Source organism: Streptomyces sp. NPDC048751 (genome assembly GCF_043198595.1).
GTDB lineage: Bacteria > Actinomycetota > Actinomycetes > Streptomycetales > Streptomycetaceae > Streptomyces.
In genome coordinates, this window is sequence record NZ_JBICUX010000006.1 from 1 (window position 1) to 54,550 (window position 54,550).

Below are 54,550 nucleotides of genomic sequence, written 5' to 3' on the forward strand. Positions count from 1 at the left end.
ACATATCTGGCGTTGATTTTTGGCACGCTGTTGAGTTCTCAAGGAACGGACGCTTCCTTTGTACTCACCCGAGAGACTCTCTCAGGCTTTCCTCCCGGGCGCTTCCCTTCGGTCTTGCGTTTCCGACTCTATCAGATCTTTTTTTCGATCCGATTCCCTGTCGGCGGGATGTGTCTGAGGCTTTGGGCTTTCGCCCGGCGGCCTTTCGACATTCACTACGTTAGCCGATTCCCTCGGCAACTCATAATCGAGTCCTGCGAGACTGAATTCGGGCATGCGGGCACGCCGAATTCGCTCCCGCTGAGGGGCGTCGTAGGTAGTGGGTTGGCCGCTCTCGGCTGCTGGCGATCGCCGTAACCGGTTCAAGCGGCTCGGGCTACATTACGCACCTTGGCAAGGCGAGTCAACTTCGGCGGCGCCTCGGGGCGTGGGCCCGATAGGGGCTCACCGTCGGGTCGTTGGCGATCCAGAAGCGCCAGGGATGGGTGTCCCCGTTGCCTCCGTCGCCGGCCACTCCCGTGCGGGGACCGTTGCGCACCTGGTCAGAGGGGACAGCGGTGCCCGTAAGGACGCGTAGCGGGGTCTCCTCCTGGGTACAGGCGTCCGTGCCGTCGAGGGAGCGGTCGACGCCCAGGGCGGTGGCCAGGCGGGCGGGGCCTTTGGCCAGTTCCTTGTCGTTCCGGGCCGAGAGTCGACGTTTGCGGGCCAGTTCGGCGCCCTCGACGATCTCGCCGGCGCGGAGCAGGACCGCGCTCGCCGTGCCCTCGGGACCGCACACGAGGTTCATGCAGAACCACATGCCGTAGGTGAAGTAGACGTACACATGGCCGGGCGGACCGAACATCACGTCGTTGCGGGCCGTGCGACCGCGATAAGCGTGCGATCCGGGGTCGTTCGGGCCGTCGTAGGCCTCCACCTCCGTCAGACGCACGGCGATCGGACCGTCCGGGGTGGTGCGCACAAGGATGCGGCCGAGGAGGTCGGGGGCGACGTCCAGGACAGGGCGGTCGAAGAAGTTCCTTGGCAGGGGCGTACGGTCGGGGGTCGCGATCATGCCCTCCGAGCGTAGTGCAGTCGGGTGGGTGCGTCGGGGTGGCCACGGAGCGTCCGGCTTGCCAGGGTGTGAGCGGAACCGGTCACGGCCGGATCGCGTTTGTAGGGATCAGGGATCAAGCACCAGGGATCCACTCGTAACGAGGGAGAGTCATGGCGTTCAAGAAGCTGCTCGCGAGTCTGGGAGCCGGCGGGGCTTCGGTCGAGACCGAGCTGACCGAGTTCAACGTCGTGCCGGGCGGCGTCGTCCAGGGTGAGGTGCGGATCCAGGGCGGGTCCGTCAACCAGCAGATCGAGGGGCTGTCGGTCGGGCTTCAGGCCCAGGTCGAGGTCGAGGGCCAGGACACGGAGTACAAGCAGAACATCGAGTTCACCAAGCTGCGGCTCGGGGGCGCGTTCGAGCTCCAGGCGAACGCCGTGCACGCCGTGCCGTTCGGGCTGGAGATCCCGTGGGAGACGCCGATCACCACGATCGACGGTCAGACGCTGCGCGGGATGCACATCGGTGTGACCACGGAGCTGGAGATCGCGCGGGCCGTGGACTCCGGTGACCTGGACCCGATCAACGTGCACCCGCTGCCGGCGCAGAAGGCGATCCTCGACGCGTTCATCCAGCTGGGCTTCCGGTTCAAGAGCGCGGACATGGAGCGCGGGCACATCCGGGGGACGCGGCAGAAGCTGCCGTTCTACCAGGAGATCGAGTTCTTCCCGCCGTCGCAGTACCGGGGCCTCAACCAGGTCGAGCTGAGCTTCGTCGCCGACGACCAGGCCATGGACGTCGTCCTGGAGATGGACAAGAAGCCGGGTCTGTTCAGCGAGGGCAGTGACACGTTCCGCTCCTTCCAGGTCGGTCTGCACGACTACCAGACGACCGACTGGGCGGCATACCTCAACCAGTGGCTGTCCGAGGTCGGCAGCAAGCGCAACTGGTTCTAGGCTCGGAACCACAGACTCCAGATCGATCAGGAGGTATTGAGGTGACCGAGCTCAAGAGGCGGCCGCTCCCCCACGACTTCCATCCGCCCGTGCCGTCGTTCACGGTCACGAGTGAGGATGTGCGGGAGGGGGCGACGCTCAAGGACGCTCAGGTCCACGCGGCCGGCAACACCTCGCCGCAGCTGCGGTGGGAGGGCTTTCCGCCCGAGACCAAGAGTTTCGCCGTGACCTGCTACGACCCCGACGCCCCCACCGGCAGCGGGTTCTGGCACTGGGTCCTGTTCGACATCCCGGCCTCCGTGACGGAGCTGCCCGCCGGTGCGGGCGGCGGCAAGTTCGAGGGGCTGCCGCAGGGCGCCGTACACGCGCGGAACGACTACGGGTCGAAGGAATTCGGTGGTGCCGCGCCGCCGCCCGGCGACGGGCCGCACCGGTACGTCTTCACGGTGTACGCGGTGGATCAGGAGAAGCTCGGTCCGGATTCCGACGCCTCGCCTGCCGCCGTCGGCTTCAATCTGCGGTTCCACACGCTCGCGCGTGCTCAGCTGATCGGTGAGTACGAGGTTCCGGCGCAGGGCTGAGTAAGCTCATCGTTCATTCAACGTTTGTCCGCCTCTGGTCTTGGAATTGATCAGAGGCGGGCATTTTTGTTGCCGGGGGTCGCGGGGGTCACCCCCCGTGAGAGCAGCAGATATTGCGTTGTCCATCTCGGCGTGCCCGGCCAGAGTTGATCCCAGCCCGCCAGGGGGTGGGCCGGTGCACGGGAGGTGGGCTGGATGCGGGACACGCTGGTACTGAACGCGAGCTTTGAGCCGCTGTCGACGGTGACGTTGAACCGAGCCGTCGTGCTGGTGCTCCAGGACAAGGCCGTCGTCGAGCAGGCCCACCCCGAACTGCGGATGCGTGGAGCCGCCGTCGACATACCGGCGCCTCGGGTGATCAGGCTGTGCAGGTACGTACGGGTGCCCTTCCGAAGACAAGCTCCGTGGTCGAGGCGGGGTGTTCTGGTACGTGACCGGCACAGGTGCGCGTACTGCGGGAGGCGTGCGACGACCGTGGACCACGTGGTGCCGCGGTCGCAGGGTGGTCAGGACACCTGGTTGAACACGGTGGCCTCCTGTGCGGAGGACAACCACCGCAAGGCGAACCGGACTCCGGTGGAGGCGGGGATGCCGTTGCTTCGGGAGCCGTTCGAGCCGACTCCGGCGGACGCGATGTTGCTGGCGCTGGCCCAGGAGGATTTGGCTGCGTTGCCGGAGTGGTTGGCTCTGGACGCGGCGTGATGCGTCGGCTGCGGGTCGGTGGTGGCTGGTCGCGCAGTTCCCCGCGCCCCCTTGCAGGGCGCCGGGAACTGACCGGCGTCTAGTCGATCTGAGGCTTCTCCCGGCGTTCCGAGCCGTTGTTGCCCTTGGAGCCGTTGCCGGCTGAACCGCCGCCCATGGAGCCGAAGTTGCCCATGGCGCCGGAGAGGCCCTTGAGGGCGTCGCCGATTTCGCTGGGGACGATCCAGAGCTTGTTGGCGTCGCCTTCGGCGATCTTCGGGAGCATCTGGAGGTACTGGTAGCTGAGGAGCTTCTGGTCCGGGTCGCCGGCGTGGATCGCCTCGAAGACCGTACGGACGGCCTGGGCCTCACCCTCGGCGCGAAGGGCGGCGGCCTTGGCCTCACCCTCGGCGCGCAGGATCTGGGACTGCTTCTCGCCCTCGGCGGTGAGGATGGCGGCCTGTCGCGTACCTTCGGCGGTGAGGATGGCGGCGCGCTTGTCCCGGTCGGCGCGCATCTGCTTCTCCATCGAGTCCTGGATGGAGGTGGGCGGTTCGATCGCCTTGAGTTCGACGCGGTTGACGCGGATGCCCCACTTGCCGGTGGCCTCGTCGAGGACGCCACGCAGGGCCGCGTTGATCTCCTCGCGCGAGGTCAGGGTGCGCTCCAGGTCCATGCCGCCGATGATGTTGCGCAGGGTGGTGACCGTCAGCTGCTCGATCGCCTGGATGTAGCTGGCGACTTCGTAGGTGGCGGCCCGTGCGTCGGTCACCTGGTAGTAGATGACGGTGTCGATGTTGACGACCAGGTTGTCCTGGGTGATCACCGGCTGGGGCGGGAACGGTACGACCTGTTCACGCAGGTCGATGCGGTTGCGGATGGTGTCGATGAACGGGACGACGATGTTGAGGCCCGCGTTGAGTGTCCGCGTGTAGCGGCCGAAGCGCTCGACGATCGCGGCGCTCGCCTGCGGAATGACTTGGATCGTCTTGATCAGGGCGATGAAGACCAACACCACCAGAATGATCAAGACGATGATGACCGGTTCCATCGTCGGCTCCCCGTACCCTTCTCCGCCTCGGCGCTTTCGGAAGATCTTATGGTTGTTGAAGATCTTGCTGCTCGAGTCTGACAGACCGTCGCGTAAGTCGTGGCTCGTTCGCTGCAGTTGCGTCGTACGAGGTCACATGATGATCGCCGTGGCTCCCTCGATGTCCACGACGTCGACTTCCTGGCCTACCTCGTAGGCGCGGTCGGTGTCGAGAGCGCGGGCCGTCCAGACCTCTCCGGCGAGCTTGATTCGGCCGCCGGAGCCGTCGACGCGTTCCAGGACGACGGCTTGCCTGCCCTTCAACGCGTCGATGCCGGTGACGAATTGAGGCCGTTGCCTGCTATGGCGTGCCGCGATGGGGCGTACGACGGCGATGAGGGCGACCGAGACGGCGATGAAGACGAGGACCTGGACGACGACACCACCGCCGAGTCCTGCGACGCCCGCGGCGGCCAGGGCACCCACCGCGAGCATGCCGAACTCCGGCATCGCGGTCACCACGAGCGGGATTCCGAGCGCGGCCGCGCCGACGAGCCACCACACCCATGCGTCGATGTCGTTCACAGGGCCATGGTAGGTCCGCGGGTCCTGCCGCCGACAGGGCGCCGAGCTGGATGAAGGAGGCTTCTTAGCCGGGTCTTTGCGCCCTCTTCACGCCGTCAGGACAGGGGCAGGCCCTGGGCGGTCCAGCGGTCGCCGACCTGCTCGACGACGAGCGGGAGGCCGAAGCAGAGGGAGAGGTTGCGGGAGGTGAGTTCGAGCTCCAGGGGACCCGCGGCGAGGACCTTGCCCTGGCGGATCATGAGGACGTGGGTGAAGCCCGGGGCGATCTCCTCGACGTGGTGGGTGACCATGAGCATCGAGGGGGCGATCGGGTCGCGCGCGAGGCGGCCGAGGCGGCGTACGAGGTCCTCGCGGCCGCCGAGGTCGAGGCCGGCGGCGGGCTCGTCGAGGAGGAGCAGCTCGGGGTCGGTCATGAGGGCGCGGGCGATGAGGGTGCGCTTGCGCTCGCCCTCGGAGAGGGTGCCGAACTTCCGCTCGAGGTACTCGCTCATGCCGAGGCGGTCGAGGAAGGCGCGGGCGCGCTGCTCGTCGATCTCCTCGTAGTCCTCCTGCCAGGTGGCCGTCATGCCGTACGCGGCCGTGAGGACCGTTTCGAGGACGGTCTGGCGCTTGGGCAGCTTGTCGGCCATGGCGAGGCCCGCCATGCCGATGCGCGGGCGCAGCTCGAAGACGTCGGTGCCGGGCTTGCCGAGGGTCTCGCCGAGGATGGTGGCGGTGCCCTGGCTGGGGTAGAGGTAGCTGGACGCGACGTTCAGGAGGGTGGTCTTGCCGGCGCCGTTCGGGCCGAGGATGACCCAGCGCTCGCCCTCCTTGACCGACCAGGAGACCTGGTCCACCAGAGCCCGGCCCTCACGGACCACGGATACGTCCTGAAGCTCCAGAACATCGCTCATGAGCGCGTTGTCTCCCCTTGCAGTGTGGCCGGTCTCGGCTGTCGCGTTCGCCTGTGGCTCGGTCCGCCGCGCCGGTGGGCGCAGCCCTCTAGGAAATCTACGCCACGGGTGGGCCCGGACATTCCATCGGTCCGGTCCTTAGGGTGGGGGCATGCTCACGGAACCGCGCTCTGGACGCCTTGCCGCTTGGGGAAATGCACTTTTGGCCGGATTTGCCTCTCCGGATGACGCCGTCCTCGCCATTGTCGGCGAGGACGCGGTGCACCGGGTGGAGGGGCTGCCCGGTGAGGCGGGGCCCGTCGGGCTCACGCTCGGGCTGGGGCGGCTGCGGGCGCTGGGGGTGAGCGGGCTGCGGGTGGCGTTGCCCGCGCCGGGTCATCCGCTGGGGCTCAGCGGGCCGCCGGAGTTCAATGCGCGGGCGATGGAGGCCGAGGAGGCGGTGGTCTGTCACGGGGCGGCGCTGGGGCTGGTGCCGGAGGTGTTCGAGGCGGGGCCCGCGGGTGATGTGCATGTCGAGGTGACCTGGCGGTGTCTGGCGGTGCGGGAGGCTCCGCCGGCGGATGTGCCGTCGTTGGGTGAGGCGGAGCGGGAGCTGGCGGAGGCGCTCCGGGAGGCCACGCAGGTGCTGACGCGGCTGGATGTGGCCGGGTCTGGGCCGGTGGCCGAGGCGGCGCTCGACGCGTATCGGGCGCGGGCCGAACGGGGGCGGGAGGTGTTGGCGCCGGGGTATCCGCCGCGCGCGGTGCGGGTGTTGGAGCTGGCGCAGCGGGTCGGGTTGTTGGTGTCCCTTGCCTATGAGAACGGGCATGGGGGTGCGGTGAGTGCGTCGGAGATGGCGGCTCGGGGCGAGGCGTTGCGGCCGGTGGAGCGGACGGCTCGGCGGGCGCAGGTCGCGGCGTACAACTCCGTTGTGGAGGAGCGGGAGCGACGGTGAGGGTGCCTGGCGCGGGGGCCGGGATTGGTGTGGGCGTCTCTGGGGGCTCTGCCCCCAGCCCCCCGTTTCGGCCTGGACGGCCTCGTCCTCAAGCGCCGGACGGGCTGATTTGCTGCCGCCCCGCGCTGAGGAGGCCCCGCGAGTCGTAGTTCGCTCGCGGGGCCTTGTGTGGTTCTGGGCCTCAGTGGTTGAGGGCCGTGTTGCCGAAGGCCGGGTTCAGGGCGCCGATGACGTTGACGCTGTTGCCGGAGACGTTCACGGGGATGTGGACCGGGGCCTGGACGACGTTGCCCGAGCCGACGCCCGGGGAGCCGACGGCCGTGCCGTGGGCCGCGGCGCCGCCGCCGTCGGTGGCGGACGCCATGCCGGCGCCGGCGGCGACCAGCCCGCCGGCCACCATCGCCACGGCCGCTGCCTTCTTCAGGTTCTTCACTTCTGACCCCTCCTGGTGATCGCTGCGGCAGTCGCCGCAGCACGCACTGGAGAACGGTGGAGCTCCTCGAAGGATGCGCCATCCGGGGGACATTCCCACGACGGTATGAATCTCAGCCTGGAGCGGAACCTTCCGCGTTTCAGCCGGTCACGCCATGCCGTACGGCCCACAGGGCGGCCTGGGTGCGGTCCGCGAGGTCCAGTTTCATCAGGATGTTCGAGACGTGGGTCTTGACGGTCTTCTCGGAGAGGACCAGGGCGCGGGCGATCTCGCGGTTGGAGCGGCCGTCCGCGATCAGGCCGAGCACCTCGCGCTCGCGTTCCGTGAGCGAGCTTCCCCTGCCCTGCCCCGGGCCGGTCTCCTCCTGCGACAACAGGGCGCCCGCGACCTCGGGCTGGAGCAGGATGTGGCCGGCGTGGACGGAGCGGATGGCGCCGGCCAGCGCGTCGGGGTCCACGTCCTTGTACACGTACCCGGCGGCGCCGGCGCGCAGGGCCGGGACCACCGTGCGCTGTTCGGTGAAGCTGGTGACGATCAGCACGCGCGCGGGGTTGTCCAGTTCGCGGAGTCGGCGCAGGGCTTCCACGCCGTCCATGCCGGGCATCTTGACGTCCATCAGGACGATGTCGGGCTTCAACTCCTCGGCGCGTTCGACTCCTTCGGCGCCGTCGGCGGCCTCGCCCACGACCTCGATGTCGTCCTGCACTTCCAGGAAGGTACGCAGGCCCCGGCGGACCACCTGGTGGTCGTCGACGAGCAGCACCCTGATTGCGTCAGCCACCGGGGACCTCCATCTCGATCGTGGTGCCCTTGCCGGGCGCCGATTCCACCGTCAGGGCGCCGCCGACGCCGCTCGCCCGGTCCCGCATGGAGACCAGGCCGAGGTGGCGTCCGTCCCTGCGTATCGACGGCGGGTCGAAGCCGGTGCCGTCGTCGGTGACGCGCAGGACGGCGCCGCCGGCGCGCCTCTCCAGGGTGACGTCGACCCGGAACGCGCCGGAGTGGCGCAGTGCGTTGTGCAGCGCCTCCTGGGCGACCCTCAGGACGGCCTCCTCCTGGGCGGCGGGCAGGGCGCGGACGCCGCAGCTGGCGAAGGTGACACGCGCGTCGTGGGCGCGGTCGAGGACCTGGACGTGGGTGCGGAGGGTGGCGACGAGGCCGTCCTCGTCCAGTGCGGCGGGCCGCAACTCGACGACGGCGGCGCGCAGTTCGTCCGCCGCTTCGGCGGCGAGGGCGGCCACCTGGTGCAGCTCGCCCTTGGCGCGGGAGGGGTCGCGGTCGACGAGGGCGGCCGCCGCCTGGGCCGTCAGGCGCAGGGAGAACAGCTTCTGGCTGACCGCGTCGTGCAGTTCGTGGGCGAGGCGGGAGCGTTCCTCGGCGATGGTCAGTTCGCGGCTGCGTTCGTACAGGCGGGCGTTGGTGAGGGCGATGGCCGCGTGCTGGGCGAGGATGGCGAGCAGGTCCTCGTCGTCCTCGGTGAAGCCGCAACCGCCCTCGGAATTCGTGCAGTTCTTGTTGGCCAGGAAGAGGGCGCCGATGACCTCGTCGCCGTCGCGGATCGGCAGGCCCAGGAAGTCGGACATCTCAGGGTGGGCGGAGGGCCAGCCCTCGAAGCGGGGGTCCTTGCGGACGTCGGCGAGGCGTTCGGCCTTGGCCTCCTGGAGCATGGCCGCGAGGATGCCGTGCTGGCGCGGGAGGGGGCCGATGGCCCGCCACTGCTCCTCGCTGACGCCGTCGACGACGAACTGGGCGAAGCCGCCGTGGTCGTCGGGGACGCCGAGGGCGGCGTACTGCGCGTCGAGCAGCTCACGGGCCGAGGCGACGATCGTCTTGAGGACGTCGCGCACCTCGAGGTGCCTGCTCATGGCCAGCAGCGCGGAGCTCACCGCGGCGAGGCCGGACCTGGGGCCTTGACTCATGTCCTCACGGTACCGGCGGGGTGTGACAGCGCGGATCGGACGTGCGGCGGCTGACTCCTAGGGCGGCGGACCTAGGGCCTGTCGTTTGGATCAGGTCGCAGGAAATCGACGCGGGCTGGTCAGCGCCGGTGAGCGGGGTTTGGTGCGTGCAGCTGCAAGGCGGAGGAGGGCGTCGATGCGGAGCATCGGCAACCGACGACAACGCCGCAGATGGGCGTGCCAGACCCCGCGTCTGCGGCGTGATCCAAACGACAGGCCCTGGGCCGCGGGTCCCGGAGCGGTGGCTTAGGTCGAAGGGACCCGGTGTTCTGCGGCCAGTGTCCGACGCGGAGCGGGTGGCCCGGTTCCTACGTTGAGGGCATCGCCGGTCGGAGGCGGTCCAATGACGAGGGGACGGTTGTCATGCCGGTAGCGATCATCACGGGTGCCTCGAAGGGGCTGGGGCGGGCGCTCGCCGGGGCTCTGGCCGCGCGGGGCTGGGATCTGGTGCTGGACGCCAGGTCGGCGTACGCCGTGAAGGAGACGGAAGCGGTGCTGGCGGTGCACGGGACGCGGGTGGCGGCCCTGCCGGGTGATGTCACGGATGCCGCGCACCGGTCGGAGCTGGTGGCGGCGGCCCGGAAGCTGGGTGGGGTCGATCTGGTGGTGAACAACGCGAGCGCGTTGGGCGCCGAGCCGCTGGTACGGCTGGAGGAGCTGCCCCTGGACGGGCTGCGGCGCGCGTTGGAGGTGAACGTGGTGGCCGCGCTGGGCCTGGTCCAGGAGTCGCTGCCGCTGCTGCGGGCGTCGCGGGCCGGCACGGTCATCGCGGTCAGCTCGGACGCGGCCGCCGAGGCGTACGAGGCGTGGGGCGGCTACGGGGCGTCGAAGGCGGCCCTGGACCACCTGGCGGCGGTGCTCGGTGAGGAGGAGCCGGGACTGCGGGTGTGGGCGGTCGATCCCGGGGACATGGCCACGGAGCTGTACGCGGCGGCCGTACCGGACGACGACGATCCACGGCCGGCCCCGGAGAGCGTGGTGCCCGCGTTCCTGCGGCTGCTGGACGAGCGTCCGGCGAGCGGGCGCTACGGGGCGCCGTCGTTGCTGGAGGGGTGGCGATGACGCTCACGGTGGGGGTGCCGGAGGGGCTGTCCGCACGTGTGCCGGCCGAGCAGCGCGGGCCCGGGCTCGACCGGGACGCCGTACGGCTGCTGGTGTCGCGGGGGACGGAGGTGTCGCACCACGTGTTCGGGGAGCTGCCGAGGCTGCTGCGGGCCGGGGACCTGCTGGTGGTGAACACCTCACCGACGCTGGCCGCGGCGGTGGACGGCAGGGTGGGGCACACGCGCGTGGTGGTGCATTTCTCCACGCGCGGGGACGACGGGCGGTGGGCCGTCGAGCTGCGGGCCCCGGACGGAAGGGGCACCACGCGCGCGCGTGCGGGCGGGCCCGCGGGGACTGAGGTGCGGCTGCCCGGCGTACGGCTGGTGCTGGAGGAGGCGCTGAGCGGGGTCAGCGGGCGGCTGTGGTGGGCACGGGTGGCCACGGGGGCGGTGGGCGGGCTGCTGCGGGAGTACGGGCGACCCATTCGCTACTCCTACACGGAGCGGGATCAGCCGTTGTCCGTGTACCAGACGGTGTTCGCGCTGCCGGGCGCCGACGGGGAGGGCAGTGCCGAGATGCCGAGCGCCGCGCGGCCCTTCACGGCGCGGCTGGTGGCGGAGCTGGTGAGCCGGGGTGTGCAGTTCGCGCCGATCACGCTGCACACCGGGGTGGCCTCGTCCGAGGCGTACGAGCCGCCGTACCCGGAGCGGTTCGCGGTGCCGGAGGCGTCGGCTCGGCTGATCAACGCCGTGCGGGCCGGTGAGGGGCGGGTGGTCGCGGTGGGGACGACGGCGGTGCGGGCCGTGGAGTCGGCCACGGGGGACGACGGGGTGGTCCGGGCGGCCGAGGGGTGGACGGATCTCGTGGTGACGCCCGAGCGGGGCGTGCGGGTGGTGGACGGCCTGCTGACGGGGCTGCACGAGCCGGAGGCCTCGCATCTGCTGATGCTGGAGGCGGTCGCGGGGCGGACGGCGATCGGCCGCGGTTATGAGGAGGCCGTGCGCGGGGGCTACCTGTGGCACGAGTTCGGGGACGTGCATCTCGTCCTGCGGTAGGAGAGCCCTCACACAGAGCATTGCTCGAGCAACTGGTGGTGAGACCGGGGCGCACCCGATGTGAGCCCTCACATAGGGCGCAGGTCACGTACGAAAGTGTTTAGGAGATACAAACCCCCCAAATGAACGGGACAGACGGTCTGGTCTGTCCCGTTTTGCCCTTCCCCGATCCACTACCCGGCTTCGTACGTCACACCTTTGCCACCGCATTTTGCGGCCGCTAAGAATTGCTCTCGTCGCTCAGCGCCGCGGGTTCGCACCGCGGCGTTCGTGCAGCAAGCACCCCTGTCCCCGACGGACGAAGAGCGACCTCCGCGCTACTCGAAGAGGTCCACCTGCCATGCCCAAGAACTTCCTTACTCGTGTCAACAGTTCCGCGCTGACCATGCACCACAAGATCGCGTTCGCCGGAGTCACCACCCTCGGTGCCGCCGCCCTCGCCTTCTCGGTGGTACCGGCCGATGCCCGGACGACCACGAGCGAGGTCTCCTCGGCGCAGGTGGCCCAGAGCGTCCAGCAGCCCAAGGACGTCAAGGCCGGCCTCACCGGCCAGCTCGCGGGCGAGACCGCGAAGGTCGACGCCATCGAGGCGCAGAAGAAGGCCCAGGAGAAGGCCGCCGCGGAGGCCGCGGCGAAGAAGAAGGCCGCCGCCGACGCCGCCGCCAAGGCCGCCGCGGCCAAGAAGAAGGCGGCCGCCGAGGCCGCCGCCAAGAAGAAGGCCGAGGCCGCGCGCAAGGCCAAGGAGGCGGCCAACCGCTCCGCCAAGCGCGCCACGGTCCAGCAGGTCGCCGCCAAGAAGTCGTACTCCAACAACCTCGACGGCTGGATCCGCGAGTCGCTCGACATCATGAAGAAGCACGACATCCCGGGCTCCTACAACGGCATCAAGCGCAACATCATGCGTGAGTCCTCGGGCAACCCGAAGGCCATCAACAACTGGGACATCAACGCCATCAACGGCATCCCGTCCAAGGGCCTGCTCCAGGTGATCCCGCCGACCTTCGCCGCGTACCACGTCGCCGGCACCTCCTGGAACATCTACGACCCGGTCGCCAACATCACCGCCGCCTGCAACTACGCGGCCGACAAGTACGGCTCCATGGACAACGTCAACAGCGCGTACTGAGGCAGACGCGGACCTCAGCCCGTGGACACCGAAGGGCGGCACCCACCTGACAGGGGTGCCGCCCTTCGGGACGTACGGGAACGACTACTTGCGCATGACCTCGGGCTCGTGGCGGCGCAGGAAGCGGGCCACGAAGAAGCCGCAGACCACGCCGAGGGCGATCAGGGCGGCCATGTCCATGCCCCAGGCACCGACGGTGTGGTCCCACAGCGGGTCGTTGTCGCCGGCCGTCTCGGGCGGGCTGATCTTGTTGAAGTCCAGCGTGGCACCGGCCGCGGCGACGGCCCAGCGCGACGGCATCAGGTACGAGAACTCGTTGACGCCGATCGAGCCGTGCAGGGTGAAGAGGCAGCCGGTGAAGACGACCTGGATGATCGCGAACATGACCAGCAGCGGCATGGTCTTCTCGGCGGTCTTCACCAGCGACGAGATGATCAGGCCGAACATCATCGAGGTGAAGCCCAGCGCCATGATCGGAATGGAGAGCTCGATCATGGTGGCGCCGCCGAGGACCAGTCCCTCCTCCGGGATCTCCCGGCTGGCGAAGCCGATCACGCCGACCAGCAGGCCCTGGAACACGGTGATCATGCCGAGCACGAACACCTTGGACATCAGGTACGCGGACCGTGACAGGCCGGTCGCGCGCTCCCGCTCGTAGATCACCCGTTCCTTGATCAGCTCACGGACGGAGTTCGCGGCGCCGGCGAAGCAGGCGCCGACCGCGAGGATCAGCAGGACCGTGGTGGCGGTGCCGTTCGGGATGATGCGGCCCGCCGCGTTGGGCGGATTGGGCAGCAGGCCCTTGTCCGCGTCGATGAGCAGGCTCACCGCGCCGAGGACGGCCGGCAGGATCACCATCAGGGCCAGGAAGCCCTTGTCGGAGGCGATCACCGAGACGTAGCGGCGCACCAGGGTGACGAACTGCGACATCCAGCCCTGTGGCTTCGGTGGCTTCATCGCCTGCATCGGCGGGACCTGTACGGACTGTGGTGCGACGGCGTCGATGTCCGCGGCGTACATCTGGTAGTGCTGCGAGCCCTTCCAGCGGCCCGCCCAGTCGTAGTCGCGGTAGTTCTCGAAGGCGGAGAAGACGTCGGCCCAGGTGTCGTAGCCGAAGAAGTTCAGCGCCTCCTCGGGCGGGCCGAAGTAGGCGACGGCACCGCCCGGCGCCATCACGAGCAGCTTGTCGCACAGCGCCAGCTCGGCGACGGAGTGGGTGACGACGAGGACCGTACGGCCGTCGTCGGCGAGGCCGCGCAGCAGCTGCATGACGTCGCGGTCCATGCCTGGGTCGAGGCCGGAGGTCGGCTCGTCCAGGAAGATCAACGACGGCTTGGTGAGCAGCTCCAGGGCCACGGAGACACGCTTGCGCTGGCCGCCGGAGAGGGAGGTGACCTTCTTCTCCTTGTGGATGTCCAGCTTCAGCTCGCGCAGCACCTCGTCGATGCGGGCCTCGCGCTCGGCGCCGGTGGTGTCGGCGGGGAAGCGCAGCTTGGCGGCGTACTTGAGGGCCTTCTTGACGGTCAGCTCCTTGTGCAGGATGTCGTCCTGCGGGACCAGACCGATGCGCTGGCGCAGCTCGGCGAACTGCTTGTACAGGTTCCGGTTGTCGTAGAGGACGTCGCCCTGGTTGGCGGGCCGGTAGCCCGTCAGCGCCTTGAGCAGGGTCGACTTGCCGGAACCGGACGGGCCGATGACTGCGATCAGCGACTTCTCCGGGACGCCGAAGGAGACGTCCTTGAGGATCTGCTTGCCGCCGTCGACCGTGACGGTCAGATGGCGGGCGGAGAAGGAGACCTCACCGGTGTCGACGAACTCCTCGAGCCGGTCGCCGACGATCCGGAACGTCGAGTGGCCGACGCCCACGATGTCGGTCGGGCCCAGCTGCACCGAGCCGCCCTTGGGGATGGGCTGGCCGTTGACGTACGTGCCGTTGTGCGAGCCGAGGTCGCGGATCTCCATGCGACCGTCGGGCGTCGAGTGGAACTCGGCGTGGTTGCGGGAGACCTGCAGGTCGGAGACGACCAGGTCGTTCTCCAGGGCACGGCCGATGCGCATCACGCGGTCGAAGGAGAACTGGTGGAACGTGGTCGGGCTGCGGTCGCCGTAGACCGGCGGCGCCCCCGCGCCACCACCGGGCACCTTCTGCACGTACGGCTCGTTCGGCCCCTGCTGCTGCGGCACGTGCGGCGCGTGCGGCGCGGCCTGCTGCGGCTGCTGCCAGCCGGCCTGCGGGGCCTGCTGCTGAGGCGGGGCCTGCTGGGCCCAGCCGGCGTTCGCGGCCTGTGCGGCGTACGGCTGTTGGGGCTGGGCCTGGGGCGTGGCCACGGCGGCCGCGGCGCCGGAGAGGTTCAGTCGCGGTCCGTCGGTCGCGTTGCCCAGGTGCACCGCCGAGCCCGGGCCGATCTCCAGCTGCTGGATCCGTTGGCCCTGCGCGTACGTGCCGTTGGTGCTTCCGTGGTCCTCGATGACCCAACTACGGCCGTTGAAGCTGACCGTGGCGTGGCGCCAGGACACCCTGGCATCGTCGAGCACGATGTCACCCTGCGGATCACGTCCGAGGGTGTATGGCCTGGACGGGTCGAGCGTCCAGGTCCGTCCATTCAATTCCAGTACGAGTTCCGGCACTCCATGCCCCACTGAGTAGTCCCCCGAGTTACCCCCATCACAGGGAGTCTAGGGATGTCGAACATCGTCGGGAACTATTTCAGGCGCGGCCCCCTGACCGAAAGTCGGGCCTTGTGAAGACCGCGTACGGGCGCTTCGACCGATTCCGTTGACGGGGTTGAAACCGGGCCGGAGAGTGGTAAAGGCACGCGAGGGGGACATGCGCGGCAACCGCGTCGCGTCGGGCTGCGGATCGGGGGGTCTGCCATGGGCTCGTCCAGGGGTGTGGAGAGCGCCGGGTACGAGGAGCGGGGCACGAGGCTGCCGTGGGCGGATGTGCTGCTGTCCGGGATCGCCGCCGTGAGCTGGGCGTTGATCGGGATGGCGGGTACGGCGGCGCTCGGTCTGCATCTGCTGGAGGCCGACTCGGCGGGTTCGCTCGGGCCGATGACCGCGGCGGTGGTGGCTCTTGGGGTGGGTGGTTCGGTCACGCCGTCCGGGGATGTGTCCGCTTTCGGGTTGAAAGGCGCGGAGGCCCATACGGCCATCGAGATCACGCCACTGGGCGTGAGCCTGGTCGGAGCGCTGCTGCTGTCCTGGTTCTTCCTACGGTCCCTGCGGGCGGCCGGAGTTGTGATCGCACCCGCCGAACTCCTCGCGCGCGCGGGCACGGTGGTCGCGCTGTTCGTCGCGATGCTGGGCGGGCTGGTCTGGGCGGGGCACGACGTCATCACGTTCGACGGGGGCTCGCTGGGGCTGGACGACCTGACGGGGGGTGGCGGGGGCGGGTCCGGAGGTCTCGACCTTCCCGGGCTGGGCGATGTCGGGGACATCGGTGGGCTGTTGCCGGACCGGCTCGGTGATCTGGTCGACGCGAAGGCGGCGGTGGGGTTCACCGTCGACACGGCGCCCACCCTGCTCGGCGGGCTGTTCTGGTCGGCCGGGATCCTGCTGATCGCGCTGCTGGCCTCGCGCCGCACGCCGTTGCCGCGTGGCTGGGAGGTCGTGCACCGGGTCGTACGGCCGGCCGCGTCGGCCCTCGTCACCATGCTGCTGGTGTCGGTCGCCGCGGGCTTCGCGGCGGCGGGCTTCGCGGCGATCTCCGACGACCACCCCCAGCGCATCGCGGGCGCGGCCCTGCTCGGCGCCCCCAACGGCACGTGGCTCGGCATCCCGCTCGGGCTCCTCGTCCCGTGGGACGGCCGAGCGAGCGGCGGGCTCGTGACCGTACTGCCGGATCCCCTGGACGACCTGCTCCGCATGCAGTCCGACCAGCCCGTGACGCTGGGCCGCCTGGCCGACCTGGACGGGCGGGTGTGGCTGCTGGGGGTGGCCGCGGCGCTGATGATGTTGCTGGCCGGGGTGTTGGTGGGGGTGCGGACGTCGGTGGGGGGTGGGGGGTCCCGGGTCGGGGGCGGGGGTGGGCCGCGGGTGGGTGATGGGGGTCTGCCCGGGGCGGGCCACGGGGCTGAGCAGCAGGGAGTGCGCGGGGCGGAGGCGGCGGAGGAGTGGGGTGCGCCGGAACGGGGGGCGGGGGGCGCGGGCGGGGAGCCAGGCGGGGGTGGATGGCAGCCGGGTGTGGGTGGGAACGGTGCCGGAGGCGAGGCGGGCGGGGGCGGTCCGGGTGGAGCCGGTGGCGGTGGGCAGGGGGTGGGGGCCCTGGGGTTTGCCGGGCGGTGTGGTTTGCGGCTGGGGGTCGTGACCGCGCTGGCGCTGCCGTTGCTCGTCCGGCTGACGGACGTGTCCGTGAACGCCTCGCTGTCGGTGCTCGGCTTCGACGCGTTCGGTGCGGGGATCGCACTGCACGGGCACCTCGGCATGGCGCTGCTCCTCGGTGCCCTGTGGGGCGCGGGGGCGGGGGCCGCCGGTGCGTTGCTGGCGTACGCGAGCGGGGCGGCGGGGCGAGGGGCCGCGCCCTTGGCGGTGCGGGGTGCGAGGGTGGGGGCGTCGGCTGAGGTCGCGGGGGCGGTGCGGCGGGCCGGGGACTGGTCCGGCCCGTACACGCGGGGCAGGTCGTACCGGCCCCCCAACCCGGACACCAATCCGTACCTGCGGGTGCCCCCGGAGCTGCGCGAGCCGGAGGACGCGCGGCCGCCGGGGTACTCCGCGGATCCGTCGGCGCCGCCTGCCGACGGTTCGCCGCCGAAGGACATCTACGGAGCCCCGACGGTCGTCCGCCCCATCGGCCCCCCTCCGCCGCGGTCACCCGGACGGCCCCCGGGGCCCCGCCCCGGCGACAGGCCGCCGCCCCCACCGGACGAGGGCCCTCCCCCACCACCGCCTCTCCCACCCCGAGGGAAGCCAGCGGGCCCGCGGTGACCTGCCCGCCTCCCGGCCGGCCGCTCCGGGGACGCCACCGCCCGCACCGACCCAGCCCGGAGCGCCCCCGAACCAACCCGGCATCCTCACACGTCCCCCGGTGAACCCGCCTGCGTCACCTTCGCTTCATCTGTTCGTCGGCCAGTGTTCCGTGTCCGCCAGGCGGACCTCAGGGGCGCGGTGTGGAGGGCGCCGGATACGGTGGACACACCATGAGCGCTTCGCAGACCCCGACCTCCGACGTGACCTCTGAGGTCCCCACTCTCCTGGTCAAGATCTTCGGCAAGGACCGGCCGGGCATCACGGCCGGCCTCTTCGACACCCTGGCCGCCTACGCCGTCGACGTGGTCGACATCGAGCAGGTCGTCACCCGTGGCCGCATCGTGCTGTGCGCGCTGGTGACCGAGCCGCCGCGGGGCATGGAGGGGGATCTGCGGGCGACCGTCCACAGCTGGGCGGAGTCGTTGAAGCTGCAGGCAGAGATCATCTCCGGGCTCGGCGACAACCGGCCGCGAGGCCTGGGCCGCTCCCTGGTCACCGTGCTGGGACACCCGCTCACCGCGGAAGCGACCGCCTCCATCGCCGCGAAGATCACCAAGGCGGGCGGCAACATCGACCGCATCTTCCGGTTGGCCAAGTACCCGGTGACCGCGGTCGAGTTCGCCGTGTCCGGCGTGAAGACGGAGCCCCTGCGCACCTCCCTGGTGACGGACGCCGCCGCGCTCGGCGTCGACATCGCGGTCGTCGCGGCGGGCCTGCACCGGCGGGCTCAGCGGCTGGTGGTCATGGACGTGGACTCCACGCTCATCCAGGACGAGGTGATCGAGCTCTTCGCCGCGCACGCCGGCTGCGAGGACAAGGTCGCCGAGGTCACGGCGGCCGCGATGCGCGGGGAGCTGGACTTCGAGCAGTCGCTGCACGCGCGCGTGGCCCTCCTGGAGGGGCTGGACGCCTCGGTCGTGGAGAAGGTGCGCAGCAAGGTACGGATGACGCCGGGCGCGCGCACGCTGATCCGGACGCTGAAGCGGCTCGGGTACCAAGTGGGCGTCGTGTCGGGTGGGTTCACCCAGGTCACCGACGATCTGAAGGAGCGGCTGGGGCTGGACTTCGCCCAGGCCAACACGTTGGAGATCGTCGACGGCCGGCTGACGGGCCGGGTCACCGGCGAGATCGTCGACCGGGCGGGCAAGGCGCGACTGCTGCGCCGGTTCGCCGCCGAGGCGGGCGTACCGCTGTCGCAGACCGTGGCGATCGGTGACGGCGCGAACGACCTGGACATGCTGAACGCGGCCGGCCTCGGGGTCGCCTTCAACGCGAAGCCGGTGGTGCGGGAGGCGGCGCACACCGCGGTGAACGTGCCGTTCCTGGACACGGTCCTGTATCTGCTGGGTGTCACACGCGAAGAGGTCGAGGCGGCGGACACGGTCGTCGTCGAGCACTGAGCCGCCGCCCAGCCGGAAGAGCCAGGGGACAGCCCGGCATCCCCCGCGATGCCGGACCCTCCCCCGTCACGTCACTCGGTCGGCGCCCAGTAGTCCAGCAGCGTGGCCGCGCCCGGTTCCAGGCTCTTCCACGTGCCGTCGAAGGACAGCACGGAGAACGCGGCGGTCGGGAAGCCGCGGCCGCTCAACCGCTCGCGGGCGTCCTCCTCGGCGGAGCCGGCGAGGACCTCGGTCAGGCCCTGGATTCCGGGGTTGTGACCGATCAGGAGAACGTTCTGCGCGTCGTCGGGGACTTCGTTGAGCAGCGCGATCAGCTCGCCGGGCGAGGCCTCGTAGATCCGCTCCTCGTAGACGGTTTTCGGCCGGTGAGGGAACTCATGGACGGCGAGCTTCCAGGTCTCACGGGTGCGGGTCGCTGTAGAGCACAGGGCCAGATCGAAGGGGATACCGGTGTCGGCCAGCTTGCGTCCGGCGACTGCGGCGTCCTTTCGGCCCCGCTCAGCGAGTGGGCGCTCGTGGTCGGTCACCTGTGGCCAGTCGGCTTTCGCATGCCGGAAGAGGACAATCCTGCGGGGTTCTGCGACGCTCATGTCACCCAGCTTCGCATGAAACAGGCCATGGGGCGCAGGGAGTTGACGAGCGGGTTTGCCGGTGTTCAGCGGGCCATGAGCTGCTGTACGCGCTCGACGAGCTGGGTGATCGCGGGGTCGCCGGTGGCCGCCTGGGCGTCCGCCGGGTTCAGTATCAGCAGCAGAAGGGTGACGAAGGCGAGCAGCGGCAGGGCGAGCGCCCACCAGGGCAGCCGGATGTCGACGCGGCCGCTGGTCGCCGGGTGGGGGCGGGGGTGCGTAGGGGCCGGCATCTGTGCCTCCGCTGGTCTTCGAGTGGTCCGTGGTCCGCCTTTCGCGGCCACATCTCGAAGTTACGGAACGCGCGGCCCTCAACCCATCCGGTGATCCACCCAGTTGACCCTGACACTCGCCCCCTAGGGGATGGTGGTGCTAGCCCCACCATCGGCCACGAAAAGGCGATCATCACAAAGAGTGATCATCGCGCGAGGGTGATCGTCACGGGGAGGCGACCGTCACGGGGAGGTGCCCCTCACGGGGAGGCGATCGTCGCGATGATGGCGATGATCACGAAGATGGCGAAGAACGAGCCGAAGACGAGCAGCAACTTCTTCTGGCCGTTCTGGGGGTTCGGATCGAGCACTGGCACACGGCCAGTCTCGCACCCCTCCCCCGCGCCCGGCGCCCGGGGGTCAGCGCCGGGCCTCGTCCTCGACCGTGCGGTCGCGTCCCGCCAGGACGCCCACGACCATCTGCGGCACCATCAGGGCGCTCATGAGCGCGATCGGCAGGCCCCAGCCGCCGCTGTGCTGGTAGAGCACGCCCACGAGGAGCGGCCCCGGGATGGAGATCAGGTACCCGGCGCTCTGCGCGAAGGCCGACAGCTGGGCGACTCCGGCGCCGGTCCTGGCGCGCATGCCGACCATGGTGAGGGCGAGCGGGAAGGCACAGTTGGCGACGCCCAGGAGCACGGCCCAGGCCCAGGCGCCGCCGGCCGGGGCGAGGTAGAGCCCGGCGTATCCGGCGAGGCCGCAGACGCCGAGGACGAGCACGATGGGGCCCTGGTGGGGCAGCCGGGCGGCCACGCGCGGGATGACGAAGGCCAGGGGCACGCCCATCACCATGGTGACGGCGAGGAGCAGTCCCGCTGTCCCGGCGGGCACGCCGGCGTCGCGGAAGATCTGCGCCATCCAGCCCATGGTGATGTAGGCGGCGGTGGCCTGGAGGCCGAAGAAGACGGCCAGCGCCCAGGCGGTACGGCTGCGGGTGACGCGCAGGCCTGCCGACGGCTCCTCCCGCGCGGGTGCACGGGTCGCGGCCTCCGCCCCTCGCTGGCGTACGAACGGGACCCAGGGCACCACGGCCAGCGCGGCCAGGGCCGCCCATACGGCGAGTCCCGGCTGCCAGCTGCCGCCCAGGGCCTGCGTGAGGGGCACGGTGACCGCGGCGGCGGCCGAGGTGCCGAGAGCCAGCGCCATCGAGTACAGGCCGGTCATGGAGCCGACCCGGTCCGGGAACCAGCGCTTGACGATGACCGGCATCAGGACGTTGCTGACCGCGATGCCCATGAGGGCGAGGGCGCTGGCGGCGAGGAAGCCGGCCGTGCCACCGACGTAGGGACGTATGAGCAGGCCCGCGGTGATGGCGACCATGCCCGCGCATACGACCGCCCCCGGGCCGAAGCGGCGGGCGAGGCGGGGTGCGGTGACGCCGAAAACGGCGAAGCAGAGCGGGGGCACCGACGTCAGGAGGCCGGCCACGCTGCCGCTCATGCCGAGGCCGTCGCGGACCTCTTCGAGAAGGGCGCCGAGGCTGGTGATGGCGGGGCGGAGGTTGAGGGCGGACAGCACGATGCCGATGACGAGCAGACGCGTCACCCACGCGCGCGTGGCGGAGGGGGCGCCCGCGCGGGGCGCGTGGCTCGTGGAGGGCTGGGAACTGCGTTCGGTCAAGGGTGCCGTTGTCGGTGCCGTAGGTGTCGGTGTCCGTGTCGTGGTCCGGGTTTCCTCGCGTGCCATGCCTCCATCATAGAATCATAGGATGATTGGTTGTCCATCCCCGGGGCGTCCTCCCCGGACCGTTCCGTGCGAAGGTGTGCCATGCCCCTGAGCCATCCGCGTCGCTCGGCACTGTCCGAGCAGGTCATCGCCGCGCTGCGCACCCAGATCACCTCGGGCGAGTGGCCGGTGGGTTCGCGCATCCCGACGGAGCCCGAGCTGGTCGAGCAGCTGGGCGTGGCCCGCAACACGGTCCGCGAGGCGGTCCGCGCCCTCGCGCACAACGGCCTGCTGGACATCCGTCAGGGCTCGGGCACGTACGTCGTGGCGACCAGTGAGCTGGCCGGCGTGATGCACCGCCGTTTCGCGGGCACGGATCCCCGGCACATCGCCGAGCTGCGCTCCACCCTGGAGTCGGGCGCCGCCAAGCTGGCCGCCGAGCGGCGCACGGAGAAGGACCTCAAGCAGCTGGACGCGCTGCTGCTGCGCCGCGAGGAGGCGTGGGAGTCGGGCGACACGGAGGCCTTCGTGACCGCGGACTCGACGTTCCACATGGCAGTGGTGGCCGCGTCCCACAACGAGGTCATGACGGCGATGTACGCCGACCTGGGCGAGGTGCTGCGCGACTGGCTGCGCGACGACGTCGGCGAGAAGCTGACGCCGGAGTCGTACATGGACCACACCCGGCTGGTGGACGCGATCCGCGCGGGCGACGCGGAGACGGCGGCGGCCGAGGCGGCGGGCTACCCGTTCCAGTGCCGGCCCGGACGCTTCACCCCTTCTGGTGACTGACCCAGGCTGAGCCCACTTCCTTCCAGCAGCGGCCGCTGAGCCGTACCGTCATCGCGGGATCGACCTCGGCCGGGGCGCTGTCGGTGTCGAGGTCCCACCACCGGTCGCACTCGATGTGCAGGCGCACGCGGTCGATGTCGACATAGGGGTTGTGACAGTGGGCGACCACGTGGGAACCACGGACGGTCGTCCGGCACTCCGCGCCGAACGGCTCCGGCTTCGCGGGCTGCCGCACCTGCACGCGCGCGTGGGGCATCGCCTCGTACGGCAGGCACATGACGAGGGCGACGGCGAGCGCCGCGGTCACTGGGGCCAGGCTGCTGGACAGGCGCACAAGGGGACCTCCTCGGCCGGGCTGGGGAGGGAAACGCGAGACGGACGCGTAATCCAGAGTGCCCGGTGGTCCCCGGCCCCCGCCCGGCCGGATGCGCCGAAAGGGTGAGCACACGCACACCGAGGGCCCCCACCCGAACGGGTGAGGGCCCGGTGGCTGCCGGTCAGGCGGCGGCGATCACGCGCCGATGGCGTGCAGACCGCCGTCCACGTGGACGATCTCGCCCGTGGTCTTCGGGAACCAGTCGCTCAGCAGGGCGACGACACCACGGCCCGCCGGGTCCGGGTCCTTGAGGTCCCACTCCAGGGGCGCGCGGGTGTCCCACACGGACGCCAGCTCCGCGAAGCCCGGGATGGACTTGGCGGCCATGGAGCCGATCGGGCCGGCGGAGACCAGGTTGCAGCGGATGTTCTGCTTGCCCAGGTCACGCGCCATGTAGCGGCTGGTGGCCTCCAGGGCGGCCTTGGCCGGGCCCATCCAGTCGTACTGTGGCCAGGCGTACTGCGCGTCGAAGGTCAGGCCGACGACCGAGCCGCCGTTCTGCATCAGCGGCAGGCAGGCCATGGTGAGCGACTTCAGGGAGTACGCCGAGACGTGCATGGCCGTGGCGACCGACTCGAACGGCGTGTTGAGGAAGTTGCCGCCGAGGGCGTCCTGCGGCGCGAACCCGATGGAGTGCACGACACCGTCGAGGCCGCCGAGCTCCTCGCCGACGATGTCGGCCAGGCGGCCGAGGTGCTCGTCGTTGGTGACGTCGAGCTCGATCACCTTGGTCGGCTTGGGCAGCTTCTTGGCGATGCGCTCGGTCAGGGTGGGCCGCGGGAACGCGGTCAGGATGATCTCCGCGCCCTGCTCCTGGGCCAGCTTGGCGGTGTGGAAGGCGATGGAGGACTCCATCAGCACACCGGTGATCAGGACGCGCTTGCCCTCGAGAATTCCGCTCATGGTGATCAGTGACCCATTCCCAGTCCGCCGTCAACGGGAATGACGGCTCCAGTGATGTACGAGGCGTCGTCGGAGGCGAGGAACCGCACCGTCGCGGCGATCTCCTCCGGCCGCGCGTACCGGCCGAGCGGCACCTGGGACACGATGCCCGCGCGCTGCTCGTCGGTGAGCACCTTGGTCATGTCGGTGTCGACGAAGCCGGGCGCGACGACGTTGAAGGTGATGTTGCGGGAGCCGAGCTCACGGGCGAGGGAGCGCGCGAAGCCGACAAGAGCGGCCTTGGAGGCGGCGTAGTTCGCCTGACCGGGCGAGCCGTACAGGCCGACCACCGAGGAGATGAGGACGACACGGCCCTTCTTGGCGCGCAGCATGGCGCGGTTGGCGCGCTTGACCACACGGAAGGTGCCGGTGAGGTTGGTGTCGATGACCGAGGTGAAGTCCTCCTCGGACATGCGCATCAGGAGCTGGTCCTTGGTGATGCCGGCGTTGGCGATCAGGACCTCGACGGGGCCGTGCTGGGCCTCGATCTCCTTGTAGGCCTGCTCCACCTGCTCGGGGTCGGTGATGTCGCACTTGACGGCCAGGAAGCCGGCCGGCGGCTCCCCCGAGCGGTACGTGATCGCGACCTTGTCGCCGGCGTCGGCGAAAGCGCGGGCGATGGCGAGGCCGATGCCCCGGTTGCCTCCGGTGACGAGAACCGAGCGGCTCAACGGATCACCCTTTCGATAGGGGTCTGACACGCCCGCCCGAACACCTGGAGGGCGGGCGGTTACCCGCAAAACCTATCGGTCCGGCTCCGTCGCGGGACATTCGGGCACCGACAGTGGCTTGTGCCGCCCGCTGTCGGGTCTCTACAGTCGGCCTCCCTCTTCCACTCCGCCGAGCCAGGGGCGTGGGGGCTCATTCCGGGTCGAGCTGCCTGACGGTTTCACGCCAAGGGGGAGCCGCAGCACTTCTTGTACTTGCGTCCCGATGCACACCAGCAGGGGCCGTTGCGCGGTGGCGGCCAGGCGACCACCTGATCCGTCCGTGCGAGTTCCGCCGCGTACGCCGACCGCGCGGCCGGGGTTTCGGGTCGCGCCCCGGTCTGCTTCGCATGCGCCTCCAGGCCGCTCACTGTCGCCGCGCCGACCGCCAGGCGGGCGGCACCCTGTTCGGACAGCTCACGCAAGGTGCGTTCGACCTGCCTGCGATGGTCGGCGTGGTCGCTGCCGTGGGCATCCGCGGACTCGGGCCGGCGCTCCCCCAGCAGACGGAACTCCTCGGGTGGCCAGTACAGGACACATGTCTGCCGTGGGCCGCCGCGCGGGGTACGACTCTCGTCCGGCAGCCCGCCCGTCAGCGCCTCGATGTCGGCTTCCAGCGCCACGCGGTTCCTGTCCGCCATCCGCTTGAGCAGGAGCGGATCGTGGGCCTCGTCGAGGGGACGGACACCACCGCCGAAGGGCGACGCGCGGTGCTCGTGCAGGATGTCGGCCACGTCGTCCCAGTCGTCGTGCGGCTCGCCGAGCAGGCGCCGTACCCGGTGGCGCCCGATGAGGAGCATCTCGACGTCGTACTGCTCCGGCGACGCCTCGACCGTCTCCACCGTCACCGGGGTGCCGGCGCCGAGCGCGTGGGTCACACCTGCGGTGAACCACTCGGCGGCGGTGTCGGTCTCCTCCCGCGCCTCGAAGGACTCCGCGACGAAGTTCCACGCGCCCGCGTGCCGCGGGTGCCGCTTGCGGAACTCCCTGGCCGCCGCTCGAGCGTCCTCGTCGCGTCCGGCGTCCCAGAGCGTGTTGATCCGGTAGGCGTCCACCAGGTCCGGCTCCCCGGTGCCGCCCTCTGCGTTCCCGTTCAGCAGCCGCGCGTAGATGTCCAGGGCACGGTCGTAGTCACCGGCCTCGCTCCACGCGTCGGCTGCTTCCAGAAGCACCTCGTCGCGGTCCTCGGGATGTCGTTCGGCCCACTGTTCGCAGTCCTCGGCGATTTGGGCGGGCGAAGGCGCACTGCGGCGAGGCGCGGGAACGCGCCTGTTCCCCCCGACGCCCTTTTTCTTGCTGGTCTTGCTACCCGTTCGGCGCTTGCTGGACATGGATCCACCGTAGTGCGGCGTAAGCCTCGGCCGGCCGAAGAAGCCACGGCCGCCGCGAAGTTCGTCCCGCGCGGGGCTTGTCTGAACTGGCGTCGAAGACGACAGCCTGGCGCAGTACGGGCGCCTACAGGAACAGTCGTGCGTATTTCCCAGGAATGCACTTGGTGAGCCATGATTCACTGCCTGCGACGGACCTCACAGGCGAGCAGTTCGAAGGGATCGCACCCGTGCCCCATGAGATCGACCAAGCATTTCTGGCACTGCCCCTCAGGGCCCTGGCCGACGCCGCGCTCGCACGCGCGCGTGCGCTGGGCGCCGCGCACGCCGACTTCCGGTTCGAGCGGGTGCGCAGCGCCTCGTGGCGGCTGCGGGACGCCAAGCCGTCCGGTTCGTCGGACACCACCGATCTCGGGTACGCGGTTCGGGTCGTGCACGGCGGTACGTGGGGTTTCGCGTCCGGGGTCGATCTCTCTCTGGACGCCGCCGCCAAGGTCGCCTCGCAGGCGGTGGCGATGGCGAAGCTCTCCGCCCAGGTGATCAAGGCCGCAGGGTCCACGGAGCGGGTCGAGCTCGCCGACGAGCCCGTGCACGCCGAGAAGACGTGGGTCTCGTCGTACGGGATCGACCCGTTCACCGTGCCCGACGAGGAGAAGTCGGCGCTGCTCGCGGATTGGAGCGCGCGGCTGCTCGCCGCCCCGGGGATCAACCACGTCGACGCCTCGCTGCTCACTGTGCACGAGAACAAGTTCTACGCCGACACGGCCGGGACCGTGACCACGCAGCAGCGGGTCCGGCTGCACCCGCAGCTGACCGCGGTGTCGGTCGACGAGTCGAGCGGCGAGTTCGACTCCATGCGCACCATCGCGCCGCCGGTCGGGCGTGGCTGGGAGTACCTCACGGGCACCGGCTGGGACTGGGACGCCGAGCTGGAGCGGATCCCGGAGCTGCTCGCCGAGAAGATGCGGGCGCCGAGCGTCGATCCCGGCCTGTACGACCTGGTCGTCGACCCGTCCAACCTGTGGCTGACCATCCACGAGTCGATCGGCCACGCCACCGAGCTGGACCGGGCGCTCGGCTACGAGGCCGCCTACGCCGGCACCTCCTTCGCCACGTTCGACCAGCTCGGCAAGTTGAAGTACGGCTCCGAGCTGATGAACGTCACCGGCGACCGCACGGCCGAGCACGGCCTGGCGACCATCGGGTACGACGACGAGGGTGTCGCGGGGCAGCGCTGGGACCTGGTCAAGGACGGCACGCTCGTCGGCTACCAGCTCGACCGGCGCATCGCGAAGCTCACCGGCTTCGAGCGCTCCAACGGGTGCGCCTTCGCCGACTCCCCCGGACGGGTGCCGGTGCAGCGCATGGCCAACGTGTCGCTCCAGCCGGACCCGGCCGGGATGTCCACGGAGGACCTGATCGGGAGCGTGGACCGCGGGATCTACGTCGTCGGGGACCGGTCCTGGTCGATCGACATGCAGCGCTACAACTTCCAGTTCACCGGGCAGCGGTTCTTCCGGATCGAGAACGGGCGGATCACCGGGCAGCTGCGGGACGTGGCCTACCAGGCGACCACGACCGACTTCTGGGGCTCCATGGCCGCGGTGGGCGGCCCGCAGACGTACGTCCTCGGGGGCGCCTTCAACTGCGGCAAGGCCCAGCCGGGCCAGGTGGCGGCGGTCTCGCACGGCTGCCCGTCGGCCCTGTTCAAGGGCGTCAACATCCTCAACACGACGCAGGAGGCCGGTCGATGAGCGCCCCTACCAACAAGCCGCACGAGGTCGTGGAGCGCGCCCTCGAGCTGTCCCGGGCCGACGGGTGCGTGGTCATCGCCGACGAGCAGTCGACGGCCAACCTGCGCTGGGCGGGCAACGCGCTCACCACGAACGGTGTCACGCGCGGGCGCACGCTCACCGTCATCGCGACGGTCGACGGCAAGAAGGGCACGGCCTCCGGGGTCGTGTCGCGGTCCGCGGTGACCGTGGACGAGCTGGAGTCGCTGGTCCGGGCCGCCGAGGCCGCCGCGCGTGGCGCCGGGCCCGCCGAGGACGCGCAGCCGCTGGTCACGGGCGTGCCCGAGTCGCCCGACTTCACCGACGCGCCCGCCGAGACCAACTCCGCCGTGTTCGCCGACTTCGCGCCGGCCCTCGGGGAGTCCTTCGCACGCGCGCGTGCGGGCGGCCGCGAGCTGTACGGTTTCGCCAATCACGAGCTGGTCTCCAGCTATCTCGGCACCTCGACGGGACTGCGCCTGCGGCACGACCAGCCCAACGGGACGCTGGAGCTGAACGCGAAGTCCCCGGACCGTACGCGCTCGGCGTGGGCGGGCCGCTCCACCCGGGACTTCAAGGACGTCGACCCGGCGGCGCTCGACGCGGAGCTGGCCGTACGCCTCGGCTGGGCCGAGCGGCGCGTCGAGCTGCCCGCCGGGCGGTACGAGACCCTGCTGCCGCCGACGGCCGTCGCTGACCTGCTGATCTACCAGATGTGGTCGTCGTCGGGCCGGGACGCGGTCGAGGGCCGCACGGTGTTCTCCAAGCCCGGCGGCGGCACACGCGTCGGCGAGAAACTGACCGAGCTGCCGCTGACGCTGCGCAGCGACCCGTACGAGCCGGGCCTGGAGTCCGCGCCGTTCGTGCTGGCGCACTCCTCCGGGGGCGACCAGTCGGTGTTCGACAACGGGCTGCCGATGGCCGCCACGGAGTGGATCCGCGACGGCGAGCTGCGCCGGTTGCTGACCAGCCGGCACAGCGCGGCCCTGACGGGGTTGCCCCTGGCGCCCGGGATCGACAACCTGATCCTCGACGGGGGCGAGGACCGCTCCCTGGAGGAGATGGTCGCGAGCACCGAGCGCGGGCTGCTGCTGACCTGCCTGTGGTACATCCGCGAGGTCGACCCGGCCACGCTGCTGCTGACCGGCCTGACCCGGGACGGTGTCTACCTTGTGGAGAACGGCGAGGTGACCGGCGAGGTGAACAACTTCCGGTTCAACGAGTCGCCGGTGAACCTGCTGGGGCGGGCCGTGGAGGCCGGGCGCACGGAGAAGACGCTGCCGCGGGAGTGGAGCGACTGGTTCACCCGGGCCGCGATGCCCGCGCTGCGCGTCCCCGATTTCAATATGAGCTCTGTCAGTCAGGGCGTATAACCTCGTAGGCGGCTGTCACTCGACTGCCTCAAGATCATTCAAGGAGTACGAGAACCGTGACGGACATCGTCGACGAGCTGAAGTGGCGCGGGCTGTTCGCCCTGTCCACTGACGAGGACGCTTTGCGCAAGGCGCTCGCGGACGGTCCCGTCACGTTCTATTGCGGTTTCGACCCGACCGCGCCGTCCCTGCACGTGGGGCACCTGGTGCAGGTGCTCACCGTGCGCCGGCTCCAGCAGGCCGGACACCGGCCGCTGGCGCTGGTCGGCGGGGCCACGGGTCTGATCGGCGACCCGCGCCCGACCGCGGAGCGCACGCTCAACGACCCGGAGACGGTCCGCGGCTGGGTCGACAAGCTGCGCGGCCAGATCGAGCCGTTCCTCGACTTCGAGGGCGAGAACGCGGCCCTGATGGTCAACAACCTCGACTGGACCGAGGGCCTGTCCGCGATCGAGTTCCTGCGTGACATCGGCAAGCATTTCCGCGTCAACAAGATGCTGACGAAGGACTCGGTGGCCCGCCGGCTGGAGTCCTCCGAGGGCATCAGCTACACGGAGTTCAGCTACCAGCTCCTGCAGGGCATGGACTTCCTCCAGCTCTTCCGGAGGTACGGCTGCACGCTCCAGCAGGGCGGCAGCGACCAGTGGGGCAACCTCACGGCCGGCCTGGACCTGATCCACCGGCTGGAGCCGCACGCCGACGTGCACGCGCTGGCGACGCCGCTGATGACCAAGGCGGACGGCACCAAGTTCGGCAAGACCGAGGGCGGCGCCGTCTGGCTCGACCCGGAGATGACCACGCCGTACGCGTTCTACCAGTTCTGGCTGAACGTGGACGACCGGGACATCTCCACGTACCTGCGGATCCTGTCCTTCAAGTCCCGCGAGGAGCTGGAGGAGCTGGAGAAGCAGACCGAGGAGCGTCCCCAGGCCCGGGCGGCTCAGCGTGCGCTGGCGGAAGAGCTGACGACACTCGTGCACGGCGCCGACCAGACGGCCGCGGTGATCGCCGCGTCCAGGGCCCTCTTCGGCCAGGGCGAGCTGGCGGACCTCGACGACCGGACGCTGGCCGCGGCCCTGTCCGAGGTGCCGCACATCCAGGTCGCCGAGCTCGGGCCGGTCGTGGACCTGTTCGCCGAGGTCGGCCTGGTCGCCAGCAAGTCCGCCGCGCGACGGACCGTGAAGGAGGGCGGGGCGTACGTGAACAACGTGAAGGTCACCGCCGAGGACGCGGTCCCCGCCAAGGAGGACCTGCTGCACGGCCGCTGGCTGGTGCTGCGCCGGGGCAAGAAGAACCTGGCGGCGGTCGAGGTCACCGGCGGCTGAGCGGATGAGTACGGCGAAGGGGGCGGTACCACTTCGGTCCCGCCCCCTTCGGCGTTCGTGGCCCGGGCTCAGGCACTTCGCTGCATCTTTTTGTTGCCCCACAGCTGCATGTACAGCGCGTCACCGACCACGACGATGACGATCGCGGCGGCCAGCTGGAAGATGTGGCGGCTCCAGTCGATGCCGGGTGTCTCCTCGACGCCGAACCCGCGGGCCATCGCGTTGCCGACGACGGCGCCGAGCATGCCGAAGATGGTGGTCAGCCAGAGAGGGCTGTGCTGCTTGCCCGGGATGATCGCCTTGGCGATCAGACCCAGCACGAATCCCACGATGATGGCCCAGAACCAGCCCATGGCTGCCTCCTCGTACGCCTCGACGTGAGCACTGCACCCAGTCTCGGCCCGTGGGACGTACGGCGCATGTCGGGTGCGGCCCTACGCGGTGCGGCGCAGGGCGTTCGCACTGACGGGGGCGGACCCGGCCTCGAAGCCGGACCGGGTGCGGCGTACCGTGGGACCCAGGGTTTTCCATGCGGGCGGCGTGCAGGCGGATGGTGGAATGTGATGCGGAAGCAGCATGGCGGCAGCGGCCAGGTGTTCCGGATCACCGGAGCCCGGCAGGGCCTCCAGGACGATGTACGTGGCAGGCAGCGACGGTACGTCATCTCGATGTCGATCCGTACGGTTGCGGTGATCCTCGCGGCGCTGCTCTGGAACGTGGAACGGCACGTCGCGATCGTGGCGCTGGTACTGGGCGCGACGCTCCCCTACATCGCGGTGGTGATCGCCAACGCCGGGCGGGAGAACGCGCCGGGGCTTCCGTCGACGTTCGTGACGACGCCGATGCGGCCGATGATCGATCCGGGGCGTGAGGCGGAGGGGACGGCGGAATCCGTCCCGGACGACAGCGTCGGTGAGGCGGCTGAGCATCGGCCATGAGTGTGTTGTGCGCCAAGCTCAAGAAAAGCTCAGATCAATCATGTTGTTCCGTTGCCCGGGGACGGGTGACCCATGACATACTTCGTACGCGCTCCGCATCCCCCGTCGGAGCGACGGACCGACGCCGGGCAGCTCCCCCCGTGGCTGCTCGGCGTCGCCTTTTTGTGAGACTGAGTTCGTGACTGCAGCTGCTGTTGAGACGCCTGTTTGTTCCGCCAAGGGGTGCCGTGCCGATGCGGTGTGGGTGCTGGCGTGGAACAACCCGAAGATTCATACGCCGGAGCGACGGAAGACGTGGCTCGCGTGCGAGGCGCATCGCGCGCATTTGGCGGAGTTTCTTGGGGTTCGGGGGTTTTTGAAGGACGTGGTTCCTCTGAAGGACTGGGAAGCGCAGGACGTGTGACATTTTCGGGTGCGGGTGCGCTGTGGTTTCTCGCGCAGTTCCCCGCGCCCCTGAGGGTGCTTCCCTAGCCCCCGATAGCAGACATAGGTCGGTCCGGCTGCACGAAGGACGGGTCGTCCAGGCCCGCGCCTGCCTTCTTGCCCCACATGGCCAGGCGCCAGATGCGGGCGATCTCCTCGTCGGGGGCGTTGCTGCGCAGTGCTGCCCTCAGGTCTGTTTCTTCCGTGGCGAAGAGGCAGGTGCGTATCTGGCCGTCGGCGGTGAGGCGGGTGCGGTCGCAGGCCGAGCAGAAGGGGCGGGTGACGGAGGCGATGACGCCGACGCGGTGGGGACCGCCGTCGACCAGCCAGCGTTCGGCCGGGGCGGAGCCGCGTTCGTCCTGGCCCTCGGGGGTCAGATCGAAGCGGGCGCGCAGGGAGGTGAGGATGTCGCCGGCCGTCACCATGCCCTCGCGCTTCCAGCCGTGCTGGGCGTCCAGGGGCATCTGCTCGATGAAGCGCAGTTCGTAGTCGTGCTCGACGGCCCAGGCCAGGAGGTCGGGGGCCTCGTCGTCGTTGAGGCCCGGCATCAGGACCGTGTTGACCTTGACGGGGGTCAGGCCGGCGTCGCGGGCGGCCTGGAGGCCTTCGAGGACGTCCTTGTGGCGGTCGCGGCGGGTGAGCGCCTTGAAGACCTCGGGGCGGAGGGTGTCCAGGGAGACGTTGACGCGGTCCAGGCCCGCCGTCTTCAGGGCGGTCGCGGTCCGCTTGAGGCCGATGCCGTTGGTGGTCAGCGACATCTGCGGGCGGGGGGCGAGGGCCGCGACACGCTCGACGATGCCGACCAGGCCGGGGCGCAGCAGGGGCTCGCCGCCGGTGAAGCGGACCTCCTCGATGCCGAGGGAGGTGACCGCGATGTCGATCAGGCGGACGATCTCGTCGTCCGTGAGGAGATCGGGCTTGGCCAGCCACTGCAGGCCCTCCTCGGGCATGCAGTACGTACACCGCAGGTTGCACCGGTCGGTCAGCGAGACCCTCAGGTCGGTGGCCACCCGGCCGTAGGTGTCGATGAGCACGTGGGCCCCCTCCCTCGTCGCGGATTCAATCTTGTTCCGTCACCTGCGAGCCTACGCGACCCCGCTGACAACGTCGGCGGTGCCGATCCCACGAGGCACGACGCGGCCGCGTCGTAGGGTTCTACGACCCCACGACGCGGCCGTCGAGTCGGTGGTGCTCAGCCGGTCAGTGCGCTCCGGTACCGGTCAGGGACCGTACCTCGAGCTCCGCGTACTTGGCCTCGTCCGGCTTCTCCTTGGACAGCAGGGTGCCGAGAATGCCCAGCAGGAAGCCGACCGGGATCGAGATGATGCCCGGGTTCTCCAGCGGGAACCAGTGGAAGTCGACGTCCGGGAACATCGAGGTGGGCTTGCCGGAGACGACCGGCGAGAACAGCACCAGGCCGACCGCGGTGACCAGGCCGCCGTAGATCGACCACAGGGCTCCGGAGGTGGTGAACCGCTTCCAGAAGAGGCTGTAGATGATCGTCGGCAGGTTGGCGGAGGCGGCGACCGCGAACGCGAGGGCCACCAGGCCGGCGACGTTCAGGTCGCGGGCGAGGGCGCCGAGGACGATGGAGACGGCGCCGATGCCGACGGTCGCCCAGCGGGCCGCGCGGATCTCCTCCTTCTCGGTGGCCGCGCCCTTCTTGATGACGTTGGCGTAGATGTCGTGGGCGAACGACGAGGACGAGGCCAGGGTCAGGCCCGCGACGACCGCGAGGATCGTGGCGAAGGCGACCGCGGAGATGGTGGCGAGCAGGATGGCGCCCCAGTTGGAGTCGACCCCGCCGAGGTGGAGCGCGAGCAGCGGTGCCGCGGTGTTGCCCGCCTTGTTGGAGGCGATGATCTCGTCGGGCTTGATGAGCGCGGCGGCGCCGAAGCCGAGGGCGAGGGTCATCAGGTAGAAGGCGCCGATCAGGCCGATGGCCCAGATGACGGACTTACGGGCGGCCTTGGCGGTGGGCACCGTGTAGAAGCGGATCAGGATGTGCGGCAGGCCGGCGGTGCCGAGGACCAGGGCGATGCCGAGGGAGATGAAGTCCAGCTTGGTGGTGCCGGTGACGCCGTACTTCAGGCCGGGCTCCAGGAAGGCGGCGCCCTTGCCGCTGTTGTCGGCGGCGGAGCCGAGCAGCTCGGAGACGTTGAAGTCGAACTTCAACAGCACCAGGAAGGTCAGCAGCAGGGCGCCGACGATGAGCAGCACCGCCTTGACCATCTGGACCCAGGTGGTGCCCTTCATGCCGCCGATGGTGACGTACACGATCATCAGGACGCCGACCAGCGCCACGATGCCGATCTTGCCGCCGTCGCTGGTGATGCCGAGGAGCAGGGAGACCAGGACGCCCGCGCCCGCCATCTGGGCCAGCAGGTAGAAGATCGACACGACGATGGTGGAGGTGCCGGCCGCCGTACGGACCGGGCGCTGGCGCATGCGGTAGGCGAGCACGTCGCCCATGGTGTAGCGGCCGGAGTTGCGCAGCGGCTCGGCGACCAGGAGCAGGGCGACGAGCCAGGCGACCAGGAAGCCGATGGAGTAGAGGAAGCCGTCGTAGCCGAAGAGGGCGATGGCGCCCGCGATGCCGAGGAAGGACGCGGCGGACATGTAGTCGCCGGAGACGGCGAGGCCGTTCTGGAAGCCGGTGAACTGCCGTCCGCCGGCGTAGAAGTCGGCGGCGTCCTTGGTCTGGCGGCCCGCCCAGACGGTGATGACGAGGGTCGCGACGACGAACACCGCGAACAGGCTGATGATCAGCGGCCGGTGCTCGCTGGCCTCGCCGGCGGCGAGCAGGGTGTGCTGTGCGGGGCTCATGCGCCGCCCTCCATCCGGGACTTGATCGCGTCGGCCTTGGGGTCGAACTTGGCGGCGGCGATGCGCGAGTACCACCAGGCGATGAGGAACGTGGTGAGGAACTGGGCGAGACCGAGGACGAGGGCCACGTTGATGTTGCCGACGACCTTGGTGCCCATGAAGTCGCCCGCGTAGTTCGAGAGCAGGACGTACAGCAGGTACCAGGCGATGAAGGCGACGGTCAGCGGGAAGGCGAAGGAGCGGTAGGAGCGGCGCAGTTCACCGAACTCCGCGCTCTCCGAGACCGCGACGAACTCCTCGGTGGAGGGGAGTTGGGCTGGGGTTTTCGAGGGGGGCGATGTCTCGGTGGCCACGGATTCTCCTCGGTGACGGGTGGGGCGGCAACAGACGGGGGCGAGTGTCCTCGCGCTCCCTGTTCAACGTCACGGCGGCGCGCAAGGAGCGGTTCAACTCCGCTGGTCTCTTTCCGAAGTCGCCTCGATCAAGCATTGCTGGCCAGTGACTTCGGGAGATAGCTTCGGCACCTGCACCACCCGTCATGTACCTGCCCGAGCACCACCTGTGTCTCGGGCCGGTCTCGTTTCCGGATGATGTGGAGATCCCATGGCTCATCTGCGCTCCAGACACCGTCTCGCCCTCGCCGTGCCCGTCGTGCTGTCGCTGACCGCCTCGCTCGGCTTCCTGCCGGCGGCGGCCTCGGCCGCGCCGCTCGCCCCGTCCGCCGCGCAGACCGCGGACGCGCCGAACCTGGCGTACGTCGTCAACACCAAGGCGGACCACCGCACGATCGCGGCGGTGAAGAAGGCGATCGGCAAGGCCGACGGCACCGTCGTCGCCACGTACGCCAAGATCGGTGTGATCGTCGTCCACTCCGCGAACCCCGACTTCGGCAAGCAGATACGCGCCGTACGCGGCGTGCAGTCGGCCGGTGCGACGCGGACCACGCCGCTCGTCGCGGCCGGGACGACGGACGAGGGCGCCGCCGACTACCTCACGGCCGCGGAGGCCGCCAAGGTGAAGGCCGCCTCGGCGGACACGCCGGGCAGTGAGCCCCTCGAGGCCGACCAGTGGGACCTGCGCGCCATCGGCGCCGACCAGGCCGCGAAGATCAACCCGGGCAGCAGGAAGGTCACCGTCGGTGTCATCGACACGGGCGTCGACGACACCCACCCCGACCTCGCCCCGAACTTCTCCGCGTCGCAGTCGGCCAACTGCGTGGGCGGCGTCGCCGACACCAGCGAGGGCGCCTGGCGTCCGTACAAGGCCGAGGACTACCACGGCACGCATGTCGCCGGTGAGATCGCCGCGGCCCGCAACGGCATCGGCGTGGCCGGTGTCGCGCCGGGCGTGAAGGTCGCCGGCATCAAGGTGAGCGACCCGAACAACGGCCTCTTCTACCCCGAGAGCGTCGTGTGCGCCTTCGTGTTCGCCGCCGACCACGGCGTCGAGATCACGAACAACAGCTACTACGTGGACCCGTGGCTCTACAACTGCATGGACGACCCCGACCAGCGGGCGATCGTCGACGCGGTCAACCGGGCCCAGCTGTACGCCCAGAAGAAGGGCACCCTGAACCTGGCGTCGGCCGGCAACTCCAACCACGACCTGGACTCGGACGCCATCGTCGACAACACCAGCCCCGACGACTCCACTCCGGTGGAGCGGACCATCGACCCGCACGAGTGCTTCGACGTGCCGACCCAGCTGCCGGGCGTGGTCACGGTGAGCGCGACGGGCGTGCAGAACCTCAAGTCGTACTACTCCTCGTACGGCAAGGGTGTCGTCGACATCGCGGCGCCGGGCGGCGACCGGAAGTACCAGCTGCCGGACACCCCGTCGAAGGACGGCCGCATCCTGTCGACCATGCCGAACAACCAGTACGCCTTCCTGCAGGGCACGTCGATGGCCTCGCCGCACGCCGCGGGTGTCGCCGCGCTGCTGAAGTCCACGCACCCGTGGGCGGGCCCGGCGCAGCTCCAGGCCCTGCTGAAGGCGCAGGCCGACAAGACCGCCTGCCCCGCGTCCTACGACCAGGACGGTGACGGCACACAGGACGCGACCTGTGTGGGCGACAAGCGCGTCAACGGCTTCTACGGCTTCGGCATCGTCAACGCGCTGCGCGCGGTCAAGTAACCCGTGATCATGGTGACTTCCCGCACGGACCGCACGTACCGCGAACGAGACTGGAGAGACTGACACATGACAGTGCCTCACCCCCGCTACCGCCGTGCCCTGGCGATCCCGGTCGGGACGGCTCTGGCGACCGCGCTCGCGTTCCTGCCGAACGTCTCGGCCTCGGCCGCCGGCCAGGACGCCCCGCGGACCGCCACGGCCGCGGACGCGACCGCGCTCAGCTACGTCGTCAACGTCCACCCCGGACACGGCGTTCCCCGGCATGTGCAGAAGGCGATAGCGAAGGCCGGCGGCACGATCGTGACGTCGTACGACCGGATCGGCGTGATCGTCGTCCACTCGTCGAACCCCGACTTCGCGAAGACCATCCGCAGGGTGCCCAGGGTCGACTCGGCCGGCAACACGCGCAACGCGCCGCTGCCCGCGCAGTCGACCGGCGACCTGGGCGCTCCGAAGGTGCTCAGCGCCGCGGAGGTGGCCGCCGCCGAGGCGGCCGACGGCAAGGATCCGCTGGAGCCGTTGCAGTGGGACCTGCCCGCCATCAAGGCGGACAAGGCGCACGAGAAGACGCTGGGCAGTTCGAAGGTCACGGTCGCCGTGATCGACACCGGTGTCGACGACACCCACCCGGACATCGCGCCGAACTTCGACCGGGCCGCGTCGGTCAACTGTGTGACCGGCAAGCCGGACACCGCCGACGGGGCGTGGCGGCCGAGCGCGGCGGAGAGCCCGCACGGCACCCACGTGGCCGGTGAGATCGCGGCCGCGAAGAACGGTGTCGGCATGACGGGCGTGGCGCCCGGTGTGAAGGTCGCCGGCATCAAGGTGTCCACGACCGCCGGCTACTTCTACACGGAGGCCGTCGTCTGCGGCTTCGTGTGGGCGGCCGAGCACGGCGTCGATGTGACGAACAACAGCTATTACACCGACCCGTGGTACTTCAACTGCAAGAACGACCCGGACCAGAAGGCGCTTGTGGACGCCGTCACCCGGGCCTCGCGGTACGCGGAGAAGAAGGGCGCGGTCAACGTCGCCGCGGCCGGCAACGAGAGCTACGACCTCGCGGCCGACGAGATCACCGACCCGGTCTCGCCGAACGACGGCACTCCGTCGGACCGGGTCGTCGACCCGTCCGAGTGCCTCGACATCCCGACCCAGCTGCCGGGTGTCGTGACCGTCGCGTCGACCGGGGCGAAGGGCCTGAAGTCGTCCTTCTCCAACTACGGTCTGGGCGTCATCGACATCGCCGCCCCCGGCGGCGACTCGACGAGCCTGCAGCCCCCGGCCCCGCCGGCCACCAGCGGTCTGATCCTGGGCACGCTGCCGGGCGGCAAGTGGGGCTACATGGCCGGTACGTCGATGGCGACCCCGCATGTCGCGGGCGTGGCCGCGCTGATCAAGTCGACGCACCCGCACGCCTCCCCGGCCCTGGTGAAGGCGCTGCTGTACGCCGAGGCGGACCGCACGGCGTGCACGGACCCGTACGACCTCGACGGCGACGGCAAGGCCGACGCGGTGTGCGAGGGGCCGAAGAACTACAACGGCTTCTACGGCTGGGGCACCGCGGACGCGTTGGACGCGGTGACCAGGTAGGGCTTTTGTGAAGGCGGTCCGGAGCGGGCGGGGTGGCCCGCCCGCTCCGGGCGTCGGCACGGCATGATCAGTGTCATGCTCGAGTACGAAAATCCCGCGACGTGGGGACCTGAACCGGTCCGGCCCCGTTGGCGGTTGAGGGTGCGTTTCCTGGCGACCGTGGTGTGCTTTCCGCTGCTGTGCGTGCTGGGCCTGGTGACCCTGCTGGCCTTCCTCGCGCTGGGCCTGCTGACCGAGGTGATCGCCGCGGTCAGCACGCGCTACGAGCGCGGCTTCCTGGCGATGATGGATGTGGCGCTGGACCGGATCCGCCGCCTGGGCTCGTGGTTCGTGACCTGGCCGGAGCTGCGGCACGAGGGCGACACGGCCTACTACCGGGCGCGCGTCGAGAAGGCGGTCGCGCGGTGGACCGCGCGGGCCTCGGCTCCGCACCGGCCGAACACGGCGAGGCCGCCGGTGGAGTGCGCCATACCCCTGTCCGTCTATCGGGGTGTGGGCGGGTGGTACGTCGCCGAGGTCGCGCTCGCCCAGGGGTGGGAGCTGCGGCCGACGGACGTGCGCAAGGAGGTGCGGCTGTGGTGGACGGCCGCGTCCCACATTGATCGGGTCAATACTGCATAGTGCAGTCATGACCGACATCGAGTCGACCTGGTCCGCGCTGGGCGGGGACCTCACGCTGCTCCCCCGGGTGTCGACCGTAGCCCGCGCGGACGCCCTTCCGGGACGCCTTCCCGTACGGGAGCTCGCGCGGGCCTGCGTCGGCGCGTGCGCGCTGGCCGCCGCCGAGCTGGGGGCGCGGCGGGCCGGGCTCGGGCAGGTCCCCGAGGTACGGGTGGACGACGGGGCCGTGGCGACGGCGTTCGTCAGTGAACGGCATCTGCTGGTCGACGGGCGGGCGCCCCTCACCTTCGCGCCGCTGTCGCGGTTCTGGCGGACGGCGGACGGCTGGGTGCGCACCCACGCCAACTACCCCCACCACCGCGCCCGGTTGCTCCGCGCCCTGGACGTGCCGGAGGACGTGGCCGCCGTCGAGTGGGCCCTCGCCGAACGGTCCGCCCTGGAGGTCGAGGAGACCGTGTACGCGGCCGGGGGCCTGGCCGTGGCGCTGCGTACACCCGAGGAGTGGGCCGCGCACCCGCAGGGCGTGGCGGTGGCCGCGCGCCCCCTGGTCGAGCGCGAGCGGCTGGACACGGAACGCGCGCGTGAATTGCCACCGCTCGACGGTTCCCCCCTGTTGCCCGCCGCCGGGCTGCGCGTCCTGGACCTGACCCGGGTCATCGCGGGCCCGGTCGCCACCCGCACGCTCGCCCTGCTGGGCGCGGACGTGCTGCGCGTGGACCCGCCGCAGCCGCCCGAACTGCCCGACCAGCACGCCGACACGGGCTTCGGGAAGCGCTCGGTGACGCTCGACCTGCGAGCCGACCGGCGCACCTTCGAGGAGCTGGTGTCGGCGGCCGACGTCGTCGTCACCGGCTACCGGCCGGGCGCCCTGGACGCCTTCGGCCTCTCCCCCGAGGCGCTGACCGAGCGCCGGCCCGGCCTGGTCGTGGCCCAGCTCTCGGCGTGGGGCGCGTACGGGCCGTGGGGCGGGCGACGCGGCTTCGACAGCCTGGTGCAGGTCGCGACCGGCATCGCGGCCATCGAGGGGTCGGCACGGCAGCCGGGCGCCCTGCCCGCGCAGGCCCTGGACCACGGCACCGGATATCTGCTCGCGGCGGCCGTACTGCGGGCTCTGACGGAGCAGTCCTACGAGGGCTGCGGCCGGGTCGTACGCCTGGCGCTGGCGCGGACGGCGGGCTTGCTGACGGGCTGGACCGTGAGCGGCGGGGGCGCGCAGGGCGTGCTGTACGACGGCCCGGGCGCCTGGCTCACCGAGAGCGACAGCGACCTCGGTCGACTGCGGTACGCCCGGTCGCCGGTGTCCTTCGAGGGGGGTCCGGTGGACTGGGGGCGGCCTTCGGGGGTGCTGGGGGCGGATTCGGCGCACTGGGACTGAGCCGCATCGCGAGGGAAGGGCGGTGGCGCCGCGGCCAAGCGGCGTCCACCGTCCTCTGTTTCCGATCACGCGCCAACGTGACCGTCGTTCCCCGGATTGTTGGAGTCAGCAGCAATTACGGGACAGCTGCGCGAGAGTCAGTGCGTCGTCGCACGCGAGCCGTGGACCTCACTATGAACTCCGCTCCTTGATCTTTTCCGCCGCGGAAGCAGGATCCGCCCTGAGCCAATGCGGTACGCCCCGACGAAAGCGCAGCTCAGTCGGTCCCATCGCGAAGGCGTCCCAAGTCGGACAGGATGTGAGCCAACGTCATCAGCGGGCCACGGACCTGTCCGCTGCTGCAATCCTTTTGCTTCACGGGCCCCCAGGTCGCTTACGGACTGCTCGCCAAGCAGCCCGTGGCCTCGTGAGCCCGCACGAGCCCAAGATCGCGCCCGAGGCGGGCCGCCAACCCGTCGCGATCCTCGGTTCGAGGAGTCAGCAGCAGGGTGGCGGCCGCCAAGTGCCGCTGCCCCCGGACAAGGGGCACCTTCTTCATGAGTCAGAACAACGAGGCCGGCGGGGCCGGCGCCTCTCCCACGAGTCCTCCCTCGGGGTCGCGTTTCGGCATGCCGCAAGCCTGCGTCATCCTCGGTTTCGTGGCCGCGACCGTCGTTCTCGCCCTCGTCGCCCGCATGGCGGTCCCGGACATCATCACGCTCCTGTCCGCCGCCGGGGGCATCGGCGTCGTCGTCCTGCTCGCCGCGAACGTCAGGAACAGCGGAGGGGGCGCCCGCCTCCTGCGGCGTCTCGTCAGGGCCGCCGTCGGCCCCGGCTCGGGAAACTGAGGCCGCCGTGGGACGCCGGGAAGCGCCGATCGACACCACCGTGCCCGAACTCGGTCGGCTCGCCGCGCATCTGCGGGCCATGCGCAAGGCGGCGGGCTGGACCTACGAGCAGCTCGCCGTACGGGCCGAGTGTTCGTCCGCGAGCCTGAAACGGGCGGCGAGCGGCAAGCACCTGCCCGACCGCTACGTCGTCCACGCGTACGCGCGCGCGTGCCTCAAGGACGACCGGGAGTTCAAGGGATGGGTCGTCGCCCGGGAGCTCCATGAAAGGGCAGCCAAGGCCATCGTCCAGGCCAGGCTGAGGGACCGTCGATCGACCGTTGTGCCGAAACCCGAGTTGGCCCGCGACCTCGCCGACCTCAGCGGAGCCATGCGCGACGCGTGGGCCCGCGCAGCCCGGCCGACGGCGCGGTTCATGGAGTCCGAGTCGAAGGGGGTGCTCCCCCACAGCACCGCGAACGCCATCACCAACGGCCGTACCGTTCCCCGGCACTTGAGGCAGTACCTCGCTTTTCTTCAGGCCTGCGGGATCCGGGGGCGCGCGCTCGGCACCTGGCTCCGAGCCTGGGTCAAACTCCGCGGACTGCCCACAGAGAGTGAGATGAACAGGGCGCCCACGTGGATGGAGCCCTCCCTCCTGGCCCAGTACCTCGACGTGGTCAGGGAACGGCTCACCGAGCCCCAGGAGGCGGGCACCGCGCGGCAGGTCCCCAGCCTGGACGCCACAGTCACGAAGCTCTTCACCTCGATGGAGAACGACCTGCGCGACAAGACGCTGGAGTTACGCGCCGTCGAGCAGCGAATGCGGAAACTGGAGACCGTCGTCTTCGTCCGGGGATACCAGGTCAGGGGCTCCCTCGCCGACGCCGAGATCGACAGCGTCGAGCATCCGCCCGGGCGCATCGCGGCGTAGCGCTGGGCTGAGCACCAGTCAGGTCCGGAGTCGAACAACAGTCAGGCAAGTCGGGCGAACCGGACGAACTTCCGTACGTCCTGCCTCCCTTGTGCGCCCCCACGCGTGCATGGTGTGTCAGTCGTGGCCCGTATCCTCAGGGACCATGCTCGAAGACGTCACGACCGCAGCCTCCCCCGCCACGGAGTGGCCGACCGCGTATCCCCAGGGATACGCGGTCGTTGACGTGGAGACCACCGGCCTGGCCCGGGACGACCGCATCATCTCCGCGGCCGTCTACCGCCTGGACGCGCGCGGCGAGGTCGAGGACCACTGGTACACACTGGTCAACCCGGAGCGGGACCCCGGCCCGGTGTGGATACACGGTCTGACGAGTGAGGTGCTCGACGGCGCTCCCCTGTTCAGTGACGTCGCCGAGGAGTTCGCGACCCGCCTCGACGGTCGGGTGCTCGTCGCGCACAACGCGGTCTTCGACTGGCAGATGATCGCCCGGGAGTACGCGCGCGCGGAGCGTGAGGCACCCGTGCGGCAGCGGCTGTGCACCATCGCGCTCTCCAAGGAGCTGGGGCTGCCGCTGCCCAACCACAAGCTGGAGTCGCTGGCCGCGCACTTCGGTGTCGTCCAGCAGCGGGCGCACCACGCCCTCGACGACGCGCGTGTGCTGGCGGAGGCGTTCCGGCCGAGCCTGCGCGCCGCGGCGGCGGGCGGGGTGCGGCTGCCGCTGCACGAGTGCCGGCCACTGACCGAGTGGACCGACCGGCCCGCGCCCCGCATCGGCCGGCAGGCGGGTGGAGGTCAGGGCGGCTACCGGCCCACCAGTTGGCGTCCGTCCCGGAAGCGGCCGGCGTGCCCCTACCCCAACCCGGGCCGCTACGAGGACGGCAAACCGCTCAAGCAGGGCATGCGGGTCGCCTTCTCGGGTGACACGTCGGTGGAGCGCGACCTCCTGGAGGACCGCGCCACGGAGGCAGGGCTGCACGTGGCGACGAGCCTGTCCCGGCTGACCAGCCTGCTCGTCACCAACGACCCCGAATCGGGCACGTCGAAGGTCGTCAAGGCACGCCAGTTCGGGACGCCGATCGTCGACGAGGCGGCGTTCGGACAGTTGCTGCGCGATGTGGAGCCGGCCGACGGGTGACCCGTACGTATGGGTGATTGCCGTGCGACTCGCCCGTGGGCCGCTCGCCCGCGCGGCGGTGACGGCTCACGCTGTGGCGCATGGCGAGATGCGAAGTATGCGGCAATGACTACGGTATGACCTTCGAGGTTCACGCTCAGGGCGCTGTCCATGTGTTCGATTGCTTCTCCTGTGCGATCCACCGCATGGCCCCCATCTGCGAACACTGTCGTGTCCAGATCATCGGCCAGGGTGTCGAGGTCGAGGGCCACTGGTACTGCGGCGCCCACTGCGCGCGGGCCGAGGGGAAGGCGGGCATCGTCGACAAGGTGTGAGCCGGCACCCCGCCGAGAGCGCCCCACGACCGAGATGTACGGTCGTGGGGTGTACCGCTTCCTGTTGTCCCGGCAGTGGGTGATCATCACACTGGTCGCCTTCCTCCTCATCCCCACGATGATCAGGCTGGGCATCTGGCAGATGCACCGCTACGAGGAGCGCAGCGCCCGGAACCAGCTGGTCGCCGACGCGCTCGGTGCCAAGCCGGTGCCCGTGGAGGAGGTCAGCTCCCCCGGGCACGCCGTCACCACCCACGAGCGGTATCGCAACGTGACCGCTGTGGGGCACTTCGACACCGACCGGGAAGTCGTCGTCAGGCGGCGCGTCAACTCGGACGACGAGGTCGGTTTCCACGTCCTCACCCCGTTCGTCCTGACGGACGGCAAGGTGCTGCTGGTCAATCGCGGCTGGATCCCCGCCGACGGGCCGAGCCAGACCGCGTTCCCCAGGATCCCCGCACCGCCGAGCGGGCGGATCAGCGTCACCGGGCGGCTGATGCCCGACGAGACGACCGCGGCGAGCGGCATCAAGGACCTCAAGGGGCTGCCGGACCGGCAGGTCATGCTGATCAACAGCGAGCAGGAGGCACGGCGCCTCGACGCGTCGGTGCTCGGCGGCTACGTCGTGCTGACGGCGCCCGAGCCCAAGGGCGACACGCCGGAACTGCTGGGGAAGCCCGGCGAGGAGAACGCCCCGCTGAACTACGCGTACGCCATCCAGTGGTGGCTGTTCGCCGCGGGAGTGCCCGTGGGGTGGGTGGTTCTGGTCCGCCGGGAGATCCGTGACCGGGCTGGGGCGGCGGAGAAGGAGACCGCGGCGGAGGCGGAGGAGCCGGCGGCGGTCTGAGCCGGGACGCGGGTCAGTGGCCGTCGGTCAGGCGGTCCCGCCAATAGCGGAAGGTGCGCTGTGCGTCCGGCAGGAGGTCCCAGGGGTGGGGCGTCATATGGCGGCCGATACGGCGGAAGACGGGGGCGGCCTCGGTCGGGCGGTGGGCCTGGATCAGGGCGAACGCGAGGATGTTGAGGTCGAGGAGCACCTCGGCGTGCGGGGCGGTGCCGGTGCGGAACCAGCCGTTCAGGGCGGTGTCGATCTCCGCCGACGCCCGGGGCTCGGTCCAGTGGCCGCCCTCCCCCAGCCGGCGGCTCGCCGCATCAGTGGGCCTCCTCAGGCGGGAGGACCTGGCCCGCGTCGATCGCGTCGGCGTACTTCGCGCGCTGGGCGAAGAAGCCGATCTTGGGGTCGTCGGAGAAGATCTTCTGCGTGGAGGCGCGGCGATGACGCACCGAGATGGGATTCCGTCGCATGGCACCGGACCGGACCGGACACCGGACGGCGACACCGAACGGGAGCTGCGTGAGGCCCTCGAGGCGCTGGCCGGTGGCGTGCGAGCCGCGCCCGACGCCTACCGCACCGCGCGCGGCGAGTGGCTGCGCCGCGAACGCCGGCGACGGCTCGTGCTGGCCGTGCTGATCACGGTCGTCTTCGCGCTGGCCACGCTGATCGGGCCGTGGGTGCTGAACCAGACCCCGTCGGACCCCGGCGTGATCTTCTCGGGTGCCGGTGACGCCATGAGCCATGCGTCACTCGCCCGGCCCCAGCCCTGATTGTCCCGCCGCCCCCCGGGAACCCGATCCTTTGTGCAACCCCGCGTTGAGGACTACGCACTGATCGGTGACGAGCAGACGGCGGCCCTGGTCGGCAAGGACGGTTCCGTCGACTGGCTCTGCCTGCCGCGCTTCGACTCGGCGTCCTGCTTCGCCCGGCTGCTCGGCAAGGAACGCAACGGCCACTGGCGTATCGCCCCCAAGGGCGCCAAGGGCCCCTGCACGCGCCGTGCGTACCGCCCGGACACGCTCGTCCTCGACACCGAGTGGGAGACCGACGAGGGTGCCGTGCGGGTCACCGACCTGATGCCGCAACGCGATCGCGCACCCGACCTGATGCGCATCGTGGAGGGCCTCAGCGGCCGGGTGACCGTGCGCAGCACGCTCCGGCTGCGCTTCGACTACGGCTCTGTCGTGCCCTGGATGCGCCGCACCGACGGCCACCGGGTCGCCGTCGCGGGACCGGACGCGGTCTGGCTGCGCAGCGAACCCCCGGTGCGCACCTGGGGCGCGGACTTCGGCACGCACTCCGAGTTCACCCTCGCCGAGGGCGAGAAGGTCGCGTTCGTCCTCACCTGGCACCCCTCGCACGAGCCGCGCCCGCCCCTGGTCGAACCGCACGAGGCACTGCGCCACAGCGTCGAGGACTGGCAGGCGTGGGCGGCGCGCTGCCGCTACGACGGCCCGCACCGGGACACCGTCGTCCGCTCCCTGATCACCCTCAAGGCCCTCACCTACGCCCCCACCGGCGGCATCGTGGCCGCCCCCACCACCTCGCTGCCCGAGGAACTCGGCGGGGTGCGCAACTGGGACTACCGCTTCTGCTGGCTGCGCGACGCCACGCTATCCCTGGGCGCCCTGCTGGCGGCCGGCTACCAGGAGGAGGCCGAGGCCTGGCGCAACTGGCTGGTGCGCGCGGTCGCGGGCGACCCTGCCGACCTCCAGATCATGTACGGCCTCGCGGGTGAGCGCCGACTGCCCGAGTTCGAACTGCCGTGGCTGTCCGGCTTCGCCGGCTCCAGGCCCGTACGCACCGGCAACAAGGCCGTCGACCAGCTCCAGCTGGACGTGTACGGCGAGGTCATGGACTCCCTGTCGCTGGCCAGGACTTCTGGCCTGCCCACCAGGCCGCGCATGTGGTCGCTCCAGGTCGCGCTGATGAAGTGGCTGGAGACGGAGTGGCGCCAGCCCGACGAGGGACTGTGGGAGATGCGCGGCGGGCGCCGCCAGTTCGTCCACTCGAAGGTCATGGTCTGGGTGGCCGCCGACCGGGCGGTGCGCACCCTCGAAGCCCACCCCGAGCTGCCCGGCGACCTGGACGCCTGGCGGGCGATGCGGGACGACGTGCACCGCGAGGTGTGCGAGAAGGGCTACGACCCCGAGCGCAACACCTTCATCCAGTCCTACGGCTCCCGCGAACTCGACGCCTCCCTGCTGCTCATCCCCCGCGTCGGCTTTCTGCCGCCCGACGACCCGCGCGTGACCGGCACCGTCGACGCGGTCGTCGCCGAGCTCGGCCACGGCGGCCTCGTGCGCCGCTACAGCGCCGAGGAGAGCTCCGTCGACGGGCTGCCGGGCGGCGAGGGCACCTTCGTCGCCTGCTCGTTCTGGCTCGCGGACGCGCTGCACATGACGGGCCGCACGAAGGAGGCACGCGAACTGTTCGAACGTCTCGTCGGCCTCACCAACGACGTGGGGCTGCTCTCCGAGGAGTACGACCCCGTCGGCGGGCGGCAGCTCGGCAACTTCCCGCAGGCCTTCAGTCACATCGCCCTGGTGAACACCGCCCTCGCCCTCTTCGGGGACGAGGAGGCAGGATAGGGGCCATGGATCTTGGACTGAAGGACCGGGTGTACGTCGTCACCGGGGCCACGCGGGGCCTCGGCAACGCGGCCGCGCGCGAGCTCGTGGCCGACGGGGCGAAGGTGGTCGTCACCGGACGGGACGCACAGCGCGCCGCCGAGGCTGCGGCCGGGCTCGGCCCCGACGCGGTCGGCGTCGCCGTGGACAACGCCGACCCCGAGGCGCCGGCGCGGCTGATCGCGGCCGCACGCGAGCACTTCGGGGGCTTCGACGGCATCCTCGTCAGCGTCGGCGGGCCGCCGCCCGGCTTCGTCGCCGACAACACGGACGAGCAGTGGCAGGCGGCGTTCGACTCGGTGTTCCTCGGCGCGGTGCGGTTCGCCCGCGCGGCGGCGGCGGAGCTGGAGGCGGGCGGAGTCATCGGGTTCGTGCTGTCGGGGTCGGTGCACGAGCCGATTCCCGGGCTGACGATCTCGAACGGGCTGCGGCCGGGGCTCGCCGGGTTCGCGAAGTCCCTCTCCGACGAGCTGGGGCCGCGCGGGATCCGGGTCGTGGGGCTGCTGCCGGCACGCATCGACACGGATCGCGTGCGCGAGCTGGACGGGCTGTCGGCGGATCCCGCGGCCACGCGTGCGGCCAACGAGTCGCGGATCCCGCTGCGGCGGTACGGAACGCCTGCGGAATTCGGGCGGGCGGCGGCGTTCTTGTTGTCCCCGGCGGCTTCCTACCTGACCGGGATCATGCTGCCCGTCGACGGTGGGATGCGGCACGGGTTCTAACTGACCCTTTGCTCACCATGCTTGACCGCCCTCATCCTGACCTCCGCCGGGAGTGACGCCAGGCCCGCCGAGTTGCGTGCGTGGGCCAGGGCCTCCGTCGTGAGCTGGTGCAGGGCCGTCGCCGGGTCCACGTGAGGTTCCAGTCGGAGCTTCACCCGGGCTTCCGGAGCCGTACGGCGGCCCGTCAGCTGGACGCGGGCGTCGGACACCCCGTCCAACTCGGACGTCTCCCTGGCCAGTACGGACTGCAGGGCGCGGCCGCGCAGGAGGGCGCCCGCGCCGTCACCCGTGTCGACGAGGACCTCGGCGAGCCGGCGTCGGCGCAGCACCGCGGTGAGCCACCACAGGACGAGGAGCAGGAGGACGGCCAGTACGGCGATGACGACCGGCCACCACCAGCCGGAGTCCTTCCAGTGGGTGCGCTCGGAGTCGCTGAGGAGCACGTCGTGGCGGTCATCGTGGATCCACCAGGAGGGTGAAGGAGCGCCGAGGCCGACGGCGAGCACGGAGCCGCCCAGTACGACGAGCACGAGGCCGACGACCCCGATCAGCACCCGGTTCACGGTCCTGAGCATGGCCCTCACCCCTTCCGGCCGGGCCGCCGTACGTGCACCGACAGCGCGGGAGGCCGGGCCAGGCCCAGTCCCCTGATCGCGTCGGCGAGCACGGTGTCCAGGTCTTCGCGTACGTCGTCCAGTTCGCGGAAATGGGAGAGCGCGTGCACGTCGGCCTTGCGTCGGCGGACACGCGCGCGTGCCGACTGCACGCCGGCGACCTCCATGGCCCGGTCGCGCAGCACCATCGCGGCGGCGCGCCGGTGCAGTCCGGGGCGTACGTCGGGGTGTGCGCGCCGCATCGGCAGGACGTCCCGCAGGCCGGGCGTGATCGCCAGCACGATCAGCCAGAGGCCGAGTGCGGCGGCGACGGCGGCGCCGAGCAGCACCCACGTGTCGTCCAGAGGGCGTTCGGCGAGCTGTCGGGCCAGTTCCTTGCGCCAGGCGAGGGCGGAGTGGCCCGCGCGCACGGCGACGATGTCGTAGAGGAACGCGCCGACGACCACCAGGAGCAGCAGCGCGACGATGCCCGCGGGGACGCGGCGCGCGGACCAGAAGCGGCGGTTGCCGCCGTCCTCGCCGTCCACGACGGGGGGCGGCGGTTCGTACTCCGCCGCGGAAGCCGACTGGGCCGGCCGGCCCGCGCCGGTGTCGGTGCCTGTGTCGGTGCCGTCTCCGACGTCCTTCTCGATGACCGGCAGTCGTTGTGTGGTGCCCTCGGAGCCCTGGGGCTCGCTCATCGCGTCCTCCCCTGTGCCAGGCCGTGCGCCGCCGCCGGATGCAGCCGTTCGACGTACACGGCGACCTCCGGCACCTGCATTCCCACCAACGCGCCTACCCGCTCGGTGACATGCCGACGCACCTGACGGCTTCGGCTGCCGACGTCGCTCGGGTACTCGAGTTCGAGGTGCACGCTGACGTGGGCGGCGTCGGTCGAGGTCCGTCCCGTCGACGCCGGTCCGGTGGCGTGGGGGCGCACCACCACCGTGGCGTGCGGGGACGAGGCGTCCGGGGGCAGTGGGCCGACCGCCTCGCGCGCCGCTTGTGAGGCGATCTTCGCCACGACCCGGTCGGCGATCCGGGTGGCGCCGCGTTCACGCGGCGCCACGGCGGCCGGGCGTCCGTCGGGCGCCCCGTTCCCTTCACTCACCGGACGTCACCGCGCCGTTCCTCGCGGGTGCGGAAGAAGTCGCCGAGTTCCCAGTCCCCCTCCAGGAACCGGCCGACGCCGAAGCCGACGGCGCCCAGCGCCGCCACCAGCAGGAAGGCACCGAACCCGCCGAAATAACCGGCGAAGGCCAGCGCCATGCCGGCGATCATGCCGACCACTGCCATGTTCATGGTGCGCTCCTCAGCCTGTCCGTCCGTCGGCCGGCCCGCCGGCCCGGTTCCTGAATGGGTCACTGGAGCCGGGACTCCGGCTCCTCTTCCTCTTCGTCGGGCAGCTTGACGTCGCTCACCGCGATGTTGACCTCGACCACTTCGAGGCCGGTCATCCGCTCGATGGCCGCGATGACGTTCTCGCGAACCGCCTGGGAGACCTCGGTGATCGACACGCCGTACTCGACGACGATCTCCAGGTCGAGCGCGGTCTGCACCTCGCCGACCTCGACCTTGACGCCGCGTGTCACGGACGACTTCGTCCCGCCGGGCACTCGGTCCCGCACGGCTCCGAAGGTGCGCGACAGGCCGCCGCCCATCGCATAGACGCCCACGACGTCCCGTGCCGCCATTCCGGCGATCTTCTCCACCACCCCGTCGGCGATCGTGGTCCGCCCCCGGGTCGCCGGATCCCCGCCACCTCGCCTGGTGGTCTTGCGGGTCTGTACCGGCGTGTCCCTCTCGCCTTCGGAGGTTTGCGTCCGGTTCTGCTCCGTGATGTCGGTCATCGCCGCACGTCCCTTCCGATTTGTCTTCCTTTGACCACGGTAAGCGGCGTTGCGCTGTTGCGCGCCAGGGATGCGGCAGGCTGGAGGAATGACGGTCGACGGATGGACGCAGGCGGTACGGCAACAGCTGCGCCTCGGCAGGCTCCTGCCCTTGGGCGGCCCGAGCGACGGCGCGTGGATCACGGAGGGCGCCGCGGAGGCGGTGCTACGGCAGGGCGTGCGGGATCTGCGCGGGGTGCGCCTGGGCCCCCTGCGGATCGCATCGGCGGACCCCGAGGGGGCCTACGAGGCCGCCGTTCCCCCGCCGCCGAGCGCCCTGCCGCCCGGCCCCCTGAGAGTGACGGCGGACTTCACCGCAACGGCCCAGTCCGAGCCGCTGCCCACGGTCGCCTCCCACCTGCGCGCGGCCCTGGCGACCTCGGCGGAACGCCTGGGCCTGGCGGTGACGGAGATCGACCTGCGGGTGACGGCCCTGCTGGACGAACTTCCGGAACCCGAACCCGTACACCCGCCCGAGCCACCGGAGGCCGGACCGGACACGTCCCCCGAGGAGTCCCGCGCGGTCACAGCCGCCCTGGCCGTCCCCGGCGTGACCCGCCTGACCGGCACCCTGGGCGGTCTGGGCCGCGCGATCCACTTCGAGGACCGCGCCGATGCCCCGGCCGCCCTGCCCCGCCGACACGCACGCGTGGAAATCGCCGTCCAGGCGGACCACCGAGCCGTGGAGGTGGCCCGCGCGGTACGCACTGCGGTGTCGGAGTCGCTGCCGGATCACCCGACGGTGGCGGTACTGGTCACGACCGTCGGCTGATCACCGGCTGCTCGCCTTCGCCGACGCCGGCCAGCTCCCGCAACCGCCGAGCCTGAGCGGCCCGCTCAGCGGCACGCTGCTCGTCGTACCCACGGCCCCCGGCACCGCGCAGCAACGCCTTGGTCTCGATCACGGCGTCGCGCGGCGCGGCCAGAACCGCCCCCGCGAGGTCCGCTACCGCCCCGTCCAGCTCCTCCAGCGGCACCGCCAGATTCGCCAGCCCTGAGCTGACCGCCTCCTCCGCGCGCACGAACCGCCCGGTCACGCAGATCTCCACCGCACGGCCGTACCCGACCAGCGAAACCAGCGGATGCGTGCCCGTGAGGTCGGGCACGAGCCCGAGACTGGTCTCGCGCATGGCGAACTGCACGTCGTCGGCGACGACCCGCATGTCACAGGCGAGCGCGAGCTGGAAGCCCGCACCGATGGCATGTCCTTGTACGGCGGCGATGGACACGATGTCGTTCCGTCGCCACCAGGTGAATCCCTCCTGGAACTCGGTGATGGCCGCGTCCAGTTCGGCGTCGGCACTGCGGGCGAGCTCGATGAACGACGGCTCGCCCTCGATCCCCTCGGGCGTGAACATCTGCCGGTCGAGCCCTGCGGAGAAGGACTTGCCCTCACCGCGCAGCACGACCACGCGGACGGAGCCCGGCAGCAACCGCCCGGCCTCGGCGAGCGCCCGCCACAGGGCGGGGCTCTGTGCGTTGCGCTTGGCCGGGTTGGTCAGCGTCACCGTGGCGAGCGCGTCGTCGACGGTGAGCCGTACGCCGTCCTTGTCGAGCAGGGGAACGAGTTCCTGGCCGGACGTGGCCATGGGGCGCCTCCGATGAGTGCGGTCAGCAGAGCGAAGCTAAGTGACTGCACAGTAACCACCCGGCCGATCAATCAATCGACCGGGTGGCCACCATCGAAGCCGATGGGCCGCCCGGAGTCAGGACGATGCGGCCTTCTTGCCCCGCGTTGCTCCGCCACGCCCACGAAGCGTGACGCCCGACTCGCTGAGCATCCGGTGTACGAAGCCATACGAGCGGCCGGTTTCCTCGGCCAGCGCTCGGATGCTCGCACCGGAGTCGTACTTCTTCTTCAGGTCTGCCGCGAGCTTGTCGCGCGCGGCGCCGGTTACCCGGCTGCCCTTCTTCAGAGTCTCGGCCACCCGGTCCTCCTCATGGGAAGTGCGCTCTGGTCCCCTCATGATCACCCCTCCGGGCCCTGATGGCCACCCATTCGGCAAGGTCCGTGCGACAGGGTTGTGACGACAGGAGTACGTCCCCACAAACGGAATCGACGATTCCAGACGTGTATATCCGTACGGCCGAACGGGTTCTTTCACGAAATACCAGGTCAGAGACGCGCAACGGCCGATCCCTTGTCGACAAAGGGATCGGCCGCGAAATCCGTGTAGGACACACCTCGATACGAGGAGATCTCACACAGATGATGGATCACGGATGGGCCGAATGATCCATAGGCAGTGGATCAAGCCAGAGCGACGAGGTCGGCGTAGTCGGCACCCCACAGGTCCTCGACGCCGTCCGGCAGCAGGATGATCCGCTCCGGCTGGAGCGCCTCGACCGCGCCCTCGTCGTGGGTGACGAGGACGACCGCGCCCTTGTAGGTGCGCAGCGCCCCGAGGATCTCCTCGCGGCTGGCGGGGTCGAGGTTGTTGGTCGGCTCGTCGAGGAGCAGCACGTTCGCCGAGGAGACCACCAGCGTGGCGAGCGCGAGACGGGTCTTCTCGCCGCCGGAGAGGACACCGGCCGGCTTGTCGACGTCGTCGCCGGAGAACAGGAACGAGCCCAGCACCTTGCGGACCTCGACGAGGTCCATGTCGGGGGCGGCCGAGCGCATGTTCTCCAGGACCGTGCGCTCGGGGTCGAGGGTCTCGTGCTCCTGGGCGTAGTAGCCGATCTTCAGGCCGTGCCCGGGGACGACCGCGCCGGTGTCGGGCTGCTCGGCGCCCGCCAGCAGGCGCAGCAGGGTGGTCTTGCCGGCGCCGTTGAGGCCGAGGATGACGACCCTGGAACCCTTGTCGATCGCCAGGTCGACGTCGGTGAAGATCTCCAGCGAGCCGTACGACTTCGACAGGCCCTCGGCCGTCAGCGGGGTCTTGCCGCAGGGCGCGGGCTCCGGGAAGCGGAGCTTGGCGACCTTGTCGGAGACGCGGACCGCATCGAGGCCTGCGAGCAGCCGGTCGGCCCGCTTCGCCATGTTCTGCGCGGCGACGGTCTTGGTGGCCTTGGCGCGCATCTTGTCGGCCTGGGAGTGCAGCGCGGCGGCCTTCTTCTCGGCGTTCTGCCGTTCCCGCTTGCGGCGCTTCTCGTCGGCCTCGCGCTGCTGCTGGTAGAGCTTCCAGCCCATGTTGTAGACGTCGATCTGGGCGCGGTTGGCGTCCAGGTAGAACACCTTGTTGACGACCGTCTCGACCAGGTCGACGTCGTGGGAGATCACGATGAAGCCGCCGCGGTAGGTCTTGAGGTAGTCGCGCAGCCAGACGATCGAGTCGGCGTCGAGGTGGTTCGTGGGCTCGTCGAGGAGCAGGGTGTCCGCGTCGGAGAACAGGATGCGGGCCAGCTCGATGCGGCGGCGCTGACCGCCGGAGAGCGTGTGCAGGGGCTGCGCGAGCACCCGGTCGGGCAGGTTGAGCGCGGCGGCGATGGTGGCGGCCTCGGCCTCGGCGGAGTACCCGCCCTTGGTGAGGAACTCCGTCTCCTGGCGTTCGTACTGCCTGAGGGCCTTCTCGCGGGTGGCGCCCTGGCCGTTGGCGATGCGCTGTTCGTTCTCGCGCATCTTGCGGATCAGGACGTCGAGGCCGCGCGCGGAGAGGATGCGGTCGCGGGCGAGGACGTCGAGGTCGCCGGTGCGGGGGTCCTGCGGGAGGTAGCCGACCTCGCCGGAGCGGGTGACCTGGCCCGCCGCGGGGATGCCCTCGCCCGCGAGGACCTTGGTGAGGGTGGTCTTGCCGGCGCCGTTGCGGCCGACCAGGCCGATGCGGTCGCCCTTGGCGACTCGGAACGTGGCGGACTCGATGAGTACACGGGCACCGGCGCGCAGCTCGATGCCGGAGGCGGAGATCACGGACAGACTCCAGTGCGGGGTCGTTGGCGGGATGGGCGGCTGAGGACGTTCCCGCCGTCTAATGCGCGAGGAGAATGGCCATGGGGGCCATTCTAACGGGGCCGTGCAACCACTTTTTCTGTGTTCAGGTGTTCGAGCCGCTGGGCCGCGGCTTCCGGGGGCCGTTGTCAGTGGGCGCTGCGAGACTGGGCGGCGAGGGGATTCACGGCGGGGACCACAGCAGGGATCACGAGGGAGTGATCGGCATGGCAGGCAGGAGCGGCGGACGCCCGAGCTTGTACCCGACGCTGGTGTACGCGGACGCCAAGGCGGCGATCAGGCAGCTCACCGAGGCCTTCGGGTTCACGGAACTGTCCGTGTACGAGGGCGAGAACGGCCTGGTGCTGCACGCCGAACTCACCCAGGGCAACGGCGCGGTGATGCTCGGCTCGAAGGGCACCGGCGGTGTTTTCGGCACGGCGATGAAGGGCGCGGGCCCCAGCGGGGTGTACGTCGTCGTGGACGACGTCGACGCACACCACCGGCGGGCCGTGGAGCACGGCGCGGAGATCCTGATGCCCCCGACGGACCAGGACTACGGCTCGCGGGACTACATGGCCCGCGACCTCGAGGGCAACATCTGGAGCTTCGGCACCTACGCCCCCGAGACAGCGGGCTGAGAGGGCCGCCGGGGGCCCGGCCGGTCAGCTGCCCCCGGTGTGCACCTGGAAGGCCGCGCGGCGCACGGCCTTGGCCAGGGCGGGGTCGGGGTGGGCGGCGGCCAGCGCGACGAGGACCTGCACGGTGCGGGGGTGTCCGACGGCGCGCACCTCGTCGAGGAGCGCGGGCACGGTCGGCTGCAGCGCGGACTCCAGATGCCGGACGAGCATCGGGGCCTCGCCGTGGTCGGCGACGGCGGCGGCGGTGTCGACCCACAGCCAGGTGGCCTCCTCGCGGGTGAGCACCTCGTGGGCGTCCTCGGGGTCCACGCCGTCGTGCTCGGCCAGCCACAGCAGGGCGTAGGGCCGCAGCGCGGGATCCTCGACGACGGCCCGTACGTCGGGCTCGGCGGGGGCGCCGACGACGCGCAGCG

Annotated in this window: 60 protein-coding genes (1 of these 60 cut by a window edge); 29 read left to right on the forward strand and 31 right to left on the reverse strand. The window is 70.6% G+C overall.

Features of this window, described 5'->3' with window-relative positions:
* Positions 1 to 403: 403 nt before the first annotated feature.
* Positions 404 to 1,054 (reverse strand): DNA-3-methyladenine glycosylase, encoded by a 651-nt coding sequence (locus ACGFNV_RS19745; protein WP_393624091.1) that lies wholly within the window; start codon positions 1,052 to 1,054, stop codon positions 404 to 406.
* A 152-nt stretch (positions 1,055 to 1,206) separates the two neighbouring features.
* On the opposite strand from ACGFNV_RS19745, the gene ACGFNV_RS19750 reads away from it, so the two are divergent.
* The 3 genes from ACGFNV_RS19750 to ACGFNV_RS19760 all read left to right on the forward strand — a co-directional run bounded on the left by ACGFNV_RS19750 (position 1,207) and on the right by ACGFNV_RS19760 (position 3,272).
* Complete coding sequence (locus ACGFNV_RS19750) at positions 1,207 to 1,989, forward strand: sporulation protein (RefSeq protein WP_393624093.1); 783 nt, start codon at positions 1,207 to 1,209, stop codon at positions 1,987 to 1,989.
* Positions 1,990 to 2,030: 41 nt separating this feature from the next.
* Positions 2,031 to 2,570, forward strand: a complete 540-nt coding sequence (locus tag ACGFNV_RS19755) for a YbhB/YbcL family Raf kinase inhibitor-like protein (protein ID WP_393624095.1) — start codon at positions 2,031 to 2,033, stop codon at positions 2,568 to 2,570.
* 195 nt (positions 2,571 to 2,765) lie between these two features.
* Positions 2,766 to 3,272, forward strand: a complete 507-nt coding sequence (locus ACGFNV_RS19760; protein ID WP_133930385.1) for an HNH endonuclease — start codon at positions 2,766 to 2,768, stop codon at positions 3,270 to 3,272.
* A 79-nt stretch (positions 3,273 to 3,351) separates the two neighbouring features.
* On the opposite strand, the gene ACGFNV_RS19765 is transcribed toward ACGFNV_RS19760, so the two are convergent.
* From ACGFNV_RS19765 to ACGFNV_RS19775, 3 genes are all read right to left on the reverse strand, one after another.
* Positions 3,352 to 4,302: an SPFH domain-containing protein gene (locus ACGFNV_RS19765; protein WP_393624098.1), complete on the reverse strand. Its 951-nt coding sequence runs from the start codon at positions 4,300 to 4,302 to the stop codon at positions 3,352 to 3,354.
* 132 nt (positions 4,303 to 4,434) lie between these two features.
* Complete coding sequence (locus ACGFNV_RS19770) at positions 4,435 to 4,866, reverse strand: NfeD family protein (protein ID WP_393624100.1); 432 nt, start codon at positions 4,864 to 4,866, stop codon at positions 4,435 to 4,437.
* A 95-nt stretch (positions 4,867 to 4,961) separates the two neighbouring features.
* Positions 4,962 to 5,759, reverse strand: coding sequence for an ABC transporter ATP-binding protein (locus tag ACGFNV_RS19775; RefSeq protein WP_393624101.1), 798 nt, complete (start codon positions 5,757 to 5,759; stop codon positions 4,962 to 4,964).
* Between the two features lie 151 nt (positions 5,760 to 5,910).
* Between ACGFNV_RS19775 and ACGFNV_RS19780 the strand changes: the two genes are divergently transcribed.
* On the forward strand, positions 5,911 to 6,693 hold the full coding sequence (locus ACGFNV_RS19780; protein ID WP_393624103.1) for a hypothetical protein: 783 nt from the start codon (positions 5,911 to 5,913) through the stop codon (positions 6,691 to 6,693).
* 181 nt (positions 6,694 to 6,874) lie between these two features.
* Here the strand turns inward: ACGFNV_RS19780 and ACGFNV_RS19785 are convergent, their stop codons facing one another.
* The 3 genes from ACGFNV_RS19785 to ACGFNV_RS19795 form a co-directional block, all read right to left on the reverse strand.
* Positions 6,875 to 7,126: a chaplin gene (locus ACGFNV_RS19785; protein ID WP_393624104.1), complete on the reverse strand. Its 252-nt coding sequence runs from the start codon at positions 7,124 to 7,126 to the stop codon at positions 6,875 to 6,877.
* Between the two features lie 139 nt (positions 7,127 to 7,265).
* Entirely contained in the window at positions 7,266 to 7,907 is a 642-nt protein-coding gene (locus tag ACGFNV_RS19790) for a response regulator (protein WP_393624106.1), read from the reverse strand.
* Positions 7,900 to 9,045: a GAF domain-containing sensor histidine kinase gene (locus ACGFNV_RS19795; protein WP_393624108.1), complete on the reverse strand. Its 1,146-nt coding sequence runs from the start codon at positions 9,043 to 9,045 to the stop codon at positions 7,900 to 7,902. The genes ACGFNV_RS19790 and ACGFNV_RS19795 overlap by 8 nt, the downstream gene beginning before the upstream one ends.
* A gap of 402 nt (positions 9,046 to 9,447) precedes the next feature.
* Between ACGFNV_RS19795 and ACGFNV_RS19800 the strand changes: the two genes are divergently transcribed.
* The 3 genes from ACGFNV_RS19800 (at position 9,448) to ACGFNV_RS19810 (ending at position 12,309) form a co-directional block, all read left to right on the forward strand.
* On the forward strand, positions 9,448 to 10,146 hold the full coding sequence (locus ACGFNV_RS19800) for an SDR family NAD(P)-dependent oxidoreductase (RefSeq protein WP_393624110.1): 699 nt from the start codon (positions 9,448 to 9,450) through the stop codon (positions 10,144 to 10,146).
* Positions 10,143 to 11,183: an S-adenosylmethionine:tRNA ribosyltransferase-isomerase gene (locus ACGFNV_RS19805; protein WP_393624112.1), complete on the forward strand. Its 1,041-nt coding sequence runs from the start codon at positions 10,143 to 10,145 to the stop codon at positions 11,181 to 11,183. The genes ACGFNV_RS19800 and ACGFNV_RS19805 overlap by 4 nt, the downstream gene beginning before the upstream one ends.
* Positions 11,184 to 11,523: 340 nt before the next feature.
* Positions 11,524 to 12,309, forward strand: coding sequence for a transglycosylase SLT domain-containing protein (locus ACGFNV_RS19810; RefSeq protein WP_393624114.1), 786 nt, complete (start codon positions 11,524 to 11,526; stop codon positions 12,307 to 12,309).
* Positions 12,310 to 12,393: 84 nt separating this feature from the next.
* On the opposite strand, the gene ACGFNV_RS19815 is transcribed toward ACGFNV_RS19810, so the two are convergent.
* Positions 12,394 to 14,937: an FHA domain-containing protein gene (locus ACGFNV_RS19815; protein WP_393624116.1), complete on the reverse strand. Its 2,544-nt coding sequence runs from the start codon at positions 14,935 to 14,937 to the stop codon at positions 12,394 to 12,396.
* 246 nt (positions 14,938 to 15,183) lie between these two features.
* Here ACGFNV_RS19815 and ACGFNV_RS19820 point away from each other — a divergent pair, with 246 nt between their 5' ends.
* Positions 15,184 to 17,235, forward strand: a complete 2,052-nt coding sequence (locus ACGFNV_RS19820) for a streptophobe family protein (RefSeq protein WP_393624118.1) — start codon at positions 15,184 to 15,186, stop codon at positions 17,233 to 17,235.
* A 212-nt stretch (positions 17,236 to 17,447) separates the two neighbouring features.
* Positions 17,448 to 18,677: a phosphoserine phosphatase SerB gene (gene serB / locus ACGFNV_RS19825; protein WP_393624120.1), complete on the forward strand. Its 1,230-nt coding sequence runs from the start codon at positions 17,448 to 17,450 to the stop codon at positions 18,675 to 18,677.
* 71 nt (positions 18,678 to 18,748) lie between these two features.
* Here the strand turns inward: serB and ACGFNV_RS19830 are convergent, their stop codons facing one another.
* The 4 genes from ACGFNV_RS19830 to ACGFNV_RS19845 form a co-directional block, all read right to left on the reverse strand.
* Positions 18,749 to 19,267, reverse strand: coding sequence for a SixA phosphatase family protein (locus ACGFNV_RS19830; protein ID WP_393624122.1), 519 nt, complete (start codon positions 19,265 to 19,267; stop codon positions 18,749 to 18,751).
* Positions 19,268 to 19,332: 65 nt separating this feature from the next.
* On the reverse strand, positions 19,333 to 19,539 hold the full coding sequence (locus ACGFNV_RS19835; protein WP_393624124.1) for a hypothetical protein: 207 nt from the start codon (positions 19,537 to 19,539) through the stop codon (positions 19,333 to 19,335).
* 239 nt (positions 19,540 to 19,778) lie between these two features.
* Complete coding sequence (locus tag ACGFNV_RS19840) at positions 19,779 to 19,895, reverse strand: SGM_5486 family transporter-associated protein (RefSeq protein WP_133930400.1); 117 nt, start codon at positions 19,893 to 19,895, stop codon at positions 19,779 to 19,781.
* 43 nt (positions 19,896 to 19,938) lie between these two features.
* Positions 19,939 to 21,264, reverse strand: a complete 1,326-nt coding sequence (locus ACGFNV_RS19845; RefSeq protein WP_393624126.1) for a CynX/NimT family MFS transporter — start codon at positions 21,262 to 21,264, stop codon at positions 19,939 to 19,941.
* An 81-nt stretch (positions 21,265 to 21,345) separates the two neighbouring features.
* Here ACGFNV_RS19845 and ACGFNV_RS19850 point away from each other — a divergent pair, with 81 nt between their 5' ends.
* Positions 21,346 to 22,035 carry a FadR/GntR family transcriptional regulator gene (locus tag ACGFNV_RS19850; protein WP_393624128.1) on the forward strand — a complete coding sequence of 230 codons (690 nt, stop codon included), beginning with the start codon at positions 21,346 to 21,348 and terminating at the stop codon, positions 22,033 to 22,035.
* Here ACGFNV_RS19850 and ACGFNV_RS19855 read toward each other — a convergent pair.
* From ACGFNV_RS19855 to ACGFNV_RS19870, 4 genes are all read right to left on the reverse strand, one after another.
* A complete protein-coding gene (locus ACGFNV_RS19855; protein WP_133930403.1) occupies positions 22,016 to 22,369 on the reverse strand; it encodes a hypothetical protein in 354 nt (117 codons plus the stop codon). The two genes, ACGFNV_RS19850 and ACGFNV_RS19855, sit on opposite strands and share 20 nt — an antisense overlap.
* A 177-nt stretch (positions 22,370 to 22,546) precedes the next feature.
* Positions 22,547 to 23,314 carry an enoyl-ACP reductase FabI gene (fabI, locus tag ACGFNV_RS19860; protein ID WP_393624130.1) on the reverse strand — a complete coding sequence of 256 codons (768 nt, stop codon included), beginning with the start codon at positions 23,312 to 23,314 and terminating at the stop codon, positions 22,547 to 22,549.
* A 5-nt stretch (positions 23,315 to 23,319) separates the two neighbouring features.
* On the reverse strand, positions 23,320 to 24,024 hold the full coding sequence (gene fabG, locus ACGFNV_RS19865; RefSeq protein ID WP_133930405.1) for a 3-oxoacyl-[acyl-carrier-protein] reductase: 705 nt from the start codon (positions 24,022 to 24,024) through the stop codon (positions 23,320 to 23,322).
* A gap of 218 nt (positions 24,025 to 24,242) precedes the next feature.
* Positions 24,243 to 25,232: an SEC-C metal-binding domain-containing protein gene (locus ACGFNV_RS19870; protein ID WP_393624132.1), complete on the reverse strand. Its 990-nt coding sequence runs from the start codon at positions 25,230 to 25,232 to the stop codon at positions 24,243 to 24,245.
* 386 nt (positions 25,233 to 25,618) lie between these two features.
* On the opposite strand from ACGFNV_RS19870, the gene ACGFNV_RS19875 reads away from it, so the two are divergent.
* Genes ACGFNV_RS19875 through tyrS form a run of 3 tightly spaced genes read left to right on the forward strand, consistent with a single transcriptional unit; the run spans position 25,619 to position 29,858 of the window.
* Entirely contained in the window at positions 25,619 to 27,142 is a 1,524-nt protein-coding gene (locus tag ACGFNV_RS19875; RefSeq protein ID WP_393624134.1) for a TldD/PmbA family protein, read from the forward strand.
* Positions 27,139 to 28,533 (forward strand): metallopeptidase TldD-related protein, encoded by a 1,395-nt coding sequence (locus ACGFNV_RS19880; protein ID WP_393624136.1) that lies wholly within the window; start codon positions 27,139 to 27,141, stop codon positions 28,531 to 28,533. The genes ACGFNV_RS19875 and ACGFNV_RS19880 overlap by 4 nt, the downstream gene beginning before the upstream one ends.
* Positions 28,534 to 28,589: 56 nt before the next feature.
* Positions 28,590 to 29,858, forward strand: coding sequence for a tyrosine--tRNA ligase (gene tyrS, locus ACGFNV_RS19885; RefSeq protein WP_393624138.1), 1,269 nt, complete (start codon positions 28,590 to 28,592; stop codon positions 29,856 to 29,858).
* 68 nt (positions 29,859 to 29,926) lie between these two features.
* Here the strand turns inward: tyrS and ACGFNV_RS19890 are convergent, their stop codons facing one another.
* Positions 29,927 to 30,211 carry a GlsB/YeaQ/YmgE family stress response membrane protein gene (locus ACGFNV_RS19890; protein WP_393624140.1) on the reverse strand — a complete coding sequence of 95 codons (285 nt, stop codon included), beginning with the start codon at positions 30,209 to 30,211 and terminating at the stop codon, positions 29,927 to 29,929.
* A 210-nt stretch (positions 30,212 to 30,421) separates the two neighbouring features.
* Here ACGFNV_RS19890 and ACGFNV_RS19895 point away from each other — a divergent pair, with 210 nt between their 5' ends.
* Together ACGFNV_RS19895 and ACGFNV_RS19900 are read left to right on the forward strand one after the other, a co-directional pair.
* Entirely contained in the window at positions 30,422 to 30,796 is a 375-nt protein-coding gene (locus ACGFNV_RS19895) for a DUF3099 domain-containing protein (protein WP_393624142.1), read from the forward strand.
* A 178-nt stretch (positions 30,797 to 30,974) separates the two neighbouring features.
* Positions 30,975 to 31,199, forward strand: a complete 225-nt coding sequence (locus ACGFNV_RS19900) for a hypothetical protein (RefSeq protein WP_393624144.1) — start codon at positions 30,975 to 30,977, stop codon at positions 31,197 to 31,199.
* Between the two features lie 64 nt (positions 31,200 to 31,263).
* Here ACGFNV_RS19900 and moaA read toward each other — a convergent pair whose 3' ends face one another.
* The 3 genes from moaA to ACGFNV_RS19915 all read right to left on the reverse strand — a co-directional run bounded on the left by moaA (position 31,264) and on the right by ACGFNV_RS19915 (position 34,398).
* Complete coding sequence (moaA, locus tag ACGFNV_RS19905) at positions 31,264 to 32,253, reverse strand: GTP 3',8-cyclase MoaA (RefSeq protein ID WP_393624146.1); 990 nt, start codon at positions 32,251 to 32,253, stop codon at positions 31,264 to 31,266.
* A 166-nt stretch (positions 32,254 to 32,419) separates the two neighbouring features.
* Complete coding sequence (locus ACGFNV_RS19910) at positions 32,420 to 34,045, reverse strand: cation acetate symporter (RefSeq protein WP_393624148.1); 1,626 nt, start codon at positions 34,043 to 34,045, stop codon at positions 32,420 to 32,422.
* The gene (locus ACGFNV_RS19915) at positions 34,042 to 34,398 is read right to left on the reverse strand and encodes a DUF485 domain-containing protein (RefSeq protein WP_393624150.1); all 357 of its coding nucleotides are present in this window, start codon (positions 34,396 to 34,398) and stop codon (positions 34,042 to 34,044) included. Before ACGFNV_RS19915 ends, ACGFNV_RS19910 begins: the two co-directional genes overlap by 4 nt.
* Positions 34,399 to 34,648: 250 nt before the next feature.
* Here ACGFNV_RS19915 and ACGFNV_RS19920 point away from each other — a divergent pair, with 250 nt between their 5' ends.
* The 9 genes from ACGFNV_RS19920 to ACGFNV_RS19960 all read left to right on the forward strand — a co-directional run bounded on the left by ACGFNV_RS19920 (position 34,649) and on the right by ACGFNV_RS19960 (position 43,806).
* Entirely contained in the window at positions 34,649 to 36,178 is a 1,530-nt protein-coding gene (locus ACGFNV_RS19920; RefSeq protein ID WP_393624152.1) for a S8 family serine peptidase, read from the forward strand.
* A 66-nt stretch (positions 36,179 to 36,244) separates the two neighbouring features.
* Positions 36,245 to 37,771: a S8 family serine peptidase gene (locus ACGFNV_RS19925; protein ID WP_393624154.1), complete on the forward strand. Its 1,527-nt coding sequence runs from the start codon at positions 36,245 to 36,247 to the stop codon at positions 37,769 to 37,771.
* A gap of 75 nt (positions 37,772 to 37,846) precedes the next feature.
* Positions 37,847 to 38,392, forward strand: a complete 546-nt coding sequence (locus tag ACGFNV_RS19930; RefSeq protein WP_393624156.1) for a hypothetical protein — start codon at positions 37,847 to 37,849, stop codon at positions 38,390 to 38,392.
* Positions 38,393 to 38,399: 7 nt separating this feature from the next.
* Positions 38,400 to 39,767 (forward strand): CoA transferase, encoded by a 1,368-nt coding sequence (locus tag ACGFNV_RS19935; RefSeq protein ID WP_393624158.1) that lies wholly within the window; start codon positions 38,400 to 38,402, stop codon positions 39,765 to 39,767.
* A 608-nt stretch (positions 39,768 to 40,375) separates the two neighbouring features.
* Positions 40,376 to 40,594, forward strand: coding sequence for a hypothetical protein (locus ACGFNV_RS19940; protein WP_393624160.1), 219 nt, complete (start codon positions 40,376 to 40,378; stop codon positions 40,592 to 40,594).
* Positions 40,595 to 40,601: 7 nt separating this feature from the next.
* On the forward strand, positions 40,602 to 41,507 hold the full coding sequence (locus ACGFNV_RS19945) for a helix-turn-helix domain-containing protein (protein WP_393624162.1): 906 nt from the start codon (positions 40,602 to 40,604) through the stop codon (positions 41,505 to 41,507).
* A gap of 145 nt (positions 41,508 to 41,652) precedes the next feature.
* Entirely contained in the window at positions 41,653 to 42,645 is a 993-nt protein-coding gene (locus tag ACGFNV_RS19950; RefSeq protein WP_393624164.1) for a DEDDh family exonuclease, read from the forward strand.
* A gap of 80 nt (positions 42,646 to 42,725) precedes the next feature.
* On the forward strand, positions 42,726 to 42,959 hold the full coding sequence (locus tag ACGFNV_RS19955; protein ID WP_079168513.1) for a hypothetical protein: 234 nt from the start codon (positions 42,726 to 42,728) through the stop codon (positions 42,957 to 42,959).
* Positions 42,960 to 43,008: 49 nt separating this feature from the next.
* Entirely contained in the window at positions 43,009 to 43,806 is a 798-nt protein-coding gene (locus tag ACGFNV_RS19960; protein WP_393624166.1) for an SURF1 family protein, read from the forward strand.
* Between the two features lie 13 nt (positions 43,807 to 43,819).
* Here ACGFNV_RS19960 and ACGFNV_RS19965 read toward each other — a convergent pair whose 3' ends face one another.
* Positions 43,820 to 43,996 (reverse strand): hypothetical protein, encoded by a 177-nt coding sequence (locus ACGFNV_RS19965; protein WP_393624168.1) that lies wholly within the window; start codon positions 43,994 to 43,996, stop codon positions 43,820 to 43,822.
* Between the two features lie 115 nt (positions 43,997 to 44,111).
* On the reverse strand, positions 44,112 to 44,243 hold the full coding sequence (locus tag ACGFNV_RS19970) for a hypothetical protein (protein WP_393624738.1): 132 nt from the start codon (positions 44,241 to 44,243) through the stop codon (positions 44,112 to 44,114).
* Here ACGFNV_RS19970 and ACGFNV_RS19975 point away from each other — a divergent pair.
* From ACGFNV_RS19975 to ACGFNV_RS19985, 3 genes are read left to right on the forward strand one after another with little or no spacing between them, the layout of a single operon-like run.
* Complete coding sequence (locus tag ACGFNV_RS19975) at positions 44,235 to 44,564, forward strand: hypothetical protein (protein WP_393624170.1); 330 nt, start codon at positions 44,235 to 44,237, stop codon at positions 44,562 to 44,564. The genes ACGFNV_RS19970 and ACGFNV_RS19975 overlap by 9 nt on opposite strands.
* A gap of 33 nt (positions 44,565 to 44,597) precedes the next feature.
* Positions 44,598 to 46,385, forward strand: a complete 1,788-nt coding sequence (locus tag ACGFNV_RS19980; RefSeq protein ID WP_393624172.1) for a glycoside hydrolase family 15 protein — start codon at positions 44,598 to 44,600, stop codon at positions 46,383 to 46,385.
* Between the two features lie 5 nt (positions 46,386 to 46,390).
* Positions 46,391 to 47,146 carry an SDR family oxidoreductase gene (locus ACGFNV_RS19985; protein ID WP_393624173.1) on the forward strand — a complete coding sequence of 252 codons (756 nt, stop codon included), beginning with the start codon at positions 46,391 to 46,393 and terminating at the stop codon, positions 47,144 to 47,146.
* On the opposite strand, the gene amaP is transcribed toward ACGFNV_RS19985, so the two are convergent.
* Genes amaP through ACGFNV_RS20010 form a run of 5 tightly spaced genes read right to left on the reverse strand, consistent with a single transcriptional unit; the run spans position 47,143 to position 49,589 of the window.
* Positions 47,143 to 47,730, reverse strand: a complete 588-nt coding sequence (gene amaP, locus ACGFNV_RS19990) for an alkaline shock response membrane anchor protein AmaP (protein WP_393624174.1) — start codon at positions 47,728 to 47,730, stop codon at positions 47,143 to 47,145. The genes ACGFNV_RS19985 and amaP overlap by 4 nt on opposite strands.
* Entirely contained in the window at positions 47,727 to 48,440 is a 714-nt protein-coding gene (locus ACGFNV_RS19995) for a DUF6286 domain-containing protein (protein WP_393624176.1), read from the reverse strand. Before ACGFNV_RS19995 ends, amaP begins: the two co-directional genes overlap by 4 nt.
* Entirely contained in the window at positions 48,437 to 48,850 is a 414-nt protein-coding gene (locus ACGFNV_RS20000) for an Asp23/Gls24 family envelope stress response protein (RefSeq protein ID WP_393624178.1), read from the reverse strand. Before ACGFNV_RS20000 ends, ACGFNV_RS19995 begins: the two co-directional genes overlap by 4 nt.
* The gene (locus ACGFNV_RS20005; protein ID WP_393624179.1) at positions 48,847 to 49,041 is read right to left on the reverse strand and encodes a hypothetical protein; all 195 of its coding nucleotides are present in this window, start codon (positions 49,039 to 49,041) and stop codon (positions 48,847 to 48,849) included. Before ACGFNV_RS20005 ends, ACGFNV_RS20000 begins: the two co-directional genes overlap by 4 nt.
* A gap of 59 nt (positions 49,042 to 49,100) precedes the next feature.
* Positions 49,101 to 49,589, reverse strand: a complete 489-nt coding sequence (locus ACGFNV_RS20010) for an Asp23/Gls24 family envelope stress response protein (RefSeq protein WP_393624181.1) — start codon at positions 49,587 to 49,589, stop codon at positions 49,101 to 49,103.
* An 88-nt stretch (positions 49,590 to 49,677) separates the two neighbouring features.
* Here ACGFNV_RS20010 and ACGFNV_RS20015 point away from each other — a divergent pair, with 88 nt between their 5' ends.
* A complete protein-coding gene (locus tag ACGFNV_RS20015) occupies positions 49,678 to 50,400 on the forward strand; it encodes a nucleopolyhedrovirus P10 family protein (RefSeq protein WP_393624183.1) in 723 nt (240 codons plus the stop codon).
* Here the strand turns inward: ACGFNV_RS20015 and ACGFNV_RS20020 are convergent.
* The 3 genes from ACGFNV_RS20020 to ACGFNV_RS20030 form a co-directional block, all read right to left on the reverse strand.
* Positions 50,384 to 51,217: an enoyl-CoA hydratase/isomerase family protein gene (locus tag ACGFNV_RS20020; protein ID WP_393624185.1), complete on the reverse strand. Its 834-nt coding sequence runs from the start codon at positions 51,215 to 51,217 to the stop codon at positions 50,384 to 50,386. The genes ACGFNV_RS20015 and ACGFNV_RS20020 overlap by 17 nt on opposite strands.
* A gap of 117 nt (positions 51,218 to 51,334) precedes the next feature.
* Entirely contained in the window at positions 51,335 to 51,556 is a 222-nt protein-coding gene (locus tag ACGFNV_RS20025) for a helix-turn-helix domain-containing protein (protein WP_004002281.1), read from the reverse strand.
* Positions 51,557 to 51,879: 323 nt separating this feature from the next.
* The gene (locus ACGFNV_RS20030) at positions 51,880 to 53,478 is read right to left on the reverse strand and encodes an ABC-F family ATP-binding cassette domain-containing protein (protein ID WP_393624187.1); all 1,599 of its coding nucleotides are present in this window, start codon (positions 53,476 to 53,478) and stop codon (positions 51,880 to 51,882) included.
* A 245-nt stretch (positions 53,479 to 53,723) separates the two neighbouring features.
* Between ACGFNV_RS20030 and ACGFNV_RS20035 the strand changes: the two genes are divergently transcribed.
* Entirely contained in the window at positions 53,724 to 54,137 is a 414-nt protein-coding gene (locus tag ACGFNV_RS20035) for a VOC family protein (RefSeq protein ID WP_393624188.1), read from the forward strand.
* A gap of 24 nt (positions 54,138 to 54,161) precedes the next feature.
* On the opposite strand, the gene ACGFNV_RS20040 is transcribed toward ACGFNV_RS20035, so the two are convergent.
* Positions 54,162 to 54,550, reverse strand: the end of a protein-coding gene (locus ACGFNV_RS20040) for a hypothetical protein (protein WP_393624189.1). The gene runs 1,048 nt beyond the window's last position; the window shows 389 of its 1,437 coding nt (coding positions 1,049-1,437); its start codon lies beyond the right edge, outside the window — the gene reads right to left on this strand; it ends in the stop codon at positions 54,162 to 54,164.

Coding starts and splice junctions, on each gene's coding strand:
- ACGFNV_RS19745 (WP_393624091.1), bottom strand. CDS start 1,054: ATGATCGCGACCCCCGACCGTACGCCCCTGCCAAGGAACTTCTTCGAC.
- ACGFNV_RS19750 (WP_393624093.1), top strand. CDS start 1,207: ATGGCGTTCAAGAAGCTGCTCGCGAGTCTGGGAGCCGGCGGGGCTTCG.
- ACGFNV_RS19760 (WP_133930385.1), top strand. CDS start 2,766: ATGCGGGACACGCTGGTACTGAACGCGAGCTTTGAGCCGCTGTCGACG.
- ACGFNV_RS19765 (WP_393624098.1), bottom strand. CDS start 4,302: ATGGAACCGGTCATCATCGTCTTGATCATTCTGGTGGTGTTGGTCTTC.
- ACGFNV_RS19775 (WP_393624101.1), bottom strand. CDS start 5,759: ATGAGCGATGTTCTGGAGCTTCAGGACGTATCCGTGGTCCGTGAGGGC.
- ACGFNV_RS19780 (WP_393624103.1), top strand. CDS start 5,911: ATGCTCACGGAACCGCGCTCTGGACGCCTTGCCGCTTGGGGAAATGCA.
- ACGFNV_RS19795 (WP_393624108.1), bottom strand. CDS start 9,045: ATGAGTCAAGGCCCCAGGTCCGGCCTCGCCGCGGTGAGCTCCGCGCTG.
- ACGFNV_RS19800 (WP_393624110.1), top strand. CDS start 9,448: ATGCCGGTAGCGATCATCACGGGTGCCTCGAAGGGGCTGGGGCGGGCG.
- ACGFNV_RS19805 (WP_393624112.1), top strand. CDS start 10,143: ATGACGCTCACGGTGGGGGTGCCGGAGGGGCTGTCCGCACGTGTGCCG.
- ACGFNV_RS19810 (WP_393624114.1), top strand. CDS start 11,524: ATGCCCAAGAACTTCCTTACTCGTGTCAACAGTTCCGCGCTGACCATG.
- ACGFNV_RS19820 (WP_393624118.1), top strand. CDS start 15,184: ATGGGCTCGTCCAGGGGTGTGGAGAGCGCCGGGTACGAGGAGCGGGGC.
- serB (WP_393624120.1), top strand. CDS start 17,448: ATGAGCGCTTCGCAGACCCCGACCTCCGACGTGACCTCTGAGGTCCCC.
- ACGFNV_RS19830 (WP_393624122.1), bottom strand. CDS start 19,267: ATGAGCGTCGCAGAACCCCGCAGGATTGTCCTCTTCCGGCATGCGAAA.
- ACGFNV_RS19835 (WP_393624124.1), bottom strand. CDS start 19,539: ATGCCGGCCCCTACGCACCCCCGCCCCCACCCGGCGACCAGCGGCCGC.
- ACGFNV_RS19845 (WP_393624126.1), bottom strand. CDS start 21,264: ATGGCACGCGAGGAAACCCGGACCACGACACGGACACCGACACCTACG.
- ACGFNV_RS19850 (WP_393624128.1), top strand. CDS start 21,346: ATGCCCCTGAGCCATCCGCGTCGCTCGGCACTGTCCGAGCAGGTCATC.
- fabI (WP_393624130.1), bottom strand. CDS start 23,314: ATGAGCGGAATTCTCGAGGGCAAGCGCGTCCTGATCACCGGTGTGCTG.
- ACGFNV_RS19880 (WP_393624136.1), top strand. CDS start 27,139: ATGAGCGCCCCTACCAACAAGCCGCACGAGGTCGTGGAGCGCGCCCTC.
- ACGFNV_RS19890 (WP_393624140.1), bottom strand. CDS start 30,211: ATGGGCTGGTTCTGGGCCATCATCGTGGGATTCGTGCTGGGTCTGATC.
- ACGFNV_RS19895 (WP_393624142.1), top strand. CDS start 30,422: ATGCGGAAGCAGCATGGCGGCAGCGGCCAGGTGTTCCGGATCACCGGA.
- ACGFNV_RS19910 (WP_393624148.1), bottom strand. CDS start 34,045: ATGAGCCCCGCACAGCACACCCTGCTCGCCGCCGGCGAGGCCAGCGAG.
- ACGFNV_RS19920 (WP_393624152.1), top strand. CDS start 34,649: ATGGCTCATCTGCGCTCCAGACACCGTCTCGCCCTCGCCGTGCCCGTC.
- ACGFNV_RS19925 (WP_393624154.1), top strand. CDS start 36,245: ATGACAGTGCCTCACCCCCGCTACCGCCGTGCCCTGGCGATCCCGGTC.
- ACGFNV_RS19930 (WP_393624156.1), top strand. CDS start 37,847: ATGCTCGAGTACGAAAATCCCGCGACGTGGGGACCTGAACCGGTCCGG.
- ACGFNV_RS19935 (WP_393624158.1), top strand. CDS start 38,400: ATGACCGACATCGAGTCGACCTGGTCCGCGCTGGGCGGGGACCTCACG.
- ACGFNV_RS19940 (WP_393624160.1), top strand. CDS start 40,376: ATGCCGCAAGCCTGCGTCATCCTCGGTTTCGTGGCCGCGACCGTCGTT.
- ACGFNV_RS19950 (WP_393624164.1), top strand. CDS start 41,653: ATGCTCGAAGACGTCACGACCGCAGCCTCCCCCGCCACGGAGTGGCCG.
- ACGFNV_RS19955 (WP_079168513.1), top strand. CDS start 42,726: ATGGCGAGATGCGAAGTATGCGGCAATGACTACGGTATGACCTTCGAG.
- ACGFNV_RS19975 (WP_393624170.1), top strand. CDS start 44,235: ATGACGCACCGAGATGGGATTCCGTCGCATGGCACCGGACCGGACCGG.
- ACGFNV_RS19985 (WP_393624173.1), top strand. CDS start 46,391: ATGGATCTTGGACTGAAGGACCGGGTGTACGTCGTCACCGGGGCCACG.
- ACGFNV_RS19995 (WP_393624176.1), bottom strand. CDS start 48,440: ATGAGCGAGCCCCAGGGCTCCGAGGGCACCACACAACGACTGCCGGTC.
- ACGFNV_RS20005 (WP_393624179.1), bottom strand. CDS start 49,041: ATGAACATGGCAGTGGTCGGCATGATCGCCGGCATGGCGCTGGCCTTC.
- ACGFNV_RS20010 (WP_393624181.1), bottom strand. CDS start 49,589: ATGACCGACATCACGGAGCAGAACCGGACGCAAACCTCCGAAGGCGAG.
- ACGFNV_RS20015 (WP_393624183.1), top strand. CDS start 49,678: ATGACGGTCGACGGATGGACGCAGGCGGTACGGCAACAGCTGCGCCTC.
- ACGFNV_RS20020 (WP_393624185.1), bottom strand. CDS start 51,217: ATGGCCACGTCCGGCCAGGAACTCGTTCCCCTGCTCGACAAGGACGGC.
- ACGFNV_RS20035 (WP_393624188.1), top strand. CDS start 53,724: ATGGCAGGCAGGAGCGGCGGACGCCCGAGCTTGTACCCGACGCTGGTG.